64 protein-coding genes and 3 pseudogenes (2 of these 67 cut by a window edge) are annotated in these 57,356 nt (G+C 42.6%); 45 read left to right on the forward strand and 22 right to left on the reverse strand.

The window, feature by feature from the left end; genetic code table 11:
• From gyrA to dnaA, 7 genes are all read right to left on the reverse strand, one after another.
• Positions 1-1,200, reverse strand: the 5' portion of a protein-coding gene (gene gyrA, locus PO771_RS00015; RefSeq protein WP_272561265.1) for a DNA gyrase subunit A. Its footprint begins 1,323 nt before the window's first position; 1,200 of the gene's 2,523 nt are visible here — the first part of the coding sequence; its start codon is at positions 1,198-1,200; its stop codon lies off the left edge, out of view.
• A gap of 139 nt (positions 1,201-1,339) precedes the next feature.
• The gene (gyrB, locus tag PO771_RS00020) at positions 1,340-3,256 is read right to left on the reverse strand and encodes a DNA topoisomerase (ATP-hydrolyzing) subunit B (RefSeq protein WP_272561266.1); all 1,917 of its coding nucleotides are present in this window, start codon (positions 3,254-3,256) and stop codon (positions 1,340-1,342) included.
• A gap of 8 nt (positions 3,257-3,264) precedes the next feature.
• On the reverse strand, positions 3,265-3,513 hold the full coding sequence (gene remB, locus PO771_RS00025; RefSeq protein WP_272561267.1) for an extracellular matrix regulator RemB: 249 nt from the start codon (positions 3,511-3,513) through the stop codon (positions 3,265-3,267).
• A gap of 13 nt (positions 3,514-3,526) precedes the next feature.
• Positions 3,527-4,642 carry a DNA replication/repair protein RecF gene (gene recF, locus PO771_RS00030; protein WP_272561268.1) on the reverse strand — a complete coding sequence of 372 codons (1,116 nt, stop codon included), beginning with the start codon at positions 4,640-4,642 and terminating at the stop codon, positions 3,527-3,529.
• 47 nt (positions 4,643-4,689) lie between these two features.
• Positions 4,690-4,920, reverse strand: a complete 231-nt coding sequence (yaaA, locus tag PO771_RS00035; protein ID WP_272561269.1) for a S4 domain-containing protein YaaA — start codon at positions 4,918-4,920, stop codon at positions 4,690-4,692.
• Between the two features lie 11 nt (positions 4,921-4,931).
• Complete coding sequence (gene dnaN, locus PO771_RS00040) at positions 4,932-6,074, reverse strand: DNA polymerase III subunit beta (protein ID WP_272561270.1); 1,143 nt, start codon at positions 6,072-6,074, stop codon at positions 4,932-4,934.
• A gap of 190 nt (positions 6,075-6,264) precedes the next feature.
• The gene (gene dnaA, locus PO771_RS00045) at positions 6,265-7,623 is read right to left on the reverse strand and encodes a chromosomal replication initiator protein DnaA (protein WP_272561271.1); all 1,359 of its coding nucleotides are present in this window, start codon (positions 7,621-7,623) and stop codon (positions 6,265-6,267) included.
• A 566-nt stretch (positions 7,624-8,189) separates the two neighbouring features.
• Between dnaA and rpmH the strand changes: the two genes are divergently transcribed.
• The 12 genes from rpmH to PO771_RS00105 all read left to right on the forward strand — a co-directional run bounded on the left by rpmH (position 8,190) and on the right by PO771_RS00105 (position 19,141).
• Complete coding sequence (gene rpmH, locus PO771_RS00050) at positions 8,190-8,324, forward strand: 50S ribosomal protein L34 (RefSeq protein ID WP_096463334.1); 135 nt, start codon at positions 8,190-8,192, stop codon at positions 8,322-8,324.
• Between the two features lie 94 nt (positions 8,325-8,418).
• Complete coding sequence (rnpA, locus tag PO771_RS00055) at positions 8,419-8,781, forward strand: ribonuclease P protein component (RefSeq protein WP_272561272.1); 363 nt, start codon at positions 8,419-8,421, stop codon at positions 8,779-8,781.
• A gap of 76 nt (positions 8,782-8,857) precedes the next feature.
• Positions 8,858-9,619, forward strand: coding sequence for a membrane protein insertase YidC (gene yidC, locus PO771_RS00060; protein ID WP_422664993.1), 762 nt, complete (start codon positions 8,858-8,860; stop codon positions 9,617-9,619).
• On the forward strand, positions 9,616-10,368 hold the full coding sequence (jag, locus tag PO771_RS00065) for an RNA-binding cell elongation regulator Jag/EloR (protein WP_272561274.1): 753 nt from the start codon (positions 9,616-9,618) through the stop codon (positions 10,366-10,368). Before yidC ends, jag begins: the two co-directional genes overlap by 4 nt.
• 135 nt (positions 10,369-10,503) lie before the next feature.
• Entirely contained in the window at positions 10,504-11,877 is a 1,374-nt protein-coding gene (mnmE, locus tag PO771_RS00070) for a tRNA uridine-5-carboxymethylaminomethyl(34) synthesis GTPase MnmE (protein ID WP_272563069.1), read from the forward strand.
• 39 nt (positions 11,878-11,916) lie between these two features.
• Complete coding sequence (gene mnmG, locus PO771_RS00075) at positions 11,917-13,800, forward strand: tRNA uridine-5-carboxymethylaminomethyl(34) synthesis enzyme MnmG (RefSeq protein WP_272561275.1); 1,884 nt, start codon at positions 11,917-11,919, stop codon at positions 13,798-13,800.
• Between the two features lie 10 nt (positions 13,801-13,810).
• Positions 13,811-14,527 (forward strand): 16S rRNA (guanine(527)-N(7))-methyltransferase RsmG, encoded by a 717-nt coding sequence (rsmG, locus tag PO771_RS00080; RefSeq protein WP_272561276.1) that lies wholly within the window; start codon positions 13,811-13,813, stop codon positions 14,525-14,527.
• Positions 14,528-14,678: 151 nt separating this feature from the next.
• Complete coding sequence (gene noc, locus PO771_RS00085) at positions 14,679-15,506, forward strand: nucleoid occlusion protein (protein ID WP_272561277.1); 828 nt, start codon at positions 14,679-14,681, stop codon at positions 15,504-15,506.
• A 32-nt stretch (positions 15,507-15,538) separates the two neighbouring features.
• Positions 15,539-16,300 (forward strand): ParA family protein, encoded by a 762-nt coding sequence (locus tag PO771_RS00090; protein ID WP_272561278.1) that lies wholly within the window; start codon positions 15,539-15,541, stop codon positions 16,298-16,300.
• Positions 16,293-17,150 (forward strand): ParB/RepB/Spo0J family partition protein, encoded by an 858-nt coding sequence (locus tag PO771_RS00095; protein WP_272561279.1) that lies wholly within the window; start codon positions 16,293-16,295, stop codon positions 17,148-17,150. Before PO771_RS00090 ends, PO771_RS00095 begins: the two co-directional genes overlap by 8 nt.
• A gap of 80 nt (positions 17,151-17,230) precedes the next feature.
• Positions 17,231-18,388, forward strand: a complete 1,158-nt coding sequence (locus tag PO771_RS00100; protein ID WP_272561280.1) for an aminotransferase class V-fold PLP-dependent enzyme — start codon at positions 17,231-17,233, stop codon at positions 18,386-18,388.
• 18 nt (positions 18,389-18,406) lie between these two features.
• Positions 18,407-19,141 carry a DUF554 domain-containing protein gene (locus PO771_RS00105; protein ID WP_272561281.1) on the forward strand — a complete coding sequence of 245 codons (735 nt, stop codon included), beginning with the start codon at positions 18,407-18,409 and terminating at the stop codon, positions 19,139-19,141.
• A gap of 69 nt (positions 19,142-19,210) precedes the next feature.
• On the opposite strand, the gene yyaC is transcribed toward PO771_RS00105, so the two are convergent.
• Entirely contained in the window at positions 19,211-19,849 is a 639-nt protein-coding gene (gene yyaC / locus PO771_RS00110) for a spore protease YyaC (protein ID WP_272561282.1), read from the reverse strand.
• A 216-nt stretch (positions 19,850-20,065) separates the two neighbouring features.
• Between yyaC and PO771_RS00115 the strand changes: the two genes are divergently transcribed.
• From PO771_RS00115 to PO771_RS00125, 3 genes are read left to right on the forward strand one after another with little or no spacing between them, the layout of a single operon-like run.
• A complete protein-coding gene (locus PO771_RS00115) occupies positions 20,066-20,326 on the forward strand; it encodes a putative Se/S carrier protein (protein ID WP_272561283.1) in 261 nt (86 codons plus the stop codon).
• Positions 20,327-20,346: 20 nt separating this feature from the next.
• Positions 20,347-21,270, forward strand: coding sequence for a mechanosensitive ion channel family protein (locus PO771_RS00120; RefSeq protein WP_272561284.1), 924 nt, complete (start codon positions 20,347-20,349; stop codon positions 21,268-21,270).
• 15 nt (positions 21,271-21,285) lie between these two features.
• Positions 21,286-21,489 (forward strand): DUF951 domain-containing protein, encoded by a 204-nt coding sequence (locus PO771_RS00125; RefSeq protein WP_272561285.1) that lies wholly within the window; start codon positions 21,286-21,288, stop codon positions 21,487-21,489.
• A 49-nt stretch (positions 21,490-21,538) separates the two neighbouring features.
• On the opposite strand, the gene PO771_RS00130 is transcribed toward PO771_RS00125, so the two are convergent.
• Complete coding sequence (locus tag PO771_RS00130) at positions 21,539-21,682, reverse strand: hypothetical protein (RefSeq protein ID WP_272561286.1); 144 nt, start codon at positions 21,680-21,682, stop codon at positions 21,539-21,541.
• A gap of 105 nt (positions 21,683-21,787) precedes the next feature.
• On the opposite strand from PO771_RS00130, the gene ychF reads away from it, so the two are divergent.
• The 19 genes and pseudogenes from ychF to rlmH all read left to right on the forward strand — a co-directional run bounded on the left by ychF (position 21,788) and on the right by rlmH (position 39,181).
• A complete protein-coding gene (gene ychF, locus PO771_RS00135; RefSeq protein ID WP_272561287.1) occupies positions 21,788-22,894 on the forward strand; it encodes a redox-regulated ATPase YchF in 1,107 nt (368 codons plus the stop codon).
• 189 nt (positions 22,895-23,083) lie between these two features.
• Positions 23,084-23,374, forward strand: a complete 291-nt coding sequence (rpsF, locus tag PO771_RS00140) for a 30S ribosomal protein S6 (RefSeq protein ID WP_272561288.1) — start codon at positions 23,084-23,086, stop codon at positions 23,372-23,374.
• A gap of 29 nt (positions 23,375-23,403) precedes the next feature.
• Positions 23,404-23,889, forward strand: coding sequence for a single-stranded DNA-binding protein (locus tag PO771_RS00145; protein ID WP_272561289.1), 486 nt, complete (start codon positions 23,404-23,406; stop codon positions 23,887-23,889).
• 39 nt (positions 23,890-23,928) lie between these two features.
• The gene (gene rpsR / locus PO771_RS00150; RefSeq protein ID WP_272561290.1) at positions 23,929-24,159 is read left to right on the forward strand and encodes a 30S ribosomal protein S18; all 231 of its coding nucleotides are present in this window, start codon (positions 23,929-23,931) and stop codon (positions 24,157-24,159) included.
• A gap of 93 nt (positions 24,160-24,252) precedes the next feature.
• A complete protein-coding gene (locus tag PO771_RS00155) occupies positions 24,253-25,248 on the forward strand; it encodes a YybS family protein (RefSeq protein WP_272561291.1) in 996 nt (331 codons plus the stop codon).
• Positions 25,249-25,262: 14 nt separating this feature from the next.
• Entirely contained in the window at positions 25,263-27,224 is a 1,962-nt protein-coding gene (locus PO771_RS00160; RefSeq protein ID WP_272561292.1) for a DHH family phosphoesterase, read from the forward strand.
• Positions 27,221-27,664 (forward strand): 50S ribosomal protein L9, encoded by a 444-nt coding sequence (rplI, locus tag PO771_RS00165; protein ID WP_272561294.1) that lies wholly within the window; start codon positions 27,221-27,223, stop codon positions 27,662-27,664. The genes PO771_RS00160 and rplI overlap by 4 nt, the downstream gene beginning before the upstream one ends.
• Before the next feature lie 15 nt (positions 27,665-27,679).
• Positions 27,680-29,023: a replicative DNA helicase gene (dnaB, locus tag PO771_RS00170; protein ID WP_272561295.1), complete on the forward strand. Its 1,344-nt coding sequence runs from the start codon at positions 27,680-27,682 to the stop codon at positions 29,021-29,023.
• A gap of 172 nt (positions 29,024-29,195) precedes the next feature.
• Positions 29,196-30,485: an adenylosuccinate synthase gene (locus PO771_RS00175; protein WP_272561296.1), complete on the forward strand. Its 1,290-nt coding sequence runs from the start codon at positions 29,196-29,198 to the stop codon at positions 30,483-30,485.
• Positions 30,486-30,613: 128 nt separating this feature from the next.
• Positions 30,614-31,252 carry a M23 family metallopeptidase gene (locus PO771_RS00180; protein WP_272561298.1) on the forward strand — a complete coding sequence of 213 codons (639 nt, stop codon included), beginning with the start codon at positions 30,614-30,616 and terminating at the stop codon, positions 31,250-31,252.
• A gap of 119 nt (positions 31,253-31,371) precedes the next feature.
• On the forward strand, positions 31,372-32,091 hold the full coding sequence (yycF, locus tag PO771_RS00185) for a response regulator YycF (protein WP_272561299.1): 720 nt from the start codon (positions 31,372-31,374) through the stop codon (positions 32,089-32,091).
• Between the two features lie 167 nt (positions 32,092-32,258).
• Positions 32,259-33,386 (forward strand): annotated as a pseudogene (locus PO771_RS19410) (histidine kinase dimerization/phospho-acceptor domain-containing protein); the annotation flags it as partial.
• Between the two features lie 168 nt (positions 33,387-33,554).
• A pseudogene (locus PO771_RS19415) lies at positions 33,555-33,902 on the forward strand (sensor histidine kinase); the annotation flags it as partial.
• Complete coding sequence (locus tag PO771_RS00195) at positions 33,889-35,253, forward strand: YycH family regulatory protein (RefSeq protein WP_272561301.1); 1,365 nt, start codon at positions 33,889-33,891, stop codon at positions 35,251-35,253. The pseudogene PO771_RS19415 and the gene PO771_RS00195, both read left to right, overlap by 14 nt.
• Positions 35,240-36,019: a two-component system regulatory protein YycI gene (locus tag PO771_RS00200; protein WP_272561302.1), complete on the forward strand. Its 780-nt coding sequence runs from the start codon at positions 35,240-35,242 to the stop codon at positions 36,017-36,019. Before PO771_RS00195 ends, PO771_RS00200 begins: the two co-directional genes overlap by 14 nt.
• A 51-nt stretch (positions 36,020-36,070) precedes the next feature.
• The gene (locus PO771_RS00205) at positions 36,071-36,868 is read left to right on the forward strand and encodes an MBL fold metallo-hydrolase (protein WP_272561303.1); all 798 of its coding nucleotides are present in this window, start codon (positions 36,071-36,073) and stop codon (positions 36,866-36,868) included.
• A 26-nt stretch (positions 36,869-36,894) separates the two neighbouring features.
• Positions 36,895-38,106: a S1C family serine protease gene (locus tag PO771_RS00210; protein ID WP_272561305.1), complete on the forward strand. Its 1,212-nt coding sequence runs from the start codon at positions 36,895-36,897 to the stop codon at positions 38,104-38,106.
• 114 nt (positions 38,107-38,220) lie between these two features.
• Positions 38,221-38,436 carry a CxxH/CxxC protein gene (locus tag PO771_RS00215; protein WP_272561306.1) on the forward strand — a complete coding sequence of 72 codons (216 nt, stop codon included), beginning with the start codon at positions 38,221-38,223 and terminating at the stop codon, positions 38,434-38,436.
• Between the two features lie 265 nt (positions 38,437-38,701).
• Positions 38,702-39,181: a 23S rRNA (pseudouridine(1915)-N(3))-methyltransferase RlmH gene (gene rlmH, locus PO771_RS00220; RefSeq protein WP_272561307.1), complete on the forward strand. Its 480-nt coding sequence runs from the start codon at positions 38,702-38,704 to the stop codon at positions 39,179-39,181.
• Between the two features lie 644 nt (positions 39,182-39,825).
• Here the strand turns inward: rlmH and PO771_RS00225 are convergent.
• Together PO771_RS00225 and PO771_RS00230 are read right to left on the reverse strand one after the other, a co-directional pair.
• Entirely contained in the window at positions 39,826-40,491 is a 666-nt protein-coding gene (locus PO771_RS00225; RefSeq protein WP_272561309.1) for a hypothetical protein, read from the reverse strand.
• 167 nt (positions 40,492-40,658) lie between these two features.
• Positions 40,659-41,072, reverse strand: coding sequence for a MarR family winged helix-turn-helix transcriptional regulator (locus PO771_RS00230; protein ID WP_272561310.1), 414 nt, complete (start codon positions 41,070-41,072; stop codon positions 40,659-40,661).
• A gap of 112 nt (positions 41,073-41,184) precedes the next feature.
• Between PO771_RS00230 and PO771_RS00235 the strand changes: the two genes are divergently transcribed.
• On the forward strand, positions 41,185-41,388 hold the full coding sequence (locus PO771_RS00235) for a hypothetical protein (protein ID WP_272561311.1): 204 nt from the start codon (positions 41,185-41,187) through the stop codon (positions 41,386-41,388).
• A gap of 126 nt (positions 41,389-41,514) precedes the next feature.
• On the opposite strand, the gene PO771_RS00240 is transcribed toward PO771_RS00235, so the two are convergent.
• Positions 41,515-42,090, reverse strand: coding sequence for a GNAT family N-acetyltransferase (locus PO771_RS00240; RefSeq protein WP_272561312.1), 576 nt, complete (start codon positions 42,088-42,090; stop codon positions 41,515-41,517).
• A 267-nt stretch (positions 42,091-42,357) separates the two neighbouring features.
• On the opposite strand from PO771_RS00240, the gene PO771_RS00245 reads away from it, so the two are divergent.
• From PO771_RS00245 to PO771_RS00265, 5 genes are all read left to right on the forward strand, one after another.
• Positions 42,358-43,695, forward strand: coding sequence for a DUF2252 domain-containing protein (locus PO771_RS00245; RefSeq protein WP_272561314.1), 1,338 nt, complete (start codon positions 42,358-42,360; stop codon positions 43,693-43,695).
• 215 nt (positions 43,696-43,910) lie between these two features.
• Positions 43,911-44,414, forward strand: coding sequence for an RNA polymerase sigma factor SigV (locus PO771_RS00250; RefSeq protein WP_272561315.1), 504 nt, complete (start codon positions 43,911-43,913; stop codon positions 44,412-44,414).
• 1 nt (position 44,415) lies between these two features.
• Complete coding sequence (gene rsiV, locus PO771_RS00255; protein ID WP_272561316.1) at positions 44,416-45,294, forward strand: anti-sigma-V factor RsiV; 879 nt, start codon at positions 44,416-44,418, stop codon at positions 45,292-45,294.
• An 83-nt stretch (positions 45,295-45,377) separates the two neighbouring features.
• Complete coding sequence (locus PO771_RS00260) at positions 45,378-45,944, forward strand: DUF4309 domain-containing protein (protein ID WP_272561317.1); 567 nt, start codon at positions 45,378-45,380, stop codon at positions 45,942-45,944.
• A 185-nt stretch (positions 45,945-46,129) separates the two neighbouring features.
• On the forward strand, positions 46,130-47,845 hold the full coding sequence (locus PO771_RS00265) for a methyl-accepting chemotaxis protein (protein ID WP_272561318.1): 1,716 nt from the start codon (positions 46,130-46,132) through the stop codon (positions 47,843-47,845).
• 67 nt (positions 47,846-47,912) lie between these two features.
• On the opposite strand, the gene PO771_RS00270 is transcribed toward PO771_RS00265, so the two are convergent.
• Positions 47,913-48,839: a DMT family transporter gene (locus tag PO771_RS00270; protein WP_272561320.1), complete on the reverse strand. Its 927-nt coding sequence runs from the start codon at positions 48,837-48,839 to the stop codon at positions 47,913-47,915.
• A gap of 136 nt (positions 48,840-48,975) precedes the next feature.
• Here PO771_RS00270 and PO771_RS00275 point away from each other — a divergent pair, with 136 nt between their 5' ends.
• Positions 48,976-50,325 (forward strand): aminotransferase-like domain-containing protein, encoded by a 1,350-nt coding sequence (locus tag PO771_RS00275; protein WP_272561321.1) that lies wholly within the window; start codon positions 48,976-48,978, stop codon positions 50,323-50,325.
• 107 nt (positions 50,326-50,432) lie between these two features.
• Here PO771_RS00275 and PO771_RS00280 read toward each other — a convergent pair whose 3' ends face one another.
• Together PO771_RS00280 and PO771_RS00285 are read right to left on the reverse strand one after the other, a co-directional pair.
• On the reverse strand, positions 50,433-50,813 hold the full coding sequence (locus PO771_RS00280) for an NINE protein (RefSeq protein ID WP_272561322.1): 381 nt from the start codon (positions 50,811-50,813) through the stop codon (positions 50,433-50,435).
• A 6-nt stretch (positions 50,814-50,819) separates the two neighbouring features.
• Positions 50,820-51,164, reverse strand: a complete 345-nt coding sequence (locus PO771_RS00285; RefSeq protein ID WP_272561324.1) for a TM2 domain-containing protein — start codon at positions 51,162-51,164, stop codon at positions 50,820-50,822.
• 56 nt (positions 51,165-51,220) lie between these two features.
• Between PO771_RS00285 and PO771_RS19420 the strand changes: the two are divergent.
• Positions 51,221-51,463, forward strand: a pseudogene (locus PO771_RS19420) (aminotransferase class I/II-fold pyridoxal phosphate-dependent enzyme); the annotation flags it as partial.
• Positions 51,464-51,477: 14 nt separating this feature from the next.
• Positions 51,478-51,825, forward strand: coding sequence for a hypothetical protein (locus PO771_RS00290; protein WP_272561326.1), 348 nt, complete (start codon positions 51,478-51,480; stop codon positions 51,823-51,825).
• Positions 51,826-51,900: 75 nt separating this feature from the next.
• On the opposite strand, the gene PO771_RS00295 is transcribed toward PO771_RS00290, so the two are convergent.
• From PO771_RS00295 to PO771_RS00310, 4 genes are all read right to left on the reverse strand, one after another.
• The gene (locus tag PO771_RS00295) at positions 51,901-52,293 is read right to left on the reverse strand and encodes a TM2 domain-containing protein (RefSeq protein WP_272561327.1); all 393 of its coding nucleotides are present in this window, start codon (positions 52,291-52,293) and stop codon (positions 51,901-51,903) included.
• 6 nt (positions 52,294-52,299) lie between these two features.
• Positions 52,300-52,644: a TM2 domain-containing protein gene (locus tag PO771_RS00300; RefSeq protein ID WP_272561329.1), complete on the reverse strand. Its 345-nt coding sequence runs from the start codon at positions 52,642-52,644 to the stop codon at positions 52,300-52,302.
• Between the two features lie 134 nt (positions 52,645-52,778).
• A complete protein-coding gene (locus PO771_RS00305; RefSeq protein WP_272561330.1) occupies positions 52,779-53,468 on the reverse strand; it encodes a CidB/LrgB family autolysis modulator in 690 nt (229 codons plus the stop codon).
• On the reverse strand, positions 53,465-53,836 hold the full coding sequence (locus PO771_RS00310; protein ID WP_272561331.1) for a CidA/LrgA family protein: 372 nt from the start codon (positions 53,834-53,836) through the stop codon (positions 53,465-53,467). Before PO771_RS00310 ends, PO771_RS00305 begins: the two co-directional genes overlap by 4 nt.
• 111 nt (positions 53,837-53,947) lie before the next feature.
• On the opposite strand from PO771_RS00310, the gene cidR reads away from it, so the two are divergent.
• The gene (gene cidR / locus PO771_RS00315; RefSeq protein ID WP_272561332.1) at positions 53,948-54,829 is read left to right on the forward strand and encodes a cidABC operon transcriptional activator CidR; all 882 of its coding nucleotides are present in this window, start codon (positions 53,948-53,950) and stop codon (positions 54,827-54,829) included.
• A gap of 86 nt (positions 54,830-54,915) precedes the next feature.
• Here the strand turns inward: cidR and PO771_RS00320 are convergent, their stop codons facing one another.
• Complete coding sequence (locus PO771_RS00320; RefSeq protein WP_272561333.1) at positions 54,916-55,095, reverse strand: small acid-soluble spore protein H; 180 nt, start codon at positions 55,093-55,095, stop codon at positions 54,916-54,918.
• 217 nt (positions 55,096-55,312) lie between these two features.
• On the opposite strand from PO771_RS00320, the gene PO771_RS00325 reads away from it, so the two are divergent.
• Positions 55,313-55,537: a YgaP family membrane protein gene (locus tag PO771_RS00325; protein ID WP_272561334.1), complete on the forward strand. Its 225-nt coding sequence runs from the start codon at positions 55,313-55,315 to the stop codon at positions 55,535-55,537.
• Between the two features lie 76 nt (positions 55,538-55,613).
• On the opposite strand, the gene PO771_RS00330 is transcribed toward PO771_RS00325, so the two are convergent.
• Positions 55,614-56,993, reverse strand: coding sequence for a sugar phosphate nucleotidyltransferase (locus PO771_RS00330; RefSeq protein ID WP_272561336.1), 1,380 nt, complete (start codon positions 56,991-56,993; stop codon positions 55,614-55,616).
• Positions 56,994-57,016: 23 nt separating this feature from the next.
• Positions 57,017-57,356: the final stretch of a DUF6492 family protein gene (locus tag PO771_RS00335; protein WP_272561338.1), read on the reverse strand. The gene runs 434 nt beyond the window's last position; the window shows 340 of its 774 coding nt (coding positions 435-774); its start codon lies beyond the right edge, outside the window; it ends in the stop codon at positions 57,017-57,019.

Raw genomic sequence — 57,356 nt, forward strand, 5'->3', positions numbered from 1 at the left:
CGACCGAATTGGACCTTGTCGATCCACGAGATCATCCACAATATCAATCGCTTTTAGTAGACCTTCAACAATATGAAGTCGGCTTTCTGCTTTCCGTAGTTCGTATGCAGTACGACGACGAATAACTTCTTTCTGATGTTCCAAATAATAATAAAGCATCTCTTTCAAATTCAAAATACGCGGCTCATTATTCACAAGTGCCAACATATTAATCCCAAAGCTTGTCTGCATCGCCGTATGACGGTACAAGTTGTTCAATACAACCTGTGGGTTTACGTCGCGTCGCAGGTCAATGACAATTCGCATACCCGTACGGTCAGATTCGTCCCGCAGATCTGTAATCCCTTCAAGCTTCTTCTCACGTACAAGCTCTGCAATCTTCTCAATCATCCGTGCTTTATTTACTTGGTATGGAATCTCTGACACAATGATTCGTGCTTTATTCCCTTGTTCTTCAATCTCTGCTTTCGCTCGAATTACAATCGATCCGCGTCCTGTTTCAAATGCACGACGAATACCACTGCGTCCCATAATAAGAGCCCCTGTCGGGAAATCCGGTCCTGTAATGTACTCCATTAAATCTCGAACTGTACAATCCGGATTTTGAATGAGTAACAATACACCATTAATGATTTCTGTAAGGTTATGAGGAGGAATATTCGTTGCCATCCCTACCGCAATCCCTGCTGCTCCGTTTGCAAGCAAGTGTGGGATACGCGCAGGCATCACAAGAGGTTCCTGTTCATTGCCGTCATAGTTTGGACCAAAATCAATCGTATCTTTGTTAATATCTCGCATAAGTTCGGTCGCAATTTTAGACATCCGTGCTTCTGTATACCGCATGGCTGCTGCTGAATCACCATCAACGGAACCAAAGTTTCCATGTCCATCTACTAACGGATACCGATAAGAAAAATCTTGCGCCATCCGTACCATTGTTTCATAAACAGCTGCATCACCGTGCGGGTGATACTTACCAATTACATCCCCAACGATACGAGCTGATTTCTTATATGGCTTATCCGGTGTCACACCCATTTCATTCATTGCGTACAGAATACGGCGGTGTACCGGCTTCAGACCATCCCGTACGTCTGGAAGCGCACGACTGACAATAACGCTCATCGCATATTCCAGGAATGATTCGCGCATCTCCTGGTTTATATTAATGTCAATAACATTTGATTGTTGTTCGGACATAGCTACCTCCGTCTCTAACGTCTCCTTACTCCAAAAAACATAAGCCCAAACGTTTTATCCATACCTGTTATTATACCATTTTTCCCCGTTAAAACAAAAAAATAAGCCCTCCCGTTCAGAGAGGGGCTTATTTCGTCATTTATACATCAAGATTACGCACTTTTTTCGCATTTTCTTGAATAAAATCACGGCGTGGTTCGACTTTATCACCCATAAGCATCTCAAAGATCTCATCTGCCTGCATCGCATCTTCCAATGCTACACGTAGCAATGTACGGCTCTCTGGGTCCATCGTTGTCTCCCAAAGCTGCTCTGGATTCATCTCCCCAAGACCTTTATAACGCTGCACATTCGGCTCGGGACGATCAGGCGCTTCTGCCCGAATTTGATTCAGTTGCGCATCGTTATACGCATATAGAATCGTTTTACCCTGCTGGAATTTATACAATGGTGGCTGGGCAATATACACATACCCTTGCTCAATCAGCGGACGCATGTAGCGGAAGAGGAAAGTCAACAGGAGTGTTCGAATATGCGCTCCATCAACATCCGCATCCGTCATAATAATAATCTTATGATAACGAGCCTTTGAAATATCAAAATCTTCGCCAATTCCGGTACCAAGCGCCGTAATAATTGCTCGGATCTCCATATTGGACAAAATCTTATCGAGACGCGATTTTTCGACATTTAAAATTTTACCCTTCAACGGTAAAATTGCCTGGAACTTGCGATCACGCCCTTGCTTGGCTGATCCACCCGCTGAATCACCCTCGACCACATATAATTCACTGATCGAAGCATCACGGCTCGAACAGTCAGCAAGCTTACCTGGCAGGGAACTGAATTCAAGCGCATTTTTACGACGTGTAAGTTCACGTGCTTTCCGAGCGGCTTCCCGGGCGCGTGCTGCCATAAGCGATTTTTCGACAATCCGCTTGGCTTCTTGAGGATGTTCATGTAAATACGCAGAAAACTCCTCTGCAAACAATGATTCTGTTATGCCGCGAGCCTCGCTGTTACCAAGCTTCGTTTTTGTTTGCCCCTCGAATTGTGGGTCTGGAATTTTCACACTAATAATAGCGGTTAATCCTTCCCGTACATCATCTCCGGTCAGATTTACATCTTTATCTTTCAACAAGTTTTGCTTACGGGCATAATCATTAATCACACGGGTCAGCGCACTTTTGAAGCCAGACTCATGTGTACCGCCTTCATGCGTATGAATATTATTGGCATACGAGTAAATATTGCTGGCAAATGAGTCATTATATTGAATCGCGATCTCTACAGTAAGACCATCCTTTTCACCTTCAAGGAAAATCGGCGGCTCATGTAATTTTTCACGGTTCTTATTAAGATATTCAACGAAAGATTGGATTCCGCCCTCATAATGATACGTTTCTTCTCTACCTTCATCCCGTTCATCATGAAGTGTAATGCTTACTCCACGATTCAGGAAAGCGAGCTCCCGTAGACGCTTCTGCAACGTTTCATACTCATACACAGTTGTTTCTGTAAATATCTCCGGGTCTGGCAGGAATGTAACTTTTGTGCCGCTCTCTTCTGCCTCCCCAATCACTTTCAGCTCATCGAGTGCTTCACCATATGCATAATGCTGAATATATCGCTTCCCTTTTAGCTTTACTTCTACGGTCAACGACTTAGAAAGAGCATTTACGACCGATACCCCAACCCCGTGCAGACCGCCAGAAACTTTGTATCCTTCCCCACCAAACTTACCACCTGCGTGAAGAACAGTCAGTACCGTTTCGACTGTGGACTTGCCTGTTTTTTCGTGAATTTCAGTCGGGATGCCCCGACCATTGTCTGTTACAGAAATACTGTTATCTTCATGAACATATACATGAATATCATCACAGTATCCAGCAAGAGCCTCGTCAACGGCGTTGTCTACAACTTCCCATACAAGATGGTGCAGACCTCTGCTACTTGTCGAGCCAATATACATACCCGGACGCTTGCGAACCGCTTCAAGACCCTCTAATACCTGAATCTGACTGGCACCGTAATTGTTTTCTCCGTTCGTTGTCATATCAAGTCTCACCTGCTTTCCAAGAAATTAGCACGACGTTTCAGTGTAAGTGAAGAGATGGGAGACCCATACACCTTACCTTCTGTTACTACATACGACTTTGTTTGTTCACCGCCGAGCACAATCAGGCGTCCTGCTTCCTCAGCCTGTGCAAGAAACTGGCGGGTTGTTTTCGAAGACTGCTTCATCTGAAAATCAAGAATGATAATAACATCTTTGGATCGTACAACCATATCGCCACCCAGATGAATAAACATATAGTTCTCCCCCTTACGTTTCTCGCACAACTGTTCCCTGGTTAACCCGATAAAGAGCAGCCTGCTGAAGAGTTTGATGGTACAGTCCTTCTACGCCCGTTGTCGTTACAAACGTCTGTACTCGGTCTTTAATATTTTGTAGAAGATGGGACTGCCGATTCGCATCTAGTTCCGATAGCACATCATCAAGAAGAAGAAGCGGATATTCCCCCACTTCCTGATGAATCAGCTCGATCTCAGCTAATTTTAGGGATAAAGCAGTCGTTCGCTGCTGTCCCTGGGACCCGTACTGATGCACGTTTGTCCCATTAATAAAAAACTCGATATCATCGCGATGAGGACCGGCTAGACTCGTACCACGTGCAATCTCCCTATCCTGAATAGAGGTTAAATGCTGATAAATGACATCGCTTGCTTCCTGCCTGGACATGTCCTTTGTAACCGGTAGCGAATTGTGGTAAGCAAGCTGCAACCGTTCTTTTCCCTGTGTAATCTGAGCATGAATCTCCTGCCCCCACTGCTCCAGCTTTTCCATGAACCCGTACCGTTTTGCAAGAACTTCCGCCGCTATATTTGCCATTTGCATGTTGTACACATCTAACATATCACGATATGGCTTACCCATTTGTAGTTCTTTCATCGCCTGATTTCGCTGCTGGACAATTTTTTGATACTGTAAAATCGCATGCAAATACGATTTCGAGACTTGTCCAATCTCCATATCAAGAAAACGGCGCCGAATATTCGGACTCCCCTTGACGATTCCAAGGTCTTCCGGGGCAAACATTACCACATTCATTGCGCCGATATAATCGCTTAATTTTCTTTGCTCAAGACTATTAATTTTCGCCTTTTTTCCCTTGGGCGTCAACCTGATATCCAGTGATATGGCTCCATGCCGCCGCTCTGTGCGGCATGAAAGAGATGCATACTCCTGCTCCCACTGAATTAATTCTTTATCTTTACTAGTCCGATGCGACTTAGCCATAGCCAATACGTAGATCGCTTCGAGCATATTTGTTTTTCCCTGTGCATTCTGCCCAACAAATAACACAATCGGCTGGTCAAACTGGACATGTGCATGCTCAAAGTTACGATATTGTGTTATTTCAAGTTCAGTAAGGATCAAAATGTATTCCCTCCCGGCGCTTCGCTGCTTCGTGCAAGCACTTCTGGTTATTGCACGGTTTGCCGAGAGACTTCAAACATTCCAAACCCTTCTACGTAAACCGTATCCCCATTATACAATTTTTTGCCGCGTCGGTTTTCACTTTCTCCATTTACTTTAATTTCTGCTTCCGCAAGGAGAATTTTAGCATGACCGCCCGTACTGGCAATTCCTGCCAGCTTTAAAAATTGTCCTAATTGGATATATTCTGTTGCGATTTCTACACTTGTCTTTTCCATTTTTCTCTCTCCTATTGGTTGGTTCGAACAGGAAGGATCAGGTGTAAGATCCAGTCATGATCGGTTGGGCGAATAATAAATGGACTCATGGCACCCGTAAATCCAATTCGAATCTCGGCACTATCTACTACTCGAAGCGAATCGATCATGTATTTTGCATTGAACGAAATTTTCACATCTTCACCTTCCATGGAAGATGGAACAATTTCTTCTGTCACCGTACCGACTTCCGGGATGTTGGATGAAATCTCGATTACACCATCCGGACGTGTAAACAGGCGAACAACATTATTTTTTCCATCCCTTGCTAACAAGCTTGCCCGTTCGATTGCTCCGAGAAACTCTTTTGTGGATAAAATCATTTCTGTTTTCATATGTTGTGGAATGATTCGGCTTGTATCCGGATATGTTCCATCAAGAATACGAGAGTAAAACAAAATATGGTTTACTTTCGCAAGAATCTGATTATCCGTAATTACGATATCAACCAGTTTATCATCATCTGAGAGAATTTTACTTAATTCAAGTAAGCTTTTTCCTGGAATTACAACATTATGAAAACTAAGTCCTTCTGCTGATTCTACCGCTGCCTTGCGCGTAGTTAAGCGATGGCTGTCAGTTGCAACAAATGTTAATTCTCCGTTTTCAAGGCTCCACATGACTCCCGTTAAAATAGGCCGTGTTTCTGTTGTTGCAACCGCAAATACGGTTTGTCGAATCATTGTTTTCAACAGATCAGCTGGCATACTTAAAACTTGATTCTCCTCAATTTGTGGAAGACGCGGATAATCCTCCGCATTCATTCCATTCAAATTAAATTGAGATCTTCCTGAAGAAATCGTTGTGACAAACCGGTCATGTACAGAAATGGTTACTTGTTCTCCCGGAAGCTTCTTAACGATTTCTCCTAGAAAACGAGAGGGAAGTACAATGCTGCCAGGGGTTATATTTTCGATCCATTGGTGTTCACCAGATTCAGCTGGAATATACTGTTCAATCGAAATGTCAGAATCACTAGCTGTTAATATAATGCCATCCTCATGAGCAACAATTTTGATACCAGTCAATATTGGAATTGTTGTACGTGAGGAAACAGCTTTGCTTACTGTGGTAATAGCATGTGTAAATTGGTCTCTTTGAATCGTAAATTCCATTGTAGCCTCCTTGGAATGTTAAATGTACATTCTACATACACTTATATTTTATACTCTTTTAAATACTAGTAGTAATAGGGGCGGTGGATATGTGCATAAGTAGCGATAGAGTAAAGAAATACAGCCTATACACATGTGGATAAGCTTGTGTACAGGCTGTAGCTGTTATTTTCATTTATACACAGATCGATTACTGCCCTTTTCGAATCCGTTCAATTAAACCTTGAATGGTAGTTTGAAGCTGACTATCTGTCTGCAGGGCATGTGTAATTTTTTCGTGAGCGTGAATAACAGTTGTATGATCACGTCCACCAAATTCTTCCCCAATCTTAGGTAACGAAAAATCAGTTAGCTCACGGGACAAGTACATCGCGATCTGACGTGGAAATGCTACTGATTTTGTCCGTTTTCTTGCTTTAAAGTCTTCCATCTTTAGGTTGAAATGTTCCCCTACTGCTTGCTGAATGGCGGGAATATTGATGACATGAGGTTTGCTAGATGGAATGATGTCTTTTAACGCTTCTACAGCAAGCTCTGTATCGATATCACGATTAATAAGAGAGGAATAGGCTACTACACGAATAAGAGCCCCCTCAAGTTCACGTATATTTGTGTCAATTTGATTGGCTATGTATACCATAACCTCGTTTGGAATCTCTAAATTATCAGCCTTTGCTTTCTTCCGCAAAATCGCAATCCGTGTCTCTAGATCAGGAGGCTGGATATCTGTAATCAATCCCCATTCAAAACGTGACCGAAGTCGGTCTTCTAGCGTCGGAATTTCTTTTGGTGGTCGGTCGCTTGAGATAATGATCTGTTTGCTTTCCTCATGTAAGGCGTTAAATGTATGGAAAAACTCTTCTTGTGTCTGCTCTTTTCCGGCCAGAAACTGAATATCATCAATCAGAAGAATATCTACGTTTCGATATTTATTGCGGAAACTTCCTGTTTGATTGTCTCGAATTGAATTAATGAATTCATTCGTAAATTTCTCTGAAGAGAGATACACGACTGTCGCATTTGGATTTTGTTCCAGCACATAGTGACCAATTCCATGCATGAGATGTGTCTTGCCAAGACCAACTCCTCCATAGATAAAAAGCGGATTGTATGCTTTAGCGGGCGCTTCTGCTACGGCTAGAGAAGCGGCATGCGCAAAACGATTACCGGCACCAATGACAAATGTATCAAACGTATACTTGGGATTTAGCATTGTTGGTGGAAAATCATCGTTTCCACTTGATTTTTTTCCTTTTTTTGAAGGGGTAACTGCTACTGTGTCTTCTTGCTCATTTGTTGAAGTTGGAATCACAAATTTTACTGTAATAACTTTACCCATAATTTCATAAAGTATCTCAAGAATAAGATCGGAATAGCGAGATTCGAGCCAGTCGCGTGTAAATTCATTGGGTGCTGTGATTAGAAGTGTGTTGTCATCAAGGGACGTAGCTTTTGTTGATTTTAGCCAAGTTTCAAAACTTGGTTTACTAATACGTTTCTGTATATGAGCAAGTGCAGTATCCCACAAATCGTTTATATTTGTGACCATGAGTCTCCTCCCTTCTTCTCTTCCGCATACGTATGTTCAGCAGCGGACTGCTGTTTTGCTCAGCTAAGAAGAAGTTGAACAAGCGGAATGTGGATAAGATTTTTAATAAAAGTCAGCTATATTTCAAGATATTCTTATGGTTTTCGACAAAATCTTTAAAAGGTGTGGATATGTTTTTCCACACCTTTGTATAACTGTCCACAATATTATCCACAGTGTGTGGATAAACCATACTTTGAGTACCAGTTATCCACTGGTTAAAACAAAATCATGATAGCAGATAACTATACAAAGCGCAATGTTTTTTTAATACTTATCCACACACTCTACAACTTGTGCGAACCTGATATTCACAACACTAGATTTTGTGCACAAGCATGGGAGAAGCTTGTCGATAATTGGCGTGCGGGAAATATTTTTGTCCACAAAAAGGTCGGGAAATAAAAAATGTGGATAGTGTGCGGGGGGTTAGGAAGAGACTTGACATGATACATAACCGATCGATATAATGATCAAGACTGTCTATATAACAGAGTGGATGGAACCTTCCCAAGGAGGTGGATATAATGAAACCGACATTTAAACCGAACAACCGCAAACGCAGCAAAGTTCACGGCTTCCGTGCTCGCATGAGCTCTAAGAACGGTCGCAAAGTTTTGGCTGCACGTCGTAGAAAAGGAAGAAAAGTATTATCAGCATAAGGCCACTACTGAAGTGGCCTTTTCTACCGTTTGGTCAGGGACTTGTTCCCTGGCCAGAACGGAGAAGCAGAACAGCAGGTAAGGGGTGTGCCCTTTGTATCGCCAGAATCGATTACGAAAAAATGAAGAATTTCAGATGATCTTTAAAAAAGGAAAATCTGTGGCTAATCGCCAGTTCGTCATTTATTCGTTGCCAAAAGAAGGACAAGATTCATTTCGTGTAGGGGTATCGGTCAGCAAGAAGATGGGGAATGCTGTTGTGCGTAATCGCTTGCGCCGGCTCATAAAGGAAAGCATTCGCCTGCGTGCAGATGAGGTAAAATCAAATGTAGATTTCATTGTAATCTGCAGGCTTCCGGCAGTTGAGCTGGAATTCGATGCGTTTCAGGGAAGCTTATACCACTGCATGAGGAAGGCGAAGCTGTTTTCTTCTATACATAAAGAAGAAGGGAAGTAAATTCCCTTCGTTTACGTCCAGAAAGTTCATATTTCTATCGGTCAACTATATGAGTTGCAAGGAGGAATTATTCTTGCTGCCTAAAAAAATAAAAATGGCGCTGTTGTTTCTTCTGATCGCCCTTTTGTCAGCAGGGTGTAGTGCGGCAAATCCAAAAAATCCGCTCCCGATTGATCCACACGGAGGCATATGGGATCGGTTTTTCGTATATCCGCTATCGTGGTTGCTGCAGGAAGCTGCGGCTCTAGTTGGCGGTAATTATGGTATCTCAATTTTAATTGCTACCGTTCTGGTTCGACTTCTTATTTTGCCGCTTATGATCAAACAGATGAAGAGCAGCAAGAGAATGCAGGAACTGCAGCCTGAGATGGCTAAACTTAAGGATAAATACAAGAATGATCCGCAGAAATATCAGCAGGAAATGATCAAACTGTATCAGGTGCACCAGGTGAACCCGCTTTCGGGATGTCTTCCGATCTTGATTCAAATGCCGATCTTAATGGGATTTTATCATGCGATTATTCGTACGGCCCCGATTCGGGAACATAATTTTCTGTGGCTTCAACTTGGACAGAAGGACCCGTTCTTTATCCTTCCAGTTCTAGCCGCAGCAACAACGTTCTTTCAACAATGGATGACAATGAGAAATAATGCAGCTATGGCAGATAATCCGCAGATGAAAATGATGCTGTATATTATGCCAGCCATGATTCTCTTTATTTCCATTTCGCTTCCATCAGCACTTTCTCTTTACTGGGTGTACGGTAATATTTTTACAATTGTTCAGACATACTTCCTGTATCGTGATACGACACCTCAAGGAGGTAGTAAGAAGTGAATCAGGTAACGGCAACGGGAAAAACAGTCGAAGATGCGATTCGTGTAGCGCTTGCTCAGTTGAATGCTAAGCGAGAAGATGTGAATTTTCGTGTGCTAGAGGAGCCAAGTAAAGGTTTTTTTGGCTTGATCGGAGTACGGCAAGCAAAGGTAGAAGTCACATTGGTAGAAAAAGAGGTGGCGAAAGAGATTTTGTCATCAGAAGAAGCGCACCCTGTTAGTGAACCATTGCCGGAACCTGAAAAGCTTGAGAAATCGGAAGAAACTCCGGTTTTAGAACAGGAAAGTCCTGCATTGGATATTGATCCGATTCAACAGGGACGAGCGTTTCTAGAAGAAATGTTAGCTGCAATGGAGATCAAAGCGGATATTCAGCTATCAGTTAAGCAGGGTACACCTGTTATCACGATTTTGGGTAAAGGCCTTGGTTTACTCATTGGACGACATGGGCAGACACTTGATTCCATTCAGTATTTGGTAAATATTGTGGCGAATCGGAATGCGACAAAAAAAGTTCGTATTATAATTGATGCAGAAAATTATCGTCAGAAGCGGAAAGAGTCACTCGAGCAGATGGCGGAACGGATGGCCAATCAAGTAATACGTACGAAAAAAGTAGTGCGGCTTGAGCCAATGGGCCCGACCGAACGTAAAGTTATTCACAGCCGCCTGCAAAAACATTCGCAGGTGCAGACATACAGTGAAGGAACAGAACCGTACCGTCGGGTCGTAATCGCGTTGAAAAAGTAAACATAGTGATTATCCACAGCCCCCTCTCGTACTAGAGAGGGGGTTTTTTTGTCAAATATTCATAGAGTATGGTATTCTATACATTTAGGGAAAGCTTTAAAAAAACATGTCTTTACTGAGTGGTGACATATAATGATGGATTTCGATACAATTGCAGCGGTTGCTACGCCACTGGGCGAAGGTGGGATTGCCATTATTCGTGTGAGTGGACCGCAGGCTGTAGAAGCTGTGGATAAAATTTATAAAGGGCGACACAAGTTGTTAACTGTGGATACCCATACGATTCATTACGGCCACCTTGTGGATAGTGAGGGGGACGTACTGGAGGAAGTGATGGTGTCTGTTATGCGGGCGCCGCGTACATTTACTAGGGAAGACGTAGTAGAGATTAACTGTCATGGCGGGATTGTTTCGGTGAAGCGAGTGCTTGATCTTGTTCTTGAACAAGGGGTAAGGATGGCAGAGCCAGGTGAGTTTACAAAACGTGCATTTTTGAACGGACGAATTGACCTTTCTCAGGCGGAAGCGGTCATTGATTTAATTCGTGCAAAAACAGATAAAGCCATGAAGGTCGCGCTGCATCAGGTTCAGGGCAAATTATCCCTTCTGATTGAAGATTTGCGCCGTCAATTAATTGAATTAATGGCGCATATTGAAGTCACCATTGATTATCCAGAGCATGACGTAGATGATGTGACACGTAATCTCCTGTCAGAGAAGAGCCGCTGGGTACAGGAAGAGATTGAGAAGCTGTTGCGTACCGCTAAGCAGGGGAAAATCCTCAGGGAAGGTTTATCAACCGTTATTGTTGGGCGACCGAATGTTGGGAAGTCCTCGCTGTTAAATAGCTTGCTGCAGGAAGTCAAGGCGATTGTCACAGACATTCCAGGGACAACCCGTGACATTATAGAGGAATACGTCAACGTACGCGGCATTCCGCTTCGACTTGTTGATACGGCTGGCATTCGAGATACAGAAGATATTGTGGAGCGAATCGGTGTCGAAAAATCGCGGGAAATGTTGAGTAAAGCAGATCTCGTGCTGCTTGTGTTGAATTATGGCGAAGAGTTAACCGAAGAAGACCGGAACCTGCTGCAGGTCGTTCAACCGATGAACGCCATTATCATTGTGAATAAGGTAGACTTGCCACAGCGTATTGACCTGAGTGACGTTCAGCAGATGGTCGGTACTATGCCTATAGTGATGATGTCGATTGCTAAGGAAGAAGGAATTGAACGATTGGAAGAAGCGATTGCTAGTAAATTCTTCTCTGGTTCGATTCAGAGTGATGATCTTACGTATGTGAGTAATGCCCGCCATATTCAGCTGCTGCGAGAAGCTTCTCAGGTGATTGGGGAAGCGATTGAGGCAGTGGAAAGTGGTCTGCCTGTTGATATGGTTGCATTCGATATTCGGCGCACATGGGAATTGCTTGGCGAGGTAATTGGTGATACCGTAAGTGATGACCTAATCAGTCAGATCTTTGCACAGTTTTGTCTCGGCAAATAGGAAAGGACGCGCCATCTGGCGTAGAGGAGGACATATAAAGTGGGATATAAGGCAGGTTCGTTTGACGTCATTGTAGTTGGTGCCGGTCATGCGGGAGTAGAAGCAGCGCTTGCTTCTGCACGAATGGGATGTTCAACACTGCTGTTGACGATTAATCTTGATATGATTGCCTATATGCCGTGCAACCCATCTATCGGGGGACCGGCAAAAGGGCACGTTGTGCGTGAAATTGATGCTCTCGGCGGAGAAATGGGTCGAAACATTGATAAAACATACATTCAAATGCGGATGCTGAATACAGGGAAAGGACCAGCTGTTCATGCGTTACGTGCACAAGCGGATAAGTTCCTGTATCAACATGAAATGAAGAAAACAATCGAAGCAACCGATAATCTGGTACTTCGTCAGGGAATGGTTGAGAGCCTTCTTGTAGAGAATGGCGTATGCAATGGGGTAGTAACCAAAACAGGGGCAGAATACGATGCTAAAGCGGTTGTACTGACAACGGGCACGTATTTGCGCGGCAAAATCATTATCGGAGACTTACAGTATGAGAGTGGCCCGAACAACATGCAGCCGTCTGTTGAATTGTCTCATCATCTGCGTGAACTTGGGCTGGAGCTTGTCCGTTTCAAAACCGGGACACCACCGCGTGTGCATGGCAGTACCATTGATTATGCACAGACAGAAATTCAGCCGGGTGATGATGTCCCGCGTGCTTTCTCGTATGAAACAACGGAATTCCGCGTGGAAGATCAGCTTCCTTGCTGGCTGACGTACACAAGCGAAGATACGCATACGATTATTAATTCTAATCTGCACCGTGCTCCGATGTTTTCTGGCGTAATTGAAGGGACGGGTCCGCGCTATTGCCCGTCTATTGAAGATAAAATTGTTCGCTTCAGTGACAAGCCGCGTCATCAATTGTTCCTGGAGCCAGAGGGGCGTAATACGGAAGAAGTATACGTGCAGGGATTATCCACAAGCATGCCAGAAGAGGTACAGCTTGATATTCTTAAATCCATTCCAGGATTGGAAAATGTCAAAATGATGCGTCCTGGTTATGCCATTGAGTATGATTCAGTCGTACCAAGCCAGCTCTGGCCAACTTTGGAGACGAAGCAGGTACAGGGATTGTATACCGCTGGACAGCTGAATGGAACATCTGGTTATGAAGAAGCAGCTGGTCAGGGATTGCTAGCAGGTATTAACGCAGCTTGCAAAGTACAAGGCCATGATCCGATTATTCTCGATCGTTCTCAGGCATACATTGGGGTCATGATCGATGACTTGGTAACCAAAGGAACGAATGAGCCGTATCGTCTGCTCACGTCCCGTGCGGAATATCGCTTGCTACTTCGTCATGATAACGCGGATATGCGCCTGACTGAAATCGGCCATAAGATCGGCCTGATACCTGATGAACGTTTTACACGTTTTGAGATGAAAAAGGCGCAGATCGAAGTAGAAAAAGAACGTCTGCAGGCAACAAAGATCGGCCCAACACCTGAAGTTCAGCAACTGCTGCGTGAAGTCGGCTCCAAAGAACTTGATAATGGCATTGATCTATACTCGTTGCTGAAGCGTCCAGAAGTATCGTATGCGCGAGTTGTTGAGCTGTTCCCAGCAGAAGTAGATGTACCAGCTGATGTAGCGGAGCAGGTGGAAATTCAAATTAAATACGAGGGATACATCCGTAAGCAGCTGCAGGATGTAGAGCGTCTGAAGAAGATGGAACAGAAGCGTCTCCCGCAGGATCTTGACTATCTCAATATCCATGGATTAGCGATGGAAGCTCGTCAAAAACTCGATAAGGTGAAGCCATTGTCTATTGGTCAAGCATCACGCATCTCTGGTGTTACACCGGCGGATATCTCTGTATTACTGGTTTACCTTGAGACATACAATAAAGTTGCGAAGTAGGGGACAAATCATGGATGCACAGATGTTTAGGCAGCTCGCTTCTGATCACGGGATTTCATTGTCAGAGGAACAGTTGTCACAGTTTCATCGATATTATGAACTGCTTGTCGAATGGAATGAAAAAATGAATCTGACGGGGATTACAGAGCAGGGACAAGTGTATGAGAAGCATTTTTATGACTCCATTACCCCCGCCTTTTATCACGATTTCAGTGCCATTCAGACAGTAATTGATGTCGGATCCGGTGCAGGATTTCCAGGTGTGCCGCTTAAGATTTGCTTTCCGCATCTGAAACTGACCATTCTGGATTCACTGAATAAACGCCTGGTGTTTCTACAGGAGGTAACAAAAGAGCTTGGCCTGCAAAACGTATCCTTCCTTCATAGTCGAGCAGAGGATGCAGGACGGGACGTAAAATATCGGGAAGCATTTGATATGGCTACAGCCCGTGCTGTGGCGCGTATGAACGTTCTGTCTGAACTGTGTATGCCGTTTGTTAAACAGGGCGGTGTATTCCTCGTTATGAAAGGCCAAAACGTTGAAGAAGAGCTTGCTGAAGGTAAAAAAGCGATCAAGGTGCTTGGCGGAAAAACAGAAAAGGTAGAGACGTTCCAGCTCCCAGAAGAGCAATCCGAACGTAATGTTATTAGCATTCGTAAGCAGCAGAAAACACCGGGCACGTACCCACGCAAAGCGGGTACACCGGCAAAAAAACCGATTGTGTAAGTAAGTAAGAAAAGGCAGTCGTTTTGGCTGCCTTTTCTTCTGTGTATTTTTTGCAATGTTTCACGTGAAACATGGAAGAGGGCAGGAAATAAAAAAGTAAATGGCGAAATAGGACAGAAGCGGAAAGAAGGAGAGTGGGTGGTGTGAGTTTATGAAGGATCAGTTTTCCCGTTTGTTTGGGTTAACAGAGCGGACGGAGCATGAAGAAATCAAACAGATTCCTGTTACACAGATTGTTCCCAATCCTTATCAGCCACGAACAGTATTTAATACCGACAAAATTGATGAATTATGCGAAACGATAAAAATACATGGAGTCATTCAACCTATTGTTGTCCGGGAGCGTAACGGTGTATTTGAAATCATCGCAGGGGAGCGTCGTTGGCGGGCGGTAACTAAACTTGGCATGGAAAAAATTCCAGCGATTGTGAAGGATTTCAACAACGAGCAAGCAGCATCAATTGCCTTAATTGAAAACTTGCAGCGAGAAGGACTAACTCCGATTGAAGAGGCGCTTGCTTATCAAAAACTAATTGATATTCATGGCCTGACGCAAGAGAATCTGGCTAATCGACTGGGAAAAGGTCAGTCGACGGTTGCGAATAAACTTCGTCTCCTACATTTGCCGGATGCGGTACAAGAAGCGCTGCTCGGTCGGAAGATTTCAGAACGCCATGCTCGTGCACTGCTTTCCTTAAAAAATGAAGAGATGCAGTTGAAGGTTCTTCAGGAAATCATAGATAAGAGCTGGAATGTCAAACAGACAGAACAGCGAGTAAAACTATTGCTGGAAAAACAGCAAGAGAGAAAAGGGTCGCAACGACGGTCCTTCTCAAAGGATATGCGGCTTGCCATTAACACGGTGCGTCAGTCGGTTGATATGGTTGTGCAGAGTGGTCTACAGATTGAAACAGAGGAAGAAGATCATGATGAATTTTATCAGTTTGTGATCAAAATCCCGAAAAAAAAGCATACGTAAAAATCCCGATAAGTGAAGCAGAGGTGTAACGGATGGGGAAAATTATTGCAGTCACGAATCAAAAAGGCGGCGTAGGCAAAACAACTACCTCTGTCAATCTCAGCGCCTGCATCGCACAAGAAGGAAGGAAAGTTCTGCTTGTTGATATTGATGCGCAAGGAAATGCCACAAGCGGAATCGGAATCGAAAAAGCAAATGTGAGCTACTGTGTGTATGATGTTTTAATTAACGATATTAATACGATAGATGCAGTTCTGCCTACAGAAATTCCGCACTTATTTGTACTTCCAGCAACGATTCAGCTAGCAGGAGCCGAGATTGAGCTTGTCCCCGTATATGCACGTGAGAAGCGGTTAAAAAAGGCGCTTGATCTTGTTCGAGATAAGTATGATTATATTATTATTGATTGTCCGCCTTCACTTGGTATTTTAACGATAAATGCGCTAACAGCAGCTGATTCGGTATTGATTCCGATTCAGTGTGAATATTATGCCCTCGAAGGACTCAGCCAGCTGTTAAATACGATTCGTCTTGTTCAAAAGCAATTGAATCGAAATCTTTATATTGAAGGTGTATTACTAACCATGCTGGATGCCAGAACAAATCTAGGGATTCAGGTGATTGATGAAGTAAAGAAATACTTCCAGGAAAAAGTGTACGGAACCATCATCCCACGCAATGTGCGGCTTAGTGAAGCGCCAAGCCACGGGCAGGCGATTATTACATATGACCGCCGTTCTAAGGGAGCGGAAGTATATAGTGACCTGGCCAGAGAGGTGATTGGAATTGAGTAAACGACTAGGTCGCGGTTTAGATGCACTCATTCCTGCGGTTGAGGTAGAAGAAGGGGACCAAATCCTCCATGCTGACGTTCAAAAAATCCGACCTAATCCGTATCAGCCGCGCAAGCATTTTGCCGAGGATACACTTCGTGAATTGGCTGATTCCATTCAAGAACATGGAATTATTCAGCCGCTTGTTGTTCGCAAAAGTATTAAAGGATATGAGCTTGTTGCTGGGGAGCGTCGATTACGTGCAGCTAAATCACTTAAATTAGACTACGTGCCTGTTGTCGTTAAAGATTTTACAGACGAACAGGTTATGCAGATTGCTCTGATTGAAAATTTACAGCGGGAAGATTTGAATGCGATTGAGGTTGCACAAGCGTATCAGAAGCTGATGGAGACTTTTTCGATGAAGCAGGAGGAATTGGCAAAGCGTGTAGGAAAAAGCCGTCCGCATATCGCGAATTTCCTGCGCCTTCTTCATCTTCCCCATGAAATCCAGGAAAGTGTTTCACATGGAACATTATCTATGGGGCATGCCCGAACTCTTCTTGCGGTTGAAAATGATGAGATAAAACTAGAGCTTGCCCGAGAAGTGGAAGCAAAGTTGATGAGTGTACGTGAACTTGAAGAGATTGTTCAAAGACTGAATGAAAAGAAAAAAGTTTCACGTGAAACAAAAACAAATGAGAATGAGCGATTTGTTAAAGCGCTTGAGGAACGATTGCGCATGACATTTGGGACATCTGTCAGTATTAAGCCAGCTCGTAATAAACGAAAAGGAAAAATCGAGATTGCCTATTTTTCAGAAGAAGATCTGGAGCGCATTCTCGAAATTATTGAAAAAAGTAGTGTATAAACAGGCAACCTGCAGTCTACAGGTTGCCTTTCATTCTGATTCGGGGATACTTGTAAGAAAGAGAGAAAAGGAGTGATTAGGTGCGTACTATTTATCTGGACAATGCAGCTTCGACCTGGCCAAAACCAGTGGGAGTAAGTCAGGCAATGTTAGAATGTGTGGAGGGATATGGCGCAAATCCAGGGAGAGGCGGCCATAGGCTCTCCATGAAAGCAAGCAAGGCTGTATATGGAACGAGAGTAAAGCTTGCTCAACTTTTTGGCATTCGTAATCCGAATGATATTTTTTTTACAGCAAATGCAACACAGGCACTCAATCAGGCGATTAAAGGCTTTTGTAAGCCAGGGATGCATGTCATTACGACGGCCTTGGAGCATAATTCAGTTCGTCGTCCACTTGAATTTATGAGACGAGAGTACGGTATCGAAATTACATATAGTAAGCCTGATGATAATCATTTGTTTTCTGTTGAAGAAATCAGAAAAGCAATTCGCCCGGAAACAGGATTGATTGTAGTAACACATGGCTCCAATTTGCTCGGAACCATTACGCCTATCGCCGAGATTGGTAAATTAGCACGCGAACATGGGATCACTTATCTGGTGGATGCAGCACAAACGGCTGGTGTACTTCCCATTCATGTAGAAGAGATGCATATTGATATGCTGGCTTTTCCGGGGCATAAAGGCTTGTATGGTCCGCAGGGGACGGGTGGATTGTACGTATGCCCTGATCTTTCGCTTGTACCGCTTCTTCATGGGGGAACCGGTGGTCAATCAGAGTTGGCTGATCAGCCGGAAACAAGGCCTGATCGATATGAAAGCGGTACGCTGAATACACCAGGAATTGCTGGTTTGGGAGTTGGCGTAGAATTTGTCCTTCAGACCGGTGTTGATGCAATTCGTGAAAAAGAGTGGAAGTTAACACAGCTCGCGCTAGAGGAACTGACACAAATACCAGGCATTCATGTATACGGACCGGATAAGCAGGTCGAGCGCCTGGCTGTGATTGCATTTACAGTAGATGGAGTTGAGGCATCTGAATTTGCATATATCCTGGATCAGCAGTATAACATTGCCGTACGCTCTGGATTTCACTGTACACCACTTGCACATGAGACAGTAGGTACAACTGAAACAGGAGCGGTTCGAATAAGTTTCGGATATTTTAATGAGGAAGAGGATGTGTGGGCGCTCATTGCGGCGCTTAAGGAGATTCAAGAAGCATTTGGTATGTAGGTAAAGGAGCGAATATGAGTGGTACTACTTGGGGCGATCGTCAATGCGTTGACGATTATCATCGGCGCGCTGCTTGGTTCCAGGCTTTCCGGTATTCCAGAGAGTACAAGGGCGACAGTCATGCAGGGGCTTTCACTTGCGGTTTTAGTGTTAGGTGTACAAATGGGCATGAAATCAGACAATTTTTTGCTCGTTATTTTTAGTCTAGTTGTCGGTTCTATTCTTGGAGAGTGGTGGAAGCTGGAGGATAAGCTTCATCAGCTTGGGCAGTTTCTAGAAAATAGAGTTGGGAGCAACGGGAAGGGGAGTATCGCTACAGCTTTTGTTACCGCTACGCTCGTATATTGTGTAGGGGCGATGGCGATTCTTGGTTCACTGGACAGCGGCCTGCGGAATAATCATCAGATTCTATTTACAAAAGCAATGCTGGATGGTTTCTCGGCGGTAATCTTTGCATCTGGGCTTGGAATTGGTGTATTATTCTCGGCTGTTCCCGTTTTTCTATACGAAGCAGCACTTTCACTGGGCGCTCATTTTATTAATCAGCTTGTAAGCGAGGAAATGTTGATGCTGATTGTGAAAGAAGTGACAGCAACTGGTGGGATTATGATTATGGCGATTTCTTTGAACTTGCTTGGTGTTGTTAAAATTAGAACAGCAAATATGCTGCCGGCTCTTCTCGTTGTGACAGTGGGTGTACCCGTTATGAAAAACTGGTCTGCTGTTCAAGGGTGGTTTATGTCGATATTTTAATAAGGAAGGAGCATACGTTTCTCTGCATGATATCGAAAGACATGCGAGATGAATCATATGCTCTTTTTGTTATTCGGATGCACTTTGATAAAAAGGACTAGAAGATAAGTGTGACATAAAGCGTGTTGGGGATTCTTTGGCGGAAGTAATAGCTTGAGCAATAGAGGTTGCAATTACTTCGCTCATTTTCATTACGATACTGAGGCGAGTATTTTGAAGCACGAAGTATTCCATGAAGCCGCCAATGTTAACAATGCCGGTAATATGGAACGTTCCTACTTCGGGAAGTTGCTTTTTCACACCTGCACCGGGCTTAATAGGGCCGTGGGCAACTGTGATTTTTCCTACACTATTTAGTTGACCCAAACAGGCATCTACGGCGATAATGAGTGGGTTTTTATGTTTTCTCTGCACCTGTTCAATCGTTTCCTGCAAGTTAACGGCGTGAACAGGCGACTCTAGTGTGCCGTATACCGTAATGTTGTTCAGATACATTTTTTCAAGATGAGAGCCGACAATCGGCCCTAGTGCATCTCCAGTAGATCGGTCCGTTCCAATACAGAAAACGACGATATCTGAATAGTTGCGATATGAGTGAAGTCGCTGCCCGATATGTTCTGTGAGCAAAGCGCCTGCTTGATCCGCTGTATAATCAACTCGATACGGTGTGAGCGGGTACATGTGTACCATATTGTTGTCGTTAATCATGTGTACCTCCCGCTAAAAATAATAGTAATAGTATATGCGTAATCTATTACAAATATACCTTTTGCTGTAATGTATTCGTAAAGTAGAAAAAGGGGACAAAATATGGAAATATTGTGAGATCTGTATGAGCATTTCTGGATGTGCGAACTGTACTGATTTTTGGTATAGTCGTTAACAGAAGCGGATGAGGCAGAAAGGATAGGCGAAGAGCAGGAAATGGAACTTTTGATTTTGATTGCATTTGATTCCACGCAGCAGGCATTGCGTGCAGAGATGCTGCTAGAGTACGCCGATATTGAGATTGATACGCGGCCAACCCCGAAAGAAGTGACAGCAGGCTGCGCTTTATCCATTGATATTCCAGCATCGGAGTTTGAAAAGGCGGATCAGATTATTCGCCAGGAGCAAGTAGAGATTAAAGGGTATTACTATAAGGATAACGGTACATATAGGTTGTATAAACCGTATGAAAGATAAAATGGAGAGGGGTGATTCGAATGAGCTTCGAAAAATATTATGATAGCTTGGTGGCATATGTTACCGATTTGAACAAATGGGAGACGTTAGGGATCATTACGCTGAAAATTATTGTGATGTTTATTGCCGCTAATTTGATCGTGAAGATCGCGAGTGCTGCGGTGAACCGTATCTTTCAGCAACGGGAGAGCGGAGGAAGATTTGAGCGGTTGCGTCTGGACACACGACGTAGTGAAACGATGCGAACGCTCATTAATAACATCATTAAATACACGATTTATTTTATTGCGTTTTTGAATGTCTTTACGTTCCTTGGATATAATCCGCAGCCGCTATTGGCAAGTGCTGGGGTGCTTGGATTGGCCATCGGTTTTGGAGCACAGAACCTTGTGCGCGATGTAATTACCGGTTTTTTTATTATTTTTGAAGATCAATTTGCCGTTGGAGATGTGGTTACGATTGGAAAGGTAACTGGAACAGTACAGGAAATCGGATTACGTGTAACCAGAATTAAAGTATGGACAGGAGAAGTTCATATTATTCCAAACGGCCAAATTACGGAAGTAACCAACATGTCCTTAGCAAACTCGATTGCAGTAGTCGATATTAGTGTAGGGTATGAACAGGACATTACTCATGTGGTGGAATTGCTGAAAGAAGCAGCACCAAGATGGAAAGAAACGATTGAAGCAATTGTAGAAATCCCATCTGTGCTTGGCGTGGAGCGATTCGGTCCATCAGAAGTGGTCATTCGTATCATTGCAGAATGTGAAGCCGCACAGCATGCTCCTGTAATGCGAGCACTTCGAGCCGATATTAAGGAGATGTTCGATGCGAATGGCATTGAAATTCCGTATCCGCACATGGTTATGATGAATGGGGAAAAAGGGACAAACATCGAGCAGACAGAAGAAAGTTCGCGACAAAAGCAAACGTCAGTGTAATAAAGGAGGGGTAGTGTGGAACGTAAGGTGTTCGGATTAGGTGACGTTGTAGAAATGAAGAAGCCTCATCCATGTGGAACAAATCGCTGGAAGATTATTCGGATGGGAATGGATATACGTGTTAAGTGTCTTGGATGTGAGCATAGTGTGATGATCCCACGTGTAAAATTCGAGAAGCGGTTAAAAAAGATTGTAGAGACAGCAAAACCTGAAGAATAGAGCGGCATGAAAAAAGCGAAGGGCGTCCTTCGCTTTTTTCATGCCATCCTTATGCATTCGCTTTTTCGTATGCCAGTAAGATAATGTCTTTGTTCGTTTCCTGAGATAGCTGGCGCTCAAAAGATTGCAGCTGTTCCACTTCTTTGCCTGACAGTTCTGCTGGTGGGAACGTATTTACGGATTCGGTTGCCATGTTCGTCACCTCCCTGCTCCTAGTATGCTTCTTTTTTTCACAGAATAACTCATGCTATAATGGTAAAAGTGTTTTTGGAAACTAATCTGAGGAGTGTTTATATACATGGCAAATTCTTGTGGAATCGTCGGACTTCCAAATGTAGGGAAATCGACGTTATTTAATGCGATTACACAGGCGGGGGCAGAATCTGCTAACTATCCGTTCTGTACGATTGAACCAAACGTAGGCATCGTAGAAGTTCCTGATCCGCGCCTGAACAAACTTACAGAAATTGTTATCCCGAAGAAAACGGTACCAACAGCGTTCCAGTTCGTGGATATTGCAGGGCTTGTGCGTGGCGCAAGTAAAGGGGAAGGCCTTGGCAACCAGTTCTTGTCTCATATTCGTGAAGTCGATGCCATTGCTCACGTTGTTCGCTGCTTTGAAGATGAGAACATTACGCACGTAGAAGGAAAAATCGATCCGATCAATGATATTACGACTATCAATCTTGAGCTGATTCTAGCTGATCTTGAATCAGTAGACCGCCGTATTGATCGTCTTGGACGTAAAGTAAAGTCAGGCGATAAAGAAGCAAAAGTCGAATATGATCTACTGGTAAAGGTAAAAGATGCACTGGAGAACGAGAAACCAGCTCGCAGTCTTGATCTAACGGATGATGAGCACAAAATGATTCATCACTTCCACATGCTGACGATGAAACCAGTTCTATATGTAGCGAATGTAAGTGAAGATGGGATTCATGAGGCGGAAGCAGGGGAAAACCCGTATGTGGAAAAAGTACGCGAGTATGCGGCTGCAGAAGGTTCTGCGGTTGTCGTGATTTCGGCAAAAGTGGAGTCTGAGATTGCTGAAATGGACGATGAAGATAAAGCGATGTTCTTAGAAGAGCTGGGTCTTCAGGAATCTGGCCTAGATCGCCTCATTCGGGAAGCATATACGCTTCTTGGTTTGATTACGTACTTTACAGCTGGTGTGCAGGAAGTGCGAGCTTGGACGATTCGCCGTGGCACAAAAGCACCACAGGCAGCAGCTGTTATTCATAATGACTTTGAACGTGGCTTTATTCGGGCAGAAGTGGTGGCCTATAACGACTTAATCGATGCTGGCTCCATGAACCAGGCAAAGGAAAACGGTAAGTTCCGTCTTGAAGGTAAAGAGTATGTCGTAGTAGATGGCGACATTATGCACTTCCGTTTCAACGTGTAAAATATCGCTGGACAAACATGTAAATAAATGGTAAATTAAATACAGGAAGGGCAAATAATTAACACCTTGCTATTATCTGCTCTTTTTATTATAATAGTGAAATGCGAGTTTAGAATTGCCACGTGTAATACGGGCTCGCTCCTTGTCCCGCAGTCGCGGGGCCGCTTAGTCCAAAAGGAGGTGAAAGGTATGCGCAAATACGAAGTTATGTACATTTTACGCCCAGACCTTCAGGAAGAGGCTGCTAAAGCAAACGTTGAACGTTTCTCTGGCGTCCTTACTGAGAACGGTGCTGAGCTTGAAAAAGTTAACGAAATGGGTAAAAAACGTCTGGCGTATGAAATCAACGATCATCGTGAAGGTTTCTACGTGCTCATGAACTTCCAATCCGAGCCGCAGGCTGTTAACGAGATGGAACGTCTGATGAAGATCAGCGACGACGTCATTCGTTACTTAGTTGTTCGTGAAGACGAAAAATAAGTTCGATTGATTTTATAAAGGGGGTTATCGTGTTGAATCGAGCGATATTGCTAGGTCGTTTAACGAAAGATCCGGAATTGCGCTACACGCAGAACGGAACAGCTGTAGCTACGTTTTCGCTGGCTATAGATCGGAGAACGACTAACCAGCAGGGTGAAAGAGAAACCGATTTTCTCAACATCGTAGTCTGGAGCAAGCTGGCTGAGCTTTGTGCTCAGTATTTGAAGAAAGGTCGTCAGGCAGCTGTCGAAGGCCGGATTCAGACACGCAACTATGAGAACAAGGAAGGCCGACGCGTCTATGTTACAGAGATTGTGGCAGAGAACGTACAGTTTATCGGTGGACAAGGTCAGGGCCAAGGTGGTTCAGGCTTCCAGGATGAGTCGTACGGTGGTGGATTCGGTCAGGCTCCTTCTTCTAGTGGCGGCAGCCGTTCGCGCGATGCATTTAATGATAATCCCTTTGCTGATACTCAAAAACCGATTGATATCTCGGATGATGATTTACCATTCTAGAAAGCTACCGGCAAACTATTAATCAAGGAGGGAACTATCATGGCACAACGTCGTGGACGCGGCAAACGCCGTAAGGTTTGTTACTTTACTTCAAACAAAATCACGCACATTGACTATAAAGACATTGATTTGCTCAAGAAGTTCATCAGCGAGCGCGGAAAGATTTTACCGCGCCGTGTAACAGGTACTTCTGCTAAATATCAGCGCATGCTGACAGTAGCAATCAAACGTTCTCGTCAAATCGCCCTGTTACCATACGTGACAGAGTAGGATATAAATACATGAGAGGCAGGGGAATGATTCTTCTGCCTCTTTTTGTTGTATAGTAATAGGAATGAACAAGAAAGAGAGGTGAAGTGTTATATGCAGGGTAACGTACGAGGGCTTCTGGAAGGTGCGTTTATGAGCGCTATTTTTTTGGTGCTTTTTCTGATTTCGTTCTATACACCATTCGGGCTCATTGTGATTATGGCACTGCCAATTCCGATGACAGTATACGGATATCGACATTCGCTAAAGCAGGGGTTATTAACGGTATTAGCAGCAGTATTGTTGACATTTGTATCAGCGGCTGGTGTAGCAGGAGTGCTGATATCCTTGCCAGCAGCTTTAGTCGGTCTGGGAATGGGATATATATATAAGAAGAAAAACAGTGCGGGTCAAGCGCTTATTACGGGAACTGTAATTGCATTAATTATGACCTTTATCAGTATTGGAATCTCGCTTTCATTTCTCCAGACTAATCCAATCGATAAGGCCGTTACAACGATGAAACAGGGAATCGAAACGATGTTTCAAGAAGCGGAAGCAAAGTTAACGACTTCTCTCCAGCAACTTCCACAGGCACAGCGAGAGGGTGAGCAGGGGCATCAGATTATGGCGATGCAAGAGAGAATCAAGATGATGAAGCAAGAGCTTCCTCCTATGGTATCGATGATTATCCCTGCGTCATTAATCGCATCATCGCTATTAACTGCGTTTTTGAATCATGTGTTGTCTCGCCGCGTCTTACAGCGTATGGGTGCCAATGCTCCTGCTTTGCCTGCAATTCGACATTTGCGCTTTCCGCGTTCAGTTTTGTATTATTATCTTATTGCGCTCATTATCCCGGCATTTATAGACCCGGTGAAATATTCGTTTATAAGAATGGCTGTTATGAACGTTAGTATACTTCTTCATTATGCGGTAACCATTCAAGGATTTGCGGTATTTGCATATTGGGCGCATCAGAGGAATTGGAAAAGGGCGGGGCTTATTATGGCTGGATGTATATTTCTTCTTCCGCCGTTTACCTTTATACTAACATTAATAGGTATCATGGATGCCGGATTGGACCTGCGAGGTCGATTTCTTCAATAATAGGAGCTGAGTATATGCCTAAGTTCCTGGCAAAACGCTGGTTTGGATCGCATATGATACTGGCTCTCATTTTTGGGCTGATGGCAACGGGGCTGCTTGCGTTTTATGTTCACTGGATATTCGGGCTGCTTGGTATCCTGGGGCTGGTTCTTATCATATACGTCACACTGCAGAATAAAAAGCAATTTCTCGATGAGGTAGAATCGTATGCCACCTCACTTGGCCATCGAATTCAACATGCAGGCGATGACGTGATTCAATCTATGCCAGTTGGAATTGTGCTTGTAAACGATAACCAGTCGATTGAATGGCACAATCAGTATGTACAGATGATGACAGGTAGAACGAACTTAATTGGTGAGACGTTGCTTGAGGTTTTTCCTCCGCTTGCAGATGTGAAGCTAGGAAAAGAGAAAGCAGAAATTACCTATCAGAAGCGTATTTATGACGTGGAGATCCGCTCAGATGAGCGTCTGTTTTATTTTACTGATATCACACTGTATAAAGAGCTGCAGATGCACTACGAGGATGAGAAGCTGGTAATGGGAATTGTCCATCTAGATAATCTGGATGAAGTAGTGCAGGGGATGGATGAACAAAGTCAGAGCATCCTACTCACAAATGTAACCGGTGCGATTACCAAATGGGCACAGCAATATGATATTTATTTACGACGCTTCGCCTCGGATAAGTTCTTTGCTGTACTCGATCACGGAACGCTGCAACAATTAGAAGCTACACGCTTCGATGTTCTCGATGTCGTTCGGGAGATGACTACGAAAAATAAGATTCCGATTACCCTTAGCATTGGGATTGGCGCAGGTGTTGACGGATTGATTGAACTCGGCGAGATGGCGCAGTCAAGCCTTGATGTGGCGCTTGGCCGGGGTGGGGATCAGGCTGCTGTAAAAGTAAGAGATAAGCTTACGTTCTACGGTGGCAAATCTAATGCAGTTGAGAAGCGCAACCGTGTTCGCGCCCGTGTGATTGCCCATGCACTCCGGGATTTAATGCTTGAGAGTGATCTCGTATTGATCATGGGTCATAAAATGCCTGACATGGATGCGATTGGTGCTGCAATTGGTGTATTGAAAGCTGTACATGCAGCGGATAAACAAGGATACATTTTGCTTGATGAAAGTAACCCGGCGATTGAGCGGCTAATGCAGGCTGTAGAAGAGCATGAAGACCTGAATGATTACTTTATTACAAGTGATCAGGCGATCCAGATGGTGACACAGCGGACGCTTGTTGTCGTAGTAGACACACATCGTCCATCGATGACCATTGAACCTCGTTTGTTAAATATGACGAGCAAAGTCGTGCTCATTGATCATCACCGTCGCTCAGAAGAATTTATTGCTGATCCTGTTCTGATCTATCTGGAGCCATATGCATCGTCTACAAGCGAACTTGTAACCGAACTATTGCAGTATCAAGGTGAGAGTCTTTCCCTTGATGTGCTAGAAGCGACAGCACTTCTGGCGGGGATTGTTGTGGATACGAAAAGTTTTGCTTTCCGAACCGGCTCACGTACGTTTGAAGCGGCATCGTTCTTACGTCGTAAAGGAGCCGATACAGCTCTCGTGCAGATTTTGCTGAAGGAAGATCTGACACAGTATATTCGCCGTGCTGAAATTGTTCAGCAAACGGAGATTATCGGAAAAAATATTGCCATCGCCCAGGGGAAAAATGATGAGAAGTACGGGCAGCTACTTATCGCGCAGGCTGCGGATACGTTGCTTACAATGGCGGGAATAGATGCTTCTTTTGTGATTTGCCGCAGGCCAGATGATATGATTGGGATTAGTGCCCGCTCACTCGGTGACTTCAATGTTCAAGTTGTGATGGAGGAGATGGGTGGCGGTGGACATCTCAATAATGCGGCTACTCAGCTTAAGGAAGTCACGGTAGCTGAAGCAGTTGAACAGCTTAAACAAGTATTAAAAAATTACCAGGGAGGGAAACCGAAATGAAAGTAATTTTCTTGCAAGATGTAAAAGGACAGGGGAAAAAAGGGGAAATTAAAGAGGTCTCTGAGGGATATGCTCGCAATTTCTTGCTAAAAAAGGGTCTTGCTCAAGTGGCGACTGAGGGCAACATGAAGATGCAACAGGCTCACCAAAAGAGTGAGGCAAAGCGTAAGCAGGAAGAGCTTGAAGAAGCGAAGAAGCTTGCTAAGATTATGGAAGAAACAGAGATTACGATTAAGGCAAAATCAGGCGAAGGTGGCCGCTTGTTTGGAGGCGTGAGCACGAAGCAAATTGCCGAAGAGCTAAAAAAGGCAGGCTTCAAAGTCGACAAGCGTAAAATTTTGCTTGATGACCCGATTCGTACGCTTGGCTATACAAATGTGCCGATCAAAGTACACCAAGAGGTAACAACAACGATGAAAGTACATGTCGTTGAAGAATAGAATTGAGGGATCCTAATGAGTGATATTTTCCTCGATCGTATTCCGCCCCAAAACATCGAGGCTGAACAAGCCGTTTTGGGGGCTATTTTTTTGGAGAGAGAAGCGTTAATTGCCGCGACGGATATTTTGGTGGCAGAAGATTTCTATCGGACATCACACCAGCGTATTTTTCAGGTAATGACCGATCTCGGAGAGCGGAATGAACCGGTTGATCTTGTAACGGTAACGGCAGAACTTGAGAACCGCAAACAGCTTGATGAGGTGGGCAGTGTTTCATATCTGACCGATCTGGCAACGTCTGTTCCGACTGCGTCGAACATCGAGTACTATGCCAAAATTGTGGAGGAGAAATCCACCCTTCGTCGACTGATTCGTGCAGCTACTAAAATTGTGACGGACGGGTATACAGGCGGAGAAGATATTCCGGCTCTCTTGGGTGATGCAGAACGGCACATTATGCAGATCTCGCAGCGTCAGCGTACATCAAGCTTTATGCATATTAAAGATGTGCTCATGGATACGTATGAGTACATTGAGACGCTGTCTGAGAGCAAAGGTGAAATCACGGGTCTGCCGACAGGGTATCCAGACCTTGATAAGATGACAGCCGGTTTGAAGCCGTCTGAGCTGATTATTCTAGCTGCTCGTCCGGCAGTTGGAAAGACGGCGTTTGCCTTGAACGTGGCACAGAATGTGGCCGCACGTGCCGGAGCGCCGGTGGCAATCTTTAGTCTGGAGATGTCAGCGACTCAGCTGGTGCAGCGGATGATCTGTGCGGAAGGGAATATTGATGCGCAGCGAATGCGTACCGGTTATTTTGCGGATGATGATTGGCATAAGTTAACGATGGCGATTGGTACGCTGGCCAGTGCACCGATCTACATTGATGATACACCAGGGATTACGATTACAGATATTCGGTCGAAGTGCCGTCGCTTGAAAGCAGAAGCCGGGCTGGGATTGATTTTGATTGATTACTTGCAGTTGATTACAGGACGGAAAGGCGGCGGAGATAACCGCCAGCAGGAGATCTCTGAGATCTCGCGTACACTGAAGCTCATTGCCCGTGAGCTGGAGTGCCCGGTTATTGCCCTGTCACAGCTAAGCCGTGCGGTGGAGCAGCGCCAGGATAAGCGTCCGATGCTCTCTGATATTCGGGAGAGTGGGAGTATTGAACAGGATGCCGACATGGTGGCGTTTTTATACCGTGATGACTACTACGATAAAGAGACTGAGAAGAAGAATATTATTGAGGTTATCATTGGCAAGCAGCGAAGCGGTCCGACAGGGACAGTAGAGCTGGCATTCCTTAAGGAATACAATAAATTCGTCAGTCTGAGCCACCATGATGAAGGGTAATGCATACATTTCATGAAAACTCCTTATCCTACAGGATAGGGAGTTTTTTCGTGATGCATATAAATTAATCGAACAAATATTGTTGAAGTATCTTGATTGTTCGGTTTTTATTGACACAGGGAGACCAGATTGCTAAACTTAGTATGTTAAAAAAGTAGGAGGTGCCCAACCAATGTCAACTGTAGTAGTTGTAGGTTCCCAATGGGGAGATGAAGGGAAAGGTAAAGTAACCGACTTTCTCGCGGAAAAAGCAGAAGTAGTGGCACGTTATCAGGGCGGAGACAATGCGGGTCATACTATTGTTTTTGGTGGGACTAAATATAAATTACATTTGATTCCTTCGGGGATTTTTTACAGTGATAAAATTTGCGTGATCGGAAACGGAATGGTTGTAAATCCGAAATCGTTAATTAAAGAGTTAGAATACTTACATAGTCATGGTGTGAGCACAGACAATCTGCGCATTAGCGACCGCGCTCATGTTATCATGCCATACCACATCAAAATTGATGGTGCAGAAGAAGCGAACAAAGGTGACAACAAGATTGGTACAACACTAAAAGGTATTGGACCAGCTTACATGGACAAGGCTGCTCGTATCGGTATTCGCATGGCTGATCTGATGGATAAAGCCGAGTTCGAGAAAAAACTGCGCCGCAATCTTGAAGAGAAAAACCGTCTGTTCGAAAAAGTATACGAAGTAGAAGGCTGCAACTTCGATGAAATCTTCGAAGAGTACCTCGGTTATGCAGATCAAATTCGCAAGTATGTAACAGACACATCCGTTGTGCTGAACGATTCTATCGACGCAGGCAAACGTGTTCTGTTCGAAGGTGCACAGGGCGTTATGCTTGATATCGACCAAGGTACATTCCCATTCGTTACTTCATCAAATCCGGTAGCAGGCGGTGTCTGCATCGGTTCAGGTGTTGGACCGACGAAAATCCATCATGTTGTTGGGGTAGCGAAAGCATACACAAGCCGTGTAGGCGATGGCCCATTCCCAACAGAGCTTCATGACGAGATCGGTCACCATATCCGTGAAGTAGGTCGCGAATACGGTACAACAACAGGTCGTCCACGCCGTGTAGGTTGGTTTGACAGTGTCGTTGTACGTCATGCACGTCGCGTAAGTGGAATCACAGCACTGTCTTTAAACTCTGTAGACGTTTTGACAGGACTTGAGACAGTTAAGATTTGTGCGGCTTACCGTTATAAAGGTGAAGTTATTGAGCACTATCCAGCTAACTTGAACGTTCTGGCTGAATGTGAGCCGGTATATGAAGAACTGCCAGGCTGGACAGAGGATATTACAAAATGCCGTTCGCTTGATGAACTGCCGGAAAATGCACGCCACTACATTGAGCGTGTGACACAACTGACAGGTATTTCACTGTCTATGTTCTCCGTAGGTCCAGACCGCGATCAAACAAATATTGTTCGCAGTGTATATGCGCTGTAGAATTTAGATGACATCCTGCCTGTAATCGGGCAGGATGTTTTTATTTTTATGGGTGTAAATCATTTCTAATGTATATTTTTTTTTCCATGACTAACAATAGACAAGTAGCAACGATCATATAGGAGGTTATGATGTTACTTGAACGAATCGCGTCATGGAAGAAGAAAGAGTTTGCGGATGACGCGTTACAAAATGAACCTGGCTATTTCGTATACCGACTCGCAACAGGTGCCGCTACAAGTGCTCTGTTGACAGTTGCATGCGGACAGATGCTTATAATGGCTTGGCCTTATATAACGGATGCACCAAAACCGGATAAACAAGCTGTCTATACAGACCAGATCGCCAAGCCAGAAGAGAAAGTGGCATGGAGTGTACGAGAAAAGCCTTCGCATGGTGACGGGCACTTCCTTATGCCGGCCCCGGGGCCGCTTAGCTCGCCGTTTGGTATGCGCTGGGGACGAATGCATCAAGGAATTGACATTGCAAGCCCAATTGGAACACCCGTTACAGCAGCTGATAATGGACGTATTACATTTGCAGGTGTGAAAACAGGATACGGCAATTGTATGATTATCGACCATGGTAATGGATACGAGACCGTATACGGACATCTAGATACGCTAGTTGCTTCAGAGGGGGATATCGTAGAAAAGAAGGAACTGGTCGCTTATTCTGGCAATACAGGACGCTCGACGGGACCCCACCTTCATTTTGAAATCAGAAAGCATGGGGAACCTATTGATCCCCGTCCATTTTTGCAGTAGGATAAGCAGGACAAAAAGCCGATGGAAGAGGAGCATCGGCTTTTTCCTATTCTTGCATGTACGAATAGAGCAGGAATTCATCTGTTAGGGTGGAAGAAAAGGAAGAGAGGTGGGAAAGAATGAAACAGAAAGTATTAGTAGTAGATGATGAACGTCCAATAGCAGACATTCTAAAGTTCACGTTGGAGAAAGAAGGATATGACGTACAGTGTGCGTATGATGGCTATGAGGCACTTGATGTTGCCAATAAATATGAACCGGATATGATCCTGCTTGATATTATGCTGCCGGGCAAAGATGGAATCGAAGTCTGCCGCTTAATCCGACAGACTTCCGATGTTCCGATTATTATGCTGACTGCCAAAGATAGTGAGTTAGACAAAGTGCTTGGACTTGAACTTGGAGCGGACGACTATGTAACTAAGCCGTTTAGCAGTCGGGAACTACTCGCTCGTATCAAGGCAAATTTGCGTCGGCATACGAAGGTTACCAAGCCAGAAGGAAGGGAAGAAGCAGATGAAGCAAGAATCTCAGTCGGTACATTGATTATCGACATGAAATCATATACCGTAGAAAAACGCGGACAGCCCATTGAGACTACACACCGTGAATTTGTACTGCTGCATTATCTCGCTCAACATCTGGATCAAGTGCTGACACGTGATCACCTGCTTCAGGCTGTCTGGGGGTTTGATTATTTCGGTGATGCACGGACGGTGGACGTGACGATTCGGCGTCTCCGTGAAAAGATAGAGGATGATCCAAGTTCACCTCAATACATCATTACACGACGCAGCCTTGGCTATATGATGCGCAACCCGGTAGAGGATGTGCGATGAAGCGGGTTGGTTTTTTTCAGACGGTACAGTGGAAGGTCGTCATTTTGTATTTGCTGCTTATTTTGATTGCCATGCAGGTGATCGGTGCGTACTTCATTCGCACAGCTGAATCGTACTATGTGAACAACTTTACTGAAACATTAAATACACAGGCCAATCTGCTTGCAATGAATATTGAAAAATATCTTGAGGGAGATACAGTGCCCAGAGAAGATGTGGACAACTTGATCCGTAATCTGTTCGTGCTGCGCAATGCGGACGTACAGTTACTTGATCAGAACGGGATTGTACTGACGACAACAGAAGAAAATAAATCAGTCATTGGGCAGAAAAATACACGGGCTGAAGTGAATATGGCATTGCTTGGCACACGAAGTGAATCTGTACAGTATAATCCAGAGACTCACCAGCGTGTCAAAGTGCTTGCGTTTCCGATTAAAAAAGGAGCACGGATTCTCGGAGCTCTTTATCTGGTTGCTTCCATGGAAGAGATGTATCAAACGATGAACCAGATTAACAAAATCCTGGCGACCGGAACGGGAATAGCCCTCCTGCTTACCGCTGCGCTCGGCATTGTGCTCGCCCGAACCATTACAACACCTGTTAAAGAAATTACCAGGCAGGCGACCGCAATGGCGAACGGAGATTTTAATGGAAGTGTCCGCGTGTATTCCGAGGACGAGATTGGGCAGCTTGGTGAGACATTCAATTTACTTACCAGTCGTCTTAGGCGAGCCATTTCTCAGAACGAAGCAGAGAAAGAAAAGCTTGCCTCTATTCTTACACATATGAGCGACGGAGTAATCGCGACAGACGGGGATTATAACATTATGTTGATCAATCGTCCTGCCCAGCGTCTGCTTGGTGTTGACTATGAGGAAACGATTGGGCGCAGTCTGTATGAGGTACTTTCGATTCCAGAGGATCAGGAAGAAGGCGATGCCTTTTTTCAACCGGCAGCTCCAGTCATTGTGGATATGAACGTCGAAGGGGAAGAACGACTCATTCGTTTTAGTTTTAATATGCTGACAAGCCATGAAGCAGAGCAGAAGCCGGGCATTATCGCGGTGCTTCAGGATGTAACAGAACAGGAGGAGCTAGAGCGTGTTCGGCAAGAGTTTGTAGCGAATGTATCACATGAGCTGCGAACACCGCTTACAACGCTTAAGAGTTACCTAGAGGCATTGGAGGAAGGTGCCATGCATGACCCGGCCATTGCCGGGAAATTCCTTCAGGTATTGCTTAGTGAGACAGACAGGATGACGCGCCTTGTGCATGATCTCTTGCAGCTTTCCCGATACGATGCCCGGCAGCAATTGCTTGATATGCGTCCGATTGACGTAGCGCAACTGCTATGGGATGTACGGGAGAGGTTTCGGATTCCAATTCAACAGGAACGAATTGACTTGAACCTGGAGTTGTCTGATCAAGGTCTCCCCCTTGTCCGTGCTGATCGTGACGCGGTCATTCAAGTTCTGGATAATTTGTTATCGAATGCGATGAAATACTCGAATGAAAACACAACGGTTACGGTGCGTGCTGCACAGGAAGGGAACCTGGTGCGGATTGAGGTAGAGGATGAAGGCGTTGGGATTCGGCAGCGTGATCTAAAACGTATTTTTGAACGGTTCTATCGTGTAGACAAGGCACGCAGCCGCAGCATGGGCGGAACGGGACTCGGGCTGTCCATTGCCCGGCAAATCGTACTGGCGCATGGCGGGACGATCGAGATGACAAGTGAATGGCAGAAAGGAACAAAAGTAAGCTTCACGCTTCCAATCGAGGAGGATAGGGAACATGAAGCAACTTGAGCAGATCAAAACGGTTGTACTGGTCGTGTTGATCATTATAAGCCTTCTATTGTCGGGAGTCTTGTGGAATACGATGCCGCATCTCGATAGTTTAAGTTCAGCCAACTATGTAGCTCCCCAGCCATTCGGACGTACGTATGAAGCGGAAGCGCTTGTACAACCTGCTTATGCGCGTGTTCATACAGGGGACGGCAGGCATTTTCAGGCACGCACAGATACGAACTTGTATAAGAAACTTGTGGCAAACATGAAGCAATGGAACGTGTATTCGTTTACTCCGATGTCCTGGAATAAGGAAGATTGGGAGAGCATCGAGGGGAAAAAGCGTGGGATTGAACTTGTCTACAGTGGCGATGTGCTTGAAGATACGTTAGGAGAACGGTTGACGATTCGGGGACAGGCTATTAGCGGAATCCTGTCTGCTAACCGAATCTGGTTGTATAGTAATAAAGAGGATGGAACCGTGCAGGCGTTGTTTATCTCAGATAGTCGGCAGCGTATCACCAAGGCGCGTACATCGCTTACACCAGCAGAGTTAGAAGCATATTTGCAACCGTCTCTGTTGGCTTCTCTCACTGAGCAAATCGTATATCGTCCTTTTAACGAGAAAACCGGAAATCCGGCAGTGTATATGCCAAAAGAGCGTTTGAAGATGTATCGTTATCGCTATTTTTATCAGCCGATTACCGCCCAGAACATGCTATCCTTTTTATTTACGGATGCAGGTCTGGCTCGGGAAGTAACGGAACGCGACGGAACACAAATCTATACGAATGGAAGTCAGACGGTCTCGATTCCTAAGCATCATAATTACTTATTGTATCGCAATCCAGTTCAGGTGCCAAAAGAAACGGGAGAGGACCATAACTTCAATGATTCTCTTCATGCAGCGGTATCGTTTATGAACAAGCATGGAGGATGGCCAGGAACGTATCAATTTGCGAGTGTGGATACCGCGTTGCCGGGCAAAAGCCGGGCAGCGGTATACCGATTCCGCCAACATGTTGGTCCTTATCCGCTTTATAGTGAAAATGATGGAGAAACGGTTGTGGTAATCGAGACAACGGACGATAGCATAGCGCAGGCACAGTATCCGATGCGTCAGCTCGATACGTATTTTGAGCGGACTGCTACTCTGGTAATGAACGGCGGGGAAGTTGCCCGGCAATTAGAACGGAAAGGGATACCAAAGGATCAAGTCATCGGGATTGAACTGGCGATGTATGCGGGGAAACGCTATGACTTTATCGAGATGAATCCCGTATGGGTGGTTCAGCAAAAAAATAAGCCGCCCCTGTACTTGCCGGCTGCTGTATCAGGTGGAAGAGGTGACGGTAATGGATTGGAGTAAAGCCAAAACCATTCTGATTCTAACGTTTTTGCTTCTGGATTTGTTCCTTGGCTATCAAATCATTTATAGCTACAACCGTGACCGTGCAGGGATGCCGCAGGGGGAACTGATTCCTTCTAGTATGGAGGAATTACTACAGTCTCGTCATATCAAATTGACAGTAGATATTCCATCTGGAACACCAGAAATGTATTACATGTACGTAAAGTTTACCGGATTTTCTGCGCATCTGGCACGGCTTACCGGACAATCAGAAACGGAAAGCCAGGGAAATGGTGTGATTGTTACGTTTGATGGTCCGCTTCTCGTTCCTAATTCGGAGGATCGAGTGGATTTGCTGAAGGTTATGGAACCGTATGTCCCTTTTGCACGTGAATATGTCTATGATACTCGTTCTAGTAGCGCGTACACGGCCCACTATGTCCAAACGTATCAGCGTTATCCGCTATTCAGTGTGCCTATGGATATTAGAGTGAAAGGAAGCCGGGTATTCGGTTATAGCCAGACACATGTTCAGATTATTAGCCAGGGAAATGGTCGCCGGGTCATCCCGGCACTAACAGCTGTTCGAACATTGCTTGATAATGGTTATATCCGATACGGGGAATCGATCTCTGATATTTCGATTGGTTATTACGGTCATATGTATGATGCAGACATTCAAGTGCTTGCTCCTGTCTGGCGGATTGTTCACACGAATGGCATGCAATATGTAAATGGAATTACTGGGGCAATTGAACAAATTCAGGCACTTGAAAAAAAATGAAACATCCCTAATAATAATTGAGTATGAAAGAGGTAGGGAAGCGAGGAAGCTATGAAATTCAGTGTATTAGCCAGTGGGAGTACAGGGAATTCTTTTTATATTGAAGGAAAAAGTGGGAAAGTATTGGTCGATGCAGGCTTAAGCGGCAAGCAGGTTGAGAAATTGCTTACGGAAGTAGGAGCGGATGCGTCGGAGCTTGATGCCATTCTCATTACACATGAGCATTCTGACCATATTAAAGGAGTCGGAGTGCTGGCCCGTCGCTATCAGCTTCCGGTGTATGCGAACACTAAAACATGGGAGCAGCTAGATCGCCAGCTAGGAACGCTTGCGGAAGATCAGCGCAAGCTTATGGAGGCGGGAGAGACGATTGATTTTGGCACGATGAAAGTCGAATCATACGGTATATCACATGATGCGGCCGAGCCGATGGGATTTTGTTTTCATGAAGAAGATGCCAAAGTCAGCCTGACGACCGATCTTGGGTATGTCAGTCAGCGTATTAAAGACACGGTGCGTGGATCAGATGCTTACATTTTTGAAGCGAACCATGATGTTGAGATGCTGCGTATGGGAAGCTACCCGTGGAACACGAAGCGCCGCATTTTGAGTGATGTGGGCCATTTGTCCAACGATACGGCAGGGGAAGCTCTGACTGAGATTTTGGAGGGAAAAGGAGAGACGGTGTACTTGGCACATCTGAGCAAAGAAAACAACATGACGGAGTTGGCACGTCTGACTGTGAAAAACATTCTGGAGGAAAGCGGGTTTCATGATGGAACTCATGTCCAGCTAAAAGACACATCCCCCATTCATCCTACTGCCATGCAGGAGATTATTCGTAAATAAGAGTACGTACAGAAAGGAGCAGTCATATGAGTTATTACGATGAGGAGCACAAAGATACACGGCGTACAGGCGGACGCGGTTCAATTTTTTTCACCGCGCTAATTTCTTCTATTATTGGCGGCCTGATCGTGTTAATGCTGGTACCGACATTGCTTAAGTCCGGTTATTTACCAGGTTGGGGTGCACAGTCACCAAATGGGGATAACACAGCAAATTTGCCAGGCCCAACAGCTAATTATTCAGTTAATGTAGATACGGCAGTTACGAAAGCTGTACAAAAAGTAGAAAATGCAGTTGTAGGTGTTATCAATATTCAAAGTACACAAAACTTTTTTGGACAAGTAAAAGAAGGAGAAGCGGGTACTGGTTCCGGTATCGTATTCCGTAAGGCCAATGGTAAGGCATATATTGTAACGAACAATCATGTGATTGAAGGGGCGCAGCGTGTACAAGTATCGCTGACTACAGGAGAGAAGTACATTGATGCCCGTGTTGTTGGACAGGATGCTTTAACCGACTTGGCAGTACTTGAAATTGATGGCTCTAAAGTAACACAAGTAGCAGAGTTCGGAAGTTCCTCTGCATTAAAAGTCGGGGAACCAGCAATTGCGATTGGAAATCCTCTTGGTTTGAAATTCTCTCGTACCGTTACAGAAGGGATTATTAGCTCGACTGAGCGTACGATGCCAGTTGATCTTAATGGAGATGGAGAACCAGACTACGAGACGAACGTACTACAGACAGATGCAGCAATTAACCCGGGTAACAGCGGGGGAGCGCTTGTGAATATTGCTGGACAGGTTATTGGGATTAACAGCTTGAAAATATCGAAAGCTGGTGTCGAGGGCTTAGGATTCGCGATTCCGATTGACGATGCGAGCAAAATCATTGATGATTTGATTAAATATCATACGGTACAGCGTCCGCAGTTGGGAATCATCCCGATTGATCTACAGGCAGTGCCTACCGACGCTTGGAAAGATCCACTTAAGCTTCCAGACTCAGTGAATAGTGGTGTTGTCGTGAAAGATACACCGGCACTTCTTCCAGAAAACAAGGGCGGATTGAAGAAATACGATGTGATCGTAGCGATCGATGGTCAGAAGATCGAAAATCAGGCACAGCTCCGCAAATATGTGTTTAAGAAAAATGTTGGAGATACAGTGAGAGTAACTGTCTATCGCGATGGTAAGCAGCAAACAGTAAATGTAGTGCTGTCTAAGCAGCAGAGTTCCTAGGGAGAAACGAGTGCGAGCGCACACGCGTCTATTCGCACTCGTTTTTTGTGCTGTCTGGGCGTATAGTTGACAGGAACATACGACATAATGAGGGTGAAAACAGGAGGAATGAAAATGTTAAGCGCGGAAAAAAAGCAGTATCTTGAAGAAGGCGGCCAGAATTTTATTGTATGTGATGAAGAACATATGGAAGTAGCGCTTGATGAATTTGTAGATGAGTTTGAAGAAGCGCCGGATGTGGTATTGCTTGAGCAAGAAGTATTCCATTCCTGGAACAAACCTGTAAGCTGCCGGTACTGTGGACAAACACCGAAGTACTTACTTGTATAAATTGGTTTCCCACAAAAGTAAACAAGATATAGAGAAAATGGTGCTGTGGATTGTTGATAACTTGTTGGTAAAACCCTGTGTATTACAAATTATTCTTGTTAACAACTGCATTCTTCTTGAAAAAATCCTGTAATACCAAGGATTTTTATTGGATAGTGAAACTTATATATTCACAAAATGAGGTTATCCACACCTGTGTATAACCTCATTTTTTTCGGGGATAAGTATACGAAAGAGTTTGAAAAAAGTGAAAGGAAAATAAGTTATGCACATTGCCATTATATCGGTTGGTAAACTAAAAGAGAAATATTTGAAGCTGGGGATTGAGGAATATGCGAAGCGGTTGTCTGCGTATGCGAAGATTGATTTGGTAGAAGTGGCGGATGAGAAAGCACCGGAGAATCTGAGTGTGGCGGATATGGAGCGTGTAAAGCAGAAGGAAGGCGAGCGGATTCTGGCTGCGCTGAAGTCAGATCAGCATGTGGTAGCACTGGCGATTGACGGGGAGATGTGGTCGTCGGAGAAGCTGGCACAGAAGCTAGATCAGTGGGCGACATATGGGAAGAGTTCGGTTGCGTTTGTGATCGGTGGCTCGCTCGGGTTGTCAGATGCGGTGATGAAGCGAGCGGATGAGAAGCTGTCGTTTTCGAAGATGACGTTTCCTCATCAACTGATGCGGATGATTTTGCTGGAGCAGGTGTATCGAGGGTTTCGGATTAATCGGAATGAACCTTATCACAAATGACACAAATAAAAGATCGCAAGACCTCCTAGGAGGTCTTGCGACAATAGTCAAAAATGCGAGACTATCTGTACTAGTTCTGGTTTGTTACTAAGTTTTGCTGCTGTAAGGTACTTGTCCATCTTGACGCAGCTATTCCAAGATGATTGGTTTAACGGATTCAATTACTGGTTTCGGCTTTGGTTTGGAAAGCTTGTATACAGGAACTTTTGTTGTTGTTAAGGCTTTACGTATGACTTGCCGAGAATATCCTGTCTCTCTAGAAATTTGACGAATCGACTTTCCAAGAAAGAAGCAATTCAGCCATCCCAAGGATACAAGGTCAACCAATGATTAGGATTGTGCCTTATTTGTTTGAACATAAAATAATTTTTGAAGCTTTAAAACACAAAATTTTATTGAGCGTTTTACATAGAGCGAACACTTTATTAGAAGGAAAGAAACAACAAGTGATAATGGAATACTTAAAGAGACAGGGAGATCAATGCCATGCCAAATACTCATTTTGATTTGTTCAAAACCGAGAGTTCGCAATATACCAGCAAGTAGTGAGATTAACGCACTCAATACTAACCCTGCGTACAGGACGGATAGGACAGGGATTGTTAGCGAGATCAAAAAAGTGCAAATCATTTTTTTTATTTTCATTACTGTTCATTCCTTAGGATATGTTGGACTTTAGCGCCTGGAGAGATTGAATAGTTTTCTTTATAATAAAGCGTTTGTATCGTGCAATTTTTGCCGATTACCGCAACATCTGCCTCAACAATCTCCGCATCTGTATTTATAAGATGTAAGTTGTTTCCTTTTATATATTGGCAAATCAGCTTTTTCTTTGATAAAGAAAAAGATTTCCAATCCTTTTCTACATATGCTTCATCTGTAATAAGTCGTTCGATCTTACTTTTACCTGACAATTTTAGATGAAAGTGTTTTGTATGCATTTCTTTCGCCTGAACAATGCCGATTGATTCAAATTGTTCCGCCTGAAGAAGCTGATTGATTGTCAGCTTTCCCGAACTGATCACCTTTGTTGTTTGTCCATTATTTATTTTTAAATTCCCTGCATTCACAATCTCTTTAACCGCACAATTGCCTTTAATGACACATGATCCTGAGTTTTTTAGTACGTCTGCCTCAACATGAGAATGAAAAGAGCTGTAGCCATGAGAATAGATTTCTTTTAAGTGGACTTCTTGAAGTAAAGAAACAGAACCACGAATTTTTAATAATTCACATTCTGATGCCAAGTCTTTGATATTGCCACTTGAAAGGGTAATACTATGTAGTTTCTTACTTTGAATATTAGTCACTCATAGACACCACCAAAATTACTTTAATAATTAAAATATATATTGATTAAAATATAATCACTGCTATTTGTCAAGGACAAAAGTCTGTGTCACCATAATCTCTGGAAGCAACTTAGCAAGGCCTTTACGCTTAAGCAATAAAAAAAGGATTTCATGATTTGAAATCCTTAAAAGATCGTACTCATTAATTTATTTACGTCTATTAAAACTTTTTTAATATCTGTTAGTTTTTCATGCGAAAATTTCAAAAATATTTCGCGGACATTATTATCACCATTTTTTGTTAAGACCATTTTTACGACTCGGCGGTCCTCACTTTCTCTTACCCGTTGTACTAAATTCAATTTTTCTAGTTTATCGCACATCGAAGTAATAGCTCCCGGGGTTAGATTGAAAAAATCAGCAATTTCAGTTGCTTTCATTCCACCATTGAATTTCAATTGAAGAAGGAGAATAAGCTGGTTTTGGGATAGTGGCTCTCCTTCAGAGAGAAAATTTATAAACCTCTTGGACTTTTGTTGTATTTCAAGCATTTCTCTTAAAATAATTTCTACATTTTGAATTTCACTATGGTTAGACATATGATCACAGCCTATTATAATATTTACTTATTGAAATATATAGTAAGTATATAATTAACTTTGGCCACTGCCAATACCTCATTCCGCCAATACAAAAAGAGTGTTGAATGAATTGAATGCACAATTTGAGGACGGCAAGATCTTGTTATTTTTAGCCGTTATAGCGTATACGGTGAACCGCATCATAAATAAGGGCAAGTTTTTAAATCATAAACAAGCAAGAAGAGAGCAACACGTTGCGGCATTCACACGTGTTGCTCTCATTGCCGATGGTGATAAAATCGACCTGATCCTCAAAAGCAAGAATCGCCCTTAATCAAAGTCGGCCAATTAAAAGTCAAAGGACGACAAAACGGTGGTGCAAGGATATCATCCTCGCACCACCGCTACTTTAGACGAAGTGAACCAATGTGAAGTTTGACTCTTCGCATTGCAGAAGAAATCAATTACACAACAATGCCATTAAGATTACGTTCATAAAGGTTTTACTTGATTCATGCATCAAATATTGATTGAGCAGTCCTTCTTTGTGGAAACCTAATTTTTCCAATAACCTAAGCGAGGCTTTATTCTCCGGTAGAACCTCTGCTTGAATTCTGTGCACGTCAGGTTCCTTTTTGCAGAAATTAAGAGCGGCTTTGAGAGCCTCGGTCATAAAGCCTTTGTTCCAAAACTCCATTTCTAGATCATAAGCGAGCGTAAAAGGATAACGAGGTGCATCTTCGAAAGTTCCACGAATTGGCATAATAATAATAGTTCCTATGAGCTTGTCGTTATTGCGTGTTGAAATTCCCCAAGGAAGCACTCTTTTCTCTTCGAAGCTGCGATTCCAGAAATCAATCATATTTAGGCATTCATCAATAGAACTAGGACCATTCCAGTCTAAATATTGTTTGAACTTAGCGTCGTTATAAAAGCAATAAAGATCCTCGGCATCGGCCGCAACGATTTGACGCAGGAATAACCTCTCTGTCTGGATGCTCGGGAATGTGCTGAAAAAGTTATCCCACTTGTTCATATATCGTACATATCTCCTATCTGTAATCTCGAATCAATCATATAGCGGCTATCTTAAAATCAGATTAATATTCCATAAGTTTTTTCCACTAGAATAGCTAGGGAAGCTTGCCGTCGATGATTCCGCCCAGATAGGTGATTTTCGAATTCGCGCTAAAGATGTTACGATGAACCTTATCATAAATAACGGAAATCTATTAAGGTAAATAGTGGCATAACTAAGGTAGTGACTGATAGAATATTGGTGAAAATGGATGGGAGGTATAGAATGGTTACTCATTTGCTTGAACAAGTAAAGAAAACAAGAAAAACCTTACGCCAGCAGATCATCGCAGCCGTGTTAAATCAGTTTGATGAGCAGAGTATGAAGTTAGATCGAAGCATGAGACAAGAGAAATATAGCAAAATGATGGAAAATCCTTTCCGCTTCTATAGAGGGAGTGCCTATTTATTTTATTATGATGTAACAAATGTTCCATTTTCTTTTCATACACCAGAGGATAAACCGACATGGATTCAAGGAGATTTGCATTTCGAGAACTTCGGTGCCTTTCAGAATGAGCAAGGGCATATCGTGTATGATGTGAATGATTTTGACGAAGGATATATGGGGTCTTATTTATACGACATTTTGCGTATGACGACAAGCATTGCGCTGTTTTGTGAAGGACAGGGGCTCGGTGAGGATGAGCAGACAGAAAGTATTGCAGCGTATGTAGCTGCTTATTACAAGCAGCTACTGCGATTTGAACGGAAAAAAGAAGATCCTGTTACGTTATTTTTCACCAAAGATAATACAGAAGGGCCGATACGCAAAGTATTGAAGAAGCTAGAGAAGCGACAAGCGAGCGAATGGCTTGAAGGAATTACATATGTTGGAGAAGACAATCGCCGTTGTTTCGTGTGGACAGATGAAATCCAACCTGCGAGCAATGAAGAGCGTGCTGCACTTGAACAAGTATGGATAGAGTATGTGGAGAGTCTGGATGTAGAAGATCGGCGTGCCCGTGAGTTCTACCGAATTAAAGATATGGCATGCAAGCATGGTTCTGGAACGGCTTCCATAGGCCTTTCACGATATTATGTGCTTGTGGAGGGAGATGGACAAGGGGAGCTGGATGATCTTGTACTAGAAGTAAAAGAGGTGCGTACACCCATTCCAGCATATTTCTTGCCGTATAACGAAGGATTCTGGCAGCGTCATTCCCATCAAGGGGAAAGAGTTATTACTACACAGAAAGCCATGCATCATCATGAGGACCCGTACCTTGGATTTATTACTATAGGGGATCAACATTTTTATGTACGGGAACGTTCACCATTCAAGAAGCGGGTAAAAGCGAAGCATTTGACGGGTGTGAAAGAAATCAATTCGACAGTAGAGATTATGGGACGGATCACGGCAAAAATTCATGCGCGTGCGGATGCAGATGTGCAGCGAGATCTTCTTCCTTATCATAGTGAAGAAGAGATTCTACGTGCGATTGGTGAGGATTTTGAAGCCTTTTGTGCACAGATAATATTTTGGTCAATGATGTATAAGCAGCAAGTGAAAGAAGACTACGTGTTGTTTTGTGATTGGTGCAGGGAAGAATTTGATATATAAGTAGAGTAAAAATGGATACGATAAAAAAGGACAACCTACCTAGATGGTTGTCCTTTTTTTATGCCCTTTCTGATTGGGCTATCCGGAATGACAAACGAAACGTTTTTCCCTTTATTTACCCCCAGTAATCAAAAATCAAACTTTTTAAGATGCTCATACGTCTTTCATTTGTAAGGCAAGTGATTGGTGCGCGCGTATCAAAGGAGAGTATTCAAATGAATAGGAAGTTAGAAAAATTACTTATACGTTTAATTACGGAAAATAAAGAGAATGTGTATCGATTAGCTTTCAGCTATGTAAAGAATGCAGAAGATGCGCTCGATATTGTTCAGGATTCTATCCATAAGGCTTTGTCATCATCAGAAACCCTAAAATCCGAAGGTTCGATGAAAGGCTGGTTTTACAGGATCGTGGTGAATACATCGCTCGATTTTCTGAGAAAACAGGGGAAAATTCAACCTATGGATGATAAAACGTTAGAATTTCATAGCCCTATAAGCGAAGACGCTTATCATGATATTGATTTGGAGCGAGCTCTGGATGAATTACCCCATGCCTTTCGGACCGTGGTTATACTTAGATACTTTGAAGATTTAAAAATTGAAGAAATTGCGGAAGTGCTGGATGAAAACATCAGCACCGTAAAAACACGATTGTATACAGCACTTCGTAAACTGCGAATTAAAATGGGCGATGAACTTCTGGAGGAGGCAAAGTAACATGAGCGAAAAGCTGGAACAATTGAAACGGAAATATGAGAATATACCGATCCCGGATGAACTGGATTTCGTTGTGAAGAAAGCCCTCAAGCAAAAAAAGAAAAGATATGTGAAGACGAAGAGTCTTGCTGGGGTCGGTGCAGCGGCTATTGTATTGATCGCAGGGATCAATACTAGCCCTACCTTTGCAAAAGTCTTATCAGAAGTGCCTTTGGTTGACTCGCTTGTCAAGGTGGTAACTTTTAAAGAATTTAAAGTAGATGACGGAGATGCTCAAGCCAATTTTAAAGTACCGGCCATTACGAACATGGGAAATAAAGACTTAGAAGCTACTTTAAACAACAAATATCTGGAAGAAAATAAAAAGATGTACAATGATTTCATGGCTGAAATGAAGGAAGTAAACGAAAATGGCGGAGGTCATGTAGGTGTGGATAGCGGTTATGTGGTCAAAACCAACAATGATCGGATCCTTGCTGTGGGCAGGTATGTTGTAAATACAGTTGGTTCCTCTTCAACAACATTTAAATACGATACGGTAGACAAGAAAAATCAACTTTTGATTACCTTACCAAGTCTATTTAAAGATGACAGCTATATAAGCCGGATCAGTGAAAATATTAAGGAACAGATGAGACAGCAGATGAAGAAAGATCCCGATAAGTTTTATTGGGTAGAAGGTACAGGGAGTAAGGACTCTACGATAGACTACTTTAAAACGATTTCTAAAGATCAAGCCTTTTATATTAACAATGAAGGAAAGCTGGTTATCTCCTTTGATAAATACGAAGTCGCTCCAGGGTATATGGGCGTGTTAGAGTTTATCATACCGACCAACACAATTGCTGATTTATTAGTTAGTAACGAATATATAAAATAGGCTATTGGATCTGCCATCTGTGGAAGTTCTTCGAACAGCCAGGTGAAATATATAACACAAGCAACAAGAAGGGACGAATAGAAATGATGAACGTAAAAAAAGTTGTATTAGGAACATTTACTACTGCATTACTGTTAATATCCAACTCACTTACACCTGTTTTAGCTGATTCTACAAAACATGTTTCGCAAACACAAAGGCAAACGATAGATATGCAAACAACAAAAGCGATTCAAAATATCATACAGCTTGCTAAACAAGGGAAATTACCAAACGTACCATTCCAAATCGGGACCCAAAAATCTACGATAATTAAACAGTGGGGCATGCCTAAATATGGAGCAGAAGGGGCTAAGAGCAATAAGTATAGCTTTTTAGACTATACCAATAAAAAACATACAAGTTTTGAAGCAAATGACAAATTACTTCGTATTGATTTACAAGATCCAACGTTAAACAAGAGAGTGACCATGTCTAAACTGAAACAAGTAGTAGGAAAACCTGTTTCGGTAGATGGCTCAGCTAACACAAAATATCTGACTTACAAAGCTGGCGGCTATACGATTAAGTTTGTCTTTGATGTAATAAAAAAAGGAGAAGATCCAAAATTAATGACGGTAATCTTAACAGGATCTAACTATTGGAAATAAGGAAGTTGTATGTTCGGATATAATTTATACACAAATCAACCGACTCTCTTTACGTTAAGGAGTCGGTTGATTTTTTATATATAAAATTAATTCACGTAAAAAGAAAAATTTTACACAAATTTTATTTGAAGTGAAACCGATTTCTCACTTAGAGTAAAGAATATTTCTAATAAGGGAGAACTTCTATGAACTTCATCAAAAATTCGAAAGTAAGTCAAAAGATTTTTGGATTGATTATTTTAGCAGGAATCTTTCTCATAGCTGTTGGTTATGCAGGATATTATTCTATTCAACAGCTAAAGATCCATTCAAATGAAACATATAATGACAGGCTTGTTCCCATGCAATGGTTCAGCCAAATTAGCACTAATACGCGTTCTGTTGACGCATATATACTAGAACTAATGCTGACTACTGATCATGCAAAAAACCAAGAATTAAAAGGCGAGATTGCAAAAACAGCTCAATCAACAGATGAGTTACTGGCTAATTTAAGGCAATCAAAACTATATGAAGCATCAAAGGACAGAATGACTTCTCTTCAAGAACAAATAACCATATACAGAAGCGGGCGTGAAGAAACGCTAAAATTAGCTCTGGATAACCGAAATGCAGAAGCTTACCAAACTTATTTATCCAAAATGGTTCCTGCTCGCAATAACCTTAATAAAATTTTAAATGATATTGCAATATATAATCAGGATTTAGCTCACAAGACAAACGAAGAAAGTAATGCAAAGAGTACAAAAATCATAGACCTTATGATTTTTTTGACCGTAGTATCATTGGTTTTATGCTCTGGTATTGGGGTTCTAATTTCTCGGATGATTACTCGTCCTTTGAAAGAAATACAGGTTCTAATGCAAAAGGCAAAAGAAGGAGATCTAACGGTATACGGTGCCTATCAATCAAAAGATGAAATTGGAATGTTAACAACTGATTTTAATGATATGATCGTACAGCTACGAGGAATCGTTAAACAAGTAAGTGACAATGCTGTAAATTTATCAGCAAGTGCACAGGAACTTTCTGCTAGTAGCGAACAAACATCACAAGCAACTCAACACATCGCTGCTGCAATTCAAGAAGTAGCCAGTGGAGCCGAAACACAGGTAAAAGGTACGGAAGAAAGTGCACGTGCGATAGAGGAAATGGCAATTGGTATAAACAAAATCGCTGAATCATCTTCTTTTGCCGCTGAATCTTCAAATGAAGCAATAAAAAATGCAGAGAACGGAAATCAAATTGTACAAAAAGCTATTGAACAGATGCGAGATATCCACTCTTCTGTAGGTGAATCAGCAGAAACAGTAAAACAATTGGGACTACGTTCGAATGAAATTGGTAAAATCGTTGAGGTGATTACTGGTATTGCAGCTCAAACAAATCTTCTTGCTTTAAACGCAGCGATTGAATCGGCGCGTGCGGGTGAGCATGGCCGGGGATTCGCTGTAGTAGCAGATGAAGTGAGAAAGTTAGCGGAGCAATCAAAAGAATCAGCAGAGAGCATTGCTTTAATCATTGAACAAATCCAAGGTGAAACTGCTACTGCTGTAGCTACAATGGAAAAAGGAACTCAAGATGTAGAAAATGGGGTTAACATTGTACAAAAAGCAGAGGAGGCGTTCGGACACATTGTACGATCTATTGAAAATATCGCCTCTGAAATTCAAGAGGTGTCAGCAGCTTCACAACAAATGGCAGCTGGTTCAGAACAAGTAAGTGCTTCTGTGGTAGAAATCGAAAATAGTGCCAAGATCTCTCATGATCATTCGCAACGAGTAGCATCATCTTCAGAGGAGCAGTTAGCTTCTATTGAAGAAGTAACGGCGTCAATACAAGAATTAAGTCAAATGGCGCAAGGGCTGCAGCAAATGACCAGCCGATTTATATTACGATAAGATATTATAGATAATCAAAAGGCTGTACTCTTATATATGGGAGTGCAGCCTTTGATATTTTCCCCGCTCATGATCTTGCTTTTGCTTTTTTAGGTTTAAGAAGATTGGTGCCGACGACTCCTAAAATGATCATGAAGGCCCCAATGAGATGGAAGTATTCCAGTTTTTCCTGCAAAAATATAACCCCTGCAACAATGGTGACAAGAGTGGATAAATTGTTGAATACACTTATCTTAGAGGCTTCTATTTGTGATAACGCATAGTTCGACAAGAAAGATGTAACGAGAGAAGATAATACACCTAAAAAAAAGATAGACATTACAAACAGTGGATTTGAAAAAGGGGCAAAGAAGAGCGTGAGCGTCCCCTCCGAAACATGACGGATCACAGACATGCCATTGAAGAACAGAAAACCGATCGTTGTCATCATGTACGTTAAATCTATAACACTGAACTTTTGTGACATCTTTCTGGCTAGCACGCTATATCCAGCGAAAGAAAGCGCTGATAATAGGATTAAAATAGTTCCTTTGCTGTTCATTGTTTCAAGATTGATGCCTTTCATAGCAAAAATATAGGTCACACCGACAACCGACAATAGGGTGAATATCTTTTGCCATTGACTGGTGTATTCTTTCAAGAAATAAGTTGCCAAAATCATCGTGAAGATGGGCACAGTGGCATGAATAATTCCTGCTTCCGAAGAGGAGGTATAGACCAATCCGAAAACCTGGAAAGTGAAGAATAATGCCGGGTAGAACAAAGCTAAAGGTAAGATCGAAAATATGCCTTTGACTGTAATATTTAATCGGATCCATCCAAAAATGATAGGAATCGAAGCTACCACAAACGATACGGTAAAACGATGCGCCAAAGTGTCCACCGGGTTCGTTATTGTCAATGCCAATTTGACAAAAATAAACGAGAAGCCAATGATGAACGCATTCAATACAGCAGCGAGATAAGCTTTTTTATGTTGTTTATATTCAGTCATGTAGATATAACTCCTAAGCATGCATGCAATGCTTTTCATTTACCGGTATAGCTCAATACTAAGGGGAGAATATGTATGATACAATGTGAAAAACAGTTATCTGTACCGGTACAAACTACTCGTGAGGGATCAAAAAATGCACAAATACCTACAGTTGTTGAATGATCTTGAGATGTTGATTGGAGAACGCCCATACAAAGAAGGAGAGAGGCTTCCTTCCATTCGAGCTCTCGCACAGCAGTATCGATGCAGCAAAAGCACCGTCATTCGGGCAATGGATGAGCTCGAAAAGCGGCATATGATTTATTCAGTTCCGAAGAGCGGATATTATGTGGTCAAGAGAATAAAAGCCCGTAAGGAAGAAGGATCGCAGGTTATCGATTTTGCGACTTCTGCCCCTGATCCAGATGTTTTTCCTTATTTGGATTTTCAACATTGCATTAACAAGGCAATTGATACGTATAAAAATGATCTATTTATCTATGGCATGCCTCAAGGCCTTTCTTCTCTGATTCAGGTTGTTCAACAGCAGTTGACTAACTATCAGGTCTTCACTAGCGAACGTAATATTTTCATCACGTCGGGTGTTCAACAGGCACTGTCTTTGCTAACGATGATTCCGTTTCCGAATCAAAAGAAGAAAATAGTAATAGAGCAGCCTGGATACCATTTATTCATTGAACATCTGGAAATTCACAAATGCCCGGTAATCGGAATAAAAAGAACGGCGAAAGGGATTGATTTGCAGGAATTGGAGAGGATCTTTCAAACGGAAGATATCAAATTTTTTTACGCGATTCCAAGATTTCATAATCCGTTAGGCACCTGTTATACGAAAGAGGAGAAAATAAAAATTGTGGAATTGGCTCAAAAATATGATGTTTTTATTGTTGAGGATGACCAGATGGCCGATTTGGAACAGGACAGCAAAGCGGACCCTTTATACGCCTACGATACTTCGTCCCGTGTCATTTATCTGAAGAGTTATTCCAAAATTATTTTTCCTGGCATGCGTATCGGGGTGGCGGTCATTCCCGATGCATTGGTTGATATGTTCAATCAGTATAAGAAACTGCTTGATATTGATAGCTCTATGCTGTCGCAAGGAGCATTGGAAATCTATCTGAAGAGCGGGATGTTCGAGCGGCACAAACAAAAAATCCGCTCGGCGTATGCACGTAGGGCAAAGATTATGGCTGCTTCATTAACGCAACAATCCGAACGTAGCGGTGGAATTTTTACCTATCACGCTACGAAGCAGCCGTGTGTTCATACGCATATTTTGCTGGATAAAAAGGTGTCGCTACCTCAAATGATGGCCAGGCTCAAAAAGCAGTCTATTCTGCTGGACCCGATCGATAAGCATTACTTGTCATTTTTTCCAAAAGAAAAAATAGTAAAGCTGAATGTTTCCAATGTCAAAGAAGAAGACATTGAACGAGGAATCGAGCAACTGGTTAAAGAGCTCAAAAGAGTATTTTGTTAGTTAGCAGGGGGATCTTTGAGTGACCAATCGTAAAAAAAAGGGACTGGATCACAAGTCTAACTAGACGACTGGATGACAGCCCCTTACATATTTTTATTTGTAGTACTCTATCTATTACTTTTAATTTTATGAATAATTTCGTATTCAATAGCATCATTTAACTTTTCTACCCTTCGACTAAGGAAAAAGGCATCGATCCCGCCCCATATTATTGAACTGGCTATCAGGAGCATAGAAAAGGGAAATAAGAAACTATGATTAGTAGGTGCTGGTAGAAGAATAGTCATGAAGATAGGAGAAGTAATGATGAGAAGCATTGCGCTTGCAGAAACGTAATTTTCTGTATAAAAACGATGAGCACCAAAAAAGGAAAGAAAAGCCCATAATCCCCATGCTACTGCTTTACTTTTTCTCCTTTTTAGCATCTCTGATTCAAGAATGTATAGTTCTTCTAATGTTAAGTCCTTCTTTGAAAAAGTGTTATTCATGAAACATCACCGATTAACACGAGGGATAGCTCTCGTGTTAGAATTTTGTTTTGCGTTTTTAACTAATTTTATTTCTGCTAGAATTTCGTTTTCAATTTTTTTATTTGTCTCTCTGACCATACCACTGATCAAGAATAAATCAATAAATGACCAGATTCCTAATCCTCCAAGTGTTAGTAGCATTGCGACTGCTGTACCGGTTTTTCCTAAGTAGAATCGATGTCCACCAAGAGGTGCAGTGAATACCCAGAGCAACCACGTTGTACCACTTGATTTTTGCTTTATCATCATTTCTGAATTTAATAATTGCAGTTCTTCAGATGTTAGTCCTTGCTTGTTTAAGATAGACATATGTTACCCCCTAATAATAGTGTATATATGTAAATATTATACAATATATTTTCATTCAGGTCTTCACCAGTGAACGTAATATTTTCATCACATTGGGTGTTCAACAGGCGCTATCTTTGCTGATCATGATTCCTTTTCCGAATCAAAAGAAGAAAATAGTAGTGGAACAGCCGGGATACCATTTATTCGTTGAATATCTTGAAACTCACAAATGTCCGGTAGTGGGAATCAAAAGAACGGCGGAAGGTATTGATTTGCAGGAATTGGAGAGGATCTTTCAAACGGAAGATATCAAATTTATCTGAAGAGCGGGATGTTCGAGCGACACAAACAAAAAATTCGCTCGGCGTATGCATGTAGGGCAAAGATTATGGCTGCCTCATTAACGCAACAATCTGAACGTAGCGGTGGAATCTTTACCTATCACGCTACGAAGCAGCCGTGTGTTCATACGCATATTTTGCTGGATAAAAAGGTATCGCTGCCTCAAATGATGGCCAGGCTCAAAAAGCAGTCTATTCTGCTGGACCCGATCGATAAGCATTACTTGTCATTTTTTCCAAAAGAAAAAATAGTAAAGCTGAATGTTTCCAACGTAAAAGAAGAAGATATTGAACGAGGAATCGAGCAAATGGTTGAAGAACTCAAAAGAGTATTGTAAAAAAAGAGGGGCTGCACCACAAGTCTAACTAGGCGAATGGGTGACGGCCCCTTACATACTTTTATTTGTAATACTCTATCTATCACTTTTAATTTTATGAATAATTTCGCATTCAATAGCATCGTTTAACTGCTCTACCCTTCGATTAAGGAAAAGGGCATCTATCCAACTCCATATTACTGAACCAATTAACAGAAATACGGAAAAGAAAAACAAGAAATTACTAAAACCAGTAAGATCAGTAGTTAATGATAAAAGAATAATGACTACGATGGGAAGGGCACTGGTTAGAAGCATCGCACTTGCATAACCATAATTCTCCGTATAAAAACGATGAGCGCCAAAAAAGGAAAGACCAGCCCATAATCCCCAAGCTGCTTCTTTGTTTTTTCTCTTTTTTAGCATCTCTGATTCAAGAATGCCTAGTTCTTCTAATGTTAAGTCCTTCTTTGAAAAAGTATTATTCATGCAACATCACCGATTAACATTAGGGATAGCTTTTGTGTTAGAATTTTGTTTTGCGTTTTTAACTAACTTTATTTCTGCTAGAATTTCGTTTTCAATTTTTTTATTTGTATCTCTGACCATACCACTGATCAAGAATAAATCAATAAATGACCAGATTCCTAATCCTCCAAGTGTTAGTAGCATTGCGACTGCTGTACCGGTTTTTCCTAAGTAGAATCGATGTCCACCAAGAGGTGCAGTGAATACCCAGAGCAACCACGTTGTCCCACTTGATTTTTGCTTTATCATCATTTCTGAATTTAATAATTGCAGTTCTTCAGATGTTAGTCCTTGCTTGTTTAAAACAGACATATATTTCCTCCCCCAATAATAGTATATATATGTAAGCATTATACAATAATTTTTCGTTTTTTACCCTATTTTTATTAAATTTTACAATATTATTGGAGGTTATCTCCTATATTTCATTATGCTGGTGATCGAAGTTAAAAAATCACCAGCATAATAGACATCAACCATGGTGTCAAACAAAGCGTAATGAGTGCAGCGATGATCATGGACAAGCTGGAAATCGTCCCCGCAATGGAGCTAAATTCAAATGCTTTAGACGTACCTGCACCATGTGCAGCTGTACCGAGAAGTGCACCCTGGGCAATGGCATTCTCAATGCGTAATAATCGGATAAGAATAGGGCCAATGACGGCACCTAACAGTCCAGTCATAATGACGAATACAGCTGTAATTGTAGGGACACCACCAATGCTTGTGGAAACCCCCATGGCAATCGGTGTCGTAACCGAACGGGGGATCAGACTGTTCACAATTTGTGTATTTAAATGCAACCCTTCGGCAATCAACATCGATGATATGATGGCTACAACAGAGCCCGATAGCACGCTGACAATAATTTCAGTCGCGTGCTTTTTTAATAGATTGAAGTATTTATAGAGTGGCACAGCGAATGCGATGGTTGCTGGCTGCAGCATGTCGCTGAGCCATTTCGCGCCTGTATTGTATGAGTCATACGAGATATGAGTCCAAAGTAAAAAAGCGATAATAAGTAATGGTGTAAGGATAAGTGGGGACAAATAAACTTTTGGTTTATGTTGATAACACCATTTTGCTCCTACGTAGAGCATAACCGTAAGAATGAGGCTGAAAAATGCGAGCATCATGAAAGCTTCTGCTCCTTTCGTTCCGCGATTTTTTTTGCGATGAGTCCGGTACAGGCCATGACTGCAATTGTACTAAAAATGATCGCGCAGACCACGCGCACCCCATCATCGACCAAAAGATGCGGGTATTTCATAATCCCGACAGCTGATGGAACAAAAAATAACAGTAGCTCTGCCAGCAGCCATTTTGCGCCTAGCTCAATCCATTCCAGGCGAATGATTTTAGCTTGCAGCAGAATAAAAACAACCCCAATACCTAAAATACTACCGGGGATTTTTAAATGAAATATATCGACTAGCTTGTTCGTAATAAGTGAAAACATACATAAAAGAATGATCTGTCCTGTGCCTTTGATTATGGTTGCCACGTTCACTCGCTCCTCTCAGTGAAAAGTGTACATCATCCATTTTCATAGGTAAAATGCATATATAGAATGTGTATCATTCCTTTTATCTATAGTTGGCAGAGGGGATATGAGATGGATATACGACACTTGCAATATTTCGTGAAAGTAGCACAGCTTAAAAGCTTTACGAAAGCTGCACAAGCTTTATATATCACGCAACCGACCATTAGCAAAATGATTAAAAGTATTGAAGAAGAGTTGGGGATTGTGCTGTTTAACCGTTTAGGAAAACAGGTGGAATTAACCGATGCGGGGCACGTTATGTTTGTTCAGGCGCAGGATATTGTCCATTCCTTTCAGAATTTGTCGTCTGAGCTCGATGATCTTATGAGTGTAAAAAAAGGGCATATTCGTATTGGATTGCCCCCGATGATCGGGTCAAGCTTTTTTCCGAAAGTGCTTGGAAAGTTCCGTGAACAGTATCCAGATGTTACAATTCAGCTTTTGGAAGACGGGGCGAAGAAAGTAGAAGCAGATGTTGAAAATGGTGCACTCGATATCGGGGTTGTGTTATCCCCGACGAATGAAGAGCTGTTTCATTCGTTTTCACTTGTAAAAGAAAAACTGATGCTGCTTGTTCATCCATCCCATTCACTGGCAGACAGGGAGAGGGTATCTCTATCTGAGTTAGCACACGAGTCGTTTGTTTTTTTTCGTGAGGATTTTGCGCTTCATGATCGGATTATTGCGGAATGCGTGCAGACAGGGTTTCAGCCGCATGTGATCTATGAGAGCTCACAATGGGATTTTATTAGCGAGATGGTGGCAGCTAATCTGGGCATCGCTTTTCTGCCGGAGCCGATTTGCCGAGAGCTTGATACGGAGCGTATTCGGATTCTTCCGCTTATTGAACCGATTATTCCATGGCATTTGATCATGATTTGGCGAAAAGATCGCTATCTTTCGTTTGCGGCACGAGAATGGATCCGATTTACACAGGATCTTTTTGTATAAAATTGTAGAATAAACATTCATAAAAGGCCTGACATATTCCTCTATTTAGGAAGATATCAGGCCTTCATACGACTTATTCGTTTACTTTAATGTTCTACCAGGCTGTTTACCGGCACTTGTTGTTCATTTTCTGGTTGATCAAGAGGATAAATTCTAGCTGTTTCGTTTTTTTCATCTACAGTTTGAATGTAGATAGGGGTTCCTTGATACGTAACATTAGCCATAACAGGTGAGGCAGCGATTTCTTGAGCGCGTTGCTTGTTCATTCTTGATACCCTCCTTAATACATCGTAACAGTTATAATATTTGCTCTAAACGGGGTGAGTATTCTTACGCTACGATAATCTATAGGTTAAAGAGCTTAAAAAGCATGTTCATGAAACTGTACTAACTCCCGTTCATTCCATTGTAAATTTTATGCTACTATCTATAGTAAGAATAATTCGTAAAAGTATACATTGTATGAAACACTGAGCAATTCTTATGACACATGATGAATTAGGGGTGAGTAAGTTGCAAAAAAATGTTGGGGGTATTGATCGTATTCTTCGTGTTATTTTAGGGGTTGTACTTATTTCTTTACTATTTATTTTACATGGTGGAGTTAAATGGATTGGCCTTTTAGGTTTGGTGATGTTTTTTACTGCATTCGTGGGATGGTGTCCATTGTATAAGCCATTTGGAATTAATACGTGCAAACGAAAATAACGAATCAAAAGGATGATAAGAAAAAAGACGAGCGGAAAAATCCCTTCGTCTTATTTTTTTGCCTCTTAATAGGCATCTATACACAATTATCTTCATTGTTACAATACTTGACGGCTTCTTCCCAACTCATGGCTAAACGAACGATATCTTCTTCTACAAGCTCCGTTCCGATTTGAACTTCGATTAATTCGAGAGGGGTAGTAGCCTTTAAGCCGTGTTTTGCACCAAGAGGAATTTGCAGAACATCACCCGTTTTAATGGAATAAAGTTTGTTCTCTAAAATAAACTCTCCAGAACCAGAAATAATAATCCAAACTTCCCTTCTTTTATGATGCAGTTGATAGCTGATATTTTTTCCGGGCAATAATTTGATTTTTTTTGTGAGAGTCTCGATTTCATTTTCTGCTTTCGAGTGGTCTAAAACGCGATATGTTCCCCATCTTTTCTCTTCATACAATGGTCTTTGCTGAGGAGGAGGAAGTATTTGTTTAATCCGATTTGCATTTTTTTTGCTGGCAATCAGAATCCCATCCAGGCTGGCGGCTACGATAATGTTGGATACATCGATCACCGTAATCGGATAAGAAAGTTCATTTACGATATGGGTATTGACTGAGTCTTCGGTAATTTGGCCGGAACCGAGGATATTACTTTCAAGATGACCTACTAGTGCCTCCCAACTACCTAAATCATTCCAGGATCCATCATATGGAACAACAACAGAATGATGAATCTTTTCTACGACTTCATGATCAAAGCTTAATTCAGGTAGCTGTTCATATTGAGCTAGTATTTCCTCATGAACAAGAGGCAGCTTTTTCTCTGTTAAGTGAGAAAGCATGAATTTTAGTGGAAAGGCGAAAACACCACAATTCCACAGGGCATTATTTTTTAGTAGAGTACGTGCTTTTTGCTCATCAGGTTTTTCAACGAAGTGGGCAACAGGATAATAGTCCGTCGAATCGGTTCTTTTTGGCACAATATAGCCGAATTGATTAGAGGGGGATTTAGGAATGGTTCCAAGAAGAGCAAGATTGGCCTGAGATTGAGTGAGGATGTGCGGAAGTTTGTGCAGTAGGTCGAAGAAAGCAGCTTCAGTAAGTAAATCGACGGGAATGACACACACCATTTCATTTGGGTCTACATGAACTTTTGAATGGAGATACGCTATGGCTAAAGAAATGGCAGTGAATGTACCCTTTTTATATGGTTCGCTGATAATTGGAATATGCTCACCAATCTGATTTTTCATAATTTCAATTTGGCTTTGATGCGTCACAATATAAGTGGATGAAAGTAATCCAGCCGCATCCAATTGCCTGCAAATTCTTTGTATCATAGATTCTCTGCCGCCGTCTTCTGTTCGGAGTAATGTCAGAAATATTTTGGATCGAATCTCATTTGATAGCGGCCACAGCCTTTTTCCAGAACCACCAGCTAATAAGATGATTTTCAAGTGAATTCCTCCTGTTGCGATAATCAACGGTGTTTTTTTCGTACGTGTAAAGATATGGATCTATATTTTTTTGCGAGTTTACTTATGTTTAATCTTGATAATCTCGTTACACTCCTCGGTAAGCTTCGGTTCAAGGTTCTCTTTATAACAAATTGTCCAGGGTAATTCGAGTATATGAAATTCCCGTATGTTTCAAATTCGGAGAAGGTTATTTTCTTGGATTTATTAATGCTTCGTATGATAGCTTTGTACCAGCTTGTATTGTGTTTAGCTGCAATGGCTCTTTTTAGTTTTCTAACTTTTGCTTTCTCAAAGAGCATATAGTGGGCAACAAAATAGGTAGGGGCGGTAGCTCTTCTCCCC

The organism is Aneurinibacillus uraniidurans, assembly GCF_028471905.1.
In the GTDB taxonomy this organism is placed as follows: domain Bacteria; phylum Bacillota; class Bacilli; order Aneurinibacillales; family Aneurinibacillaceae; genus Aneurinibacillus; species Aneurinibacillus uraniidurans.

Coding starts and splice junctions, on each gene's coding strand:
- gyrB (WP_272561266.1), bottom strand. CDS start 3,256: ATGACAACGAACGGAGAAAACAATTACGGTGCCAGTCAGATTCAGGTA.
- remB (WP_272561267.1), bottom strand. CDS start 3,513: ATGTTTATTCATCTGGGTGGCGATATGGTTGTACGATCCAAAGATGTT.
- yaaA (WP_272561269.1), bottom strand. CDS start 4,920: ATGGAAAAGACAAGTGTAGAAATCGCAACAGAATATATCCAATTAGGA.
- dnaN (WP_272561270.1), bottom strand. CDS start 6,074: ATGGAATTTACGATTCAAAGAGACCAATTTACACATGCTATTACCACA.
- dnaA (WP_272561271.1), bottom strand. CDS start 7,623: ATGGTCACAAATATAAACGATTTGTGGGATACTGCACTTGCTCATATA.
- rpmH (WP_096463334.1), top strand. CDS start 8,190: ATGAAACCGACATTTAAACCGAACAACCGCAAACGCAGCAAAGTTCAC.
- mnmE (WP_272563069.1), top strand. CDS start 10,504: ATGGATTTCGATACAATTGCAGCGGTTGCTACGCCACTGGGCGAAGGT.
- rsmG (WP_272561276.1), top strand. CDS start 13,811: ATGGATGCACAGATGTTTAGGCAGCTCGCTTCTGATCACGGGATTTCA.
- noc (WP_272561277.1), top strand. CDS start 14,679: ATGAAGGATCAGTTTTCCCGTTTGTTTGGGTTAACAGAGCGGACGGAG.
- PO771_RS00090 (WP_272561278.1), top strand. CDS start 15,539: ATGGGGAAAATTATTGCAGTCACGAATCAAAAAGGCGGCGTAGGCAAA.
- yyaC (WP_272561282.1), bottom strand. CDS start 19,849: ATGATTAACGACAACAATATGGTACACATGTACCCGCTCACACCGTAT.
- PO771_RS00115 (WP_272561283.1), top strand. CDS start 20,066: ATGGAACTTTTGATTTTGATTGCATTTGATTCCACGCAGCAGGCATTG.
- PO771_RS00120 (WP_272561284.1), top strand. CDS start 20,347: ATGAGCTTCGAAAAATATTATGATAGCTTGGTGGCATATGTTACCGAT.
- PO771_RS00130 (WP_272561286.1), bottom strand. CDS start 21,682: ATGGCAACCGAATCCGTAAATACGTTCCCACCAGCAGAACTGTCAGGC.
- ychF (WP_272561287.1), top strand. CDS start 21,788: ATGGCAAATTCTTGTGGAATCGTCGGACTTCCAAATGTAGGGAAATCG.
- rpsF (WP_272561288.1), top strand. CDS start 23,084: ATGCGCAAATACGAAGTTATGTACATTTTACGCCCAGACCTTCAGGAA.
- rpsR (WP_272561290.1), top strand. CDS start 23,929: ATGGCACAACGTCGTGGACGCGGCAAACGCCGTAAGGTTTGTTACTTT.
- PO771_RS00155 (WP_272561291.1), top strand. CDS start 24,253: ATGCAGGGTAACGTACGAGGGCTTCTGGAAGGTGCGTTTATGAGCGCT.
- PO771_RS00160 (WP_272561292.1), top strand. CDS start 25,263: ATGCCTAAGTTCCTGGCAAAACGCTGGTTTGGATCGCATATGATACTG.
- rplI (WP_272561294.1), top strand. CDS start 27,221: ATGAAAGTAATTTTCTTGCAAGATGTAAAAGGACAGGGGAAAAAAGGG.
- dnaB (WP_272561295.1), top strand. CDS start 27,680: ATGAGTGATATTTTCCTCGATCGTATTCCGCCCCAAAACATCGAGGCT.
- PO771_RS00175 (WP_272561296.1), top strand. CDS start 29,196: ATGTCAACTGTAGTAGTTGTAGGTTCCCAATGGGGAGATGAAGGGAAA.
- PO771_RS00180 (WP_272561298.1), top strand. CDS start 30,614: ATGATGTTACTTGAACGAATCGCGTCATGGAAGAAGAAAGAGTTTGCG.
- yycF (WP_272561299.1), top strand. CDS start 31,372: ATGAAACAGAAAGTATTAGTAGTAGATGATGAACGTCCAATAGCAGAC.
- PO771_RS00195 (WP_272561301.1), top strand. CDS start 33,889: ATGAAGCAACTTGAGCAGATCAAAACGGTTGTACTGGTCGTGTTGATC.
- PO771_RS00200 (WP_272561302.1), top strand. CDS start 35,240: ATGGATTGGAGTAAAGCCAAAACCATTCTGATTCTAACGTTTTTGCTT.
- PO771_RS00205 (WP_272561303.1), top strand. CDS start 36,071: ATGAAATTCAGTGTATTAGCCAGTGGGAGTACAGGGAATTCTTTTTAT.
- PO771_RS00210 (WP_272561305.1), top strand. CDS start 36,895: ATGAGTTATTACGATGAGGAGCACAAAGATACACGGCGTACAGGCGGA.
- PO771_RS00215 (WP_272561306.1), top strand. CDS start 38,221: ATGTTAAGCGCGGAAAAAAAGCAGTATCTTGAAGAAGGCGGCCAGAAT.
- rlmH (WP_272561307.1), top strand. CDS start 38,702: ATGCACATTGCCATTATATCGGTTGGTAAACTAAAAGAGAAATATTTG.
- PO771_RS00230 (WP_272561310.1), bottom strand. CDS start 41,072: ATGTCTAACCATAGTGAAATTCAAAATGTAGAAATTATTTTAAGAGAA.
- PO771_RS00240 (WP_272561312.1), bottom strand. CDS start 42,090: ATGAACAAGTGGGATAACTTTTTCAGCACATTCCCGAGCATCCAGACA.
- PO771_RS00245 (WP_272561314.1), top strand. CDS start 42,358: ATGGTTACTCATTTGCTTGAACAAGTAAAGAAAACAAGAAAAACCTTA.
- PO771_RS00250 (WP_272561315.1), top strand. CDS start 43,911: ATGAATAGGAAGTTAGAAAAATTACTTATACGTTTAATTACGGAAAAT.
- rsiV (WP_272561316.1), top strand. CDS start 44,416: ATGAGCGAAAAGCTGGAACAATTGAAACGGAAATATGAGAATATACCG.
- PO771_RS00260 (WP_272561317.1), top strand. CDS start 45,378: ATGATGAACGTAAAAAAAGTTGTATTAGGAACATTTACTACTGCATTA.
- PO771_RS00265 (WP_272561318.1), top strand. CDS start 46,130: ATGAACTTCATCAAAAATTCGAAAGTAAGTCAAAAGATTTTTGGATTG.
- PO771_RS00270 (WP_272561320.1), bottom strand. CDS start 48,839: ATGACTGAATATAAACAACATAAAAAAGCTTATCTCGCTGCTGTATTG.
- PO771_RS00275 (WP_272561321.1), top strand. CDS start 48,976: ATGCACAAATACCTACAGTTGTTGAATGATCTTGAGATGTTGATTGGA.
- PO771_RS00280 (WP_272561322.1), bottom strand. CDS start 50,813: ATGAATAACACTTTTTCAAAGAAGGACTTAACATTAGAAGAACTATAC.
- PO771_RS00285 (WP_272561324.1), bottom strand. CDS start 51,164: ATGTCTATCTTAAACAAGCAAGGACTAACATCTGAAGAACTGCAATTA.
- PO771_RS00290 (WP_272561326.1), top strand. CDS start 51,478: ATGTTCGAGCGACACAAACAAAAAATTCGCTCGGCGTATGCATGTAGG.
- PO771_RS00295 (WP_272561327.1), bottom strand. CDS start 52,293: ATGAATAATACTTTTTCAAAGAAGGACTTAACATTAGAAGAACTAGGC.
- PO771_RS00300 (WP_272561329.1), bottom strand. CDS start 52,644: ATGTCTGTTTTAAACAAGCAAGGACTAACATCTGAAGAACTGCAATTA.
- PO771_RS00305 (WP_272561330.1), bottom strand. CDS start 53,468: ATGATGCTCGCATTTTTCAGCCTCATTCTTACGGTTATGCTCTACGTA.
- cidR (WP_272561332.1), top strand. CDS start 53,948: ATGGATATACGACACTTGCAATATTTCGTGAAAGTAGCACAGCTTAAA.
- PO771_RS00320 (WP_272561333.1), bottom strand. CDS start 55,095: ATGAACAAGCAACGCGCTCAAGAAATCGCTGCCTCACCTGTTATGGCT.
- PO771_RS00325 (WP_272561334.1), top strand. CDS start 55,313: ATGACACATGATGAATTAGGGGTGAGTAAGTTGCAAAAAAATGTTGGG.